The following is a 57,082-nucleotide window of genomic DNA, read 5'->3' on the forward strand; positions in this document are numbered from 1 at the left end:
ATCCGAGCCCTTAAGCCACTGCGGTCAGCGACCATCACGGTCAACGGCACCACCACGACCATCCCGGCCCAGGCCGGCCCCGACGAACAAGCCATCCTCGACGCAATCCACGCCCCGACAGCGAGGCACTAACGATTTGACCCAACTCAGGCCTTAGTACCTATTTAGGTGTGGTGCATACCGCTCGGTCCACGCGATGATCCCGCCTTCGACGGACATCACGCGTCCGAATCCCTGCCCACGCAAATAGTTTGCCACGAGCGTGGAACGCACTCCGGACTTGCAAATGAGGACACAATCTTGATCTCGCCGCACAGAATCGAAGTCGCCGCTGAGAATGACGTCCTTTGGAATCAGGCGGGATCCGGGGATGTGAACTATCTCCCACTCATTTGGTTCACGCACATCAATCAGCTCGAACCCGGGATTCGCCCCGTCTGATGATTCGAGTCGGGCTTGCAGAGCCGCAACGTCAATCGACGGAGCAACCGGTTCAACGTGACACGCCGTCGTAGGCGGTTCGGCGACCCGAGTGGTCTTCGATCTTTCCGGATCCCTCGTGATCGGGTATTCCGACCACGAGAGACTCCAACTATCGATTATCGCGAGCCTTCCGATTAGGGGTTCGCCACATCCAGTGATCAGCTTAATCGCTTCCAGCGCCATTACGGACCCCACGATGCCGCACAGCGCTCCAAGCACCCCTCCCTCGGCACACGAAGGCGCTAGCCTCGGGGTTTCATGGCGGTGGTCGGTGAGGCCGAGTCGTTGAACTGAAAAGTGCTCCTGGCCTGCGACGATATGGATTGTCTAGGCCCATGCAGTCGCAGTCCGAGGAGCACCTTCGAAGTGAACGTTACCCGGTTCTATCCGCGCACCCATGTCGACACGGCGGCCTCCGGGGCGGTCGGTCAGGCCGGCGGGGTGCTGCTGAGCGAGACCGTCGCCGTGACCGGGCTGGCGACGGCGATGTCGCGGGCGCTGGCTCCGTGGCGCAAACCGTTGGCGGTGCACGACCCGGCCAAGGTCATCACCGATCTGGCACTGACCCTCGCTGTCGGTGGGGACAACCTGTGCGATATCGCGCTGCTGCGTGCTGAGCCGGGCTTGTACGGGCCTGTCGCCTCGGACGCGACGGTCTCCCGGACCATCGACGCCCTCGCCGCTGACGCCCCAGCCGCGTTGAAAGCGATCGACAGGGCGCGGGCCGCGGCCCGGACACGGGCCTGGGCGTTGGCCGGTCCCCGCGCCCCCGACGCCGGCACCAGCGCGAAGAGCCCGCTGATCGTGGATCTGGACGCCACCTTGATCACCTCGCACAGTGAGAAGGAATCCGCGGCACCGACCTACAAACGCGGATACGGCTTCCATCCCCTGTGCGCTTTCGTGGACCACGGCCCGGACGGGACCGGGGAGCCCTGGCGATCCTGCTTAGACCCGGGAAAGCCGGGTCGAACACCGCGACGGACCACATCACCGTGATCCGACAGGCCCTGGCCCAGCTGCCCGGGCACCAGCCCGGGCAACGACCGGGCCGGAAGGTGTTGATCCGCACCGACGGGGCCGGGGCCAGCCACGCCCTGCTCGACTTCCTCACCCGCCAGCGCCTGTCGTACTCGGTCGGCTTCACCCTGCCCCACCACACGCCCGAGCTGCTGAAGAAGATCCCGAAACACGTGTGGACCCCGGCGTACGACGCCCACGACCAGGTCCGGGACGGGGCCTGGGTCGCCGAACTCACCGGCCTGCTCGACCTGACTTCCTGGCCCACGGGCATGCGGGTGATCGTGCGGAAAGAACGCCCCACCCCGGCGCGCAGCTACGCATCACCGACATCGACGGCGACCGGATCACCGCGTTCGCGACCAACACCGCTCCCGGTGGCCCCGGCTCCCAGCTACCCGACCTCGAGCTGCGTCACCGTCGCCGCGCCCGCTGCGAGGACCGGATCCGGATCGCGAAGGACACCGGGCTGCGGGCTATGCCGCTGCACGACTTCGCCCAGAACAAGATCTGGTGCGCGGTCGTCGCTCTCGCCGCCGAACTGACGGCCTGGATGCAGATGCTCGCCCTGCACGGCCACCCCGCCCGCCGGTGGGAACCCAAGAACCTGCGGCTGCGCCTGTACTCGATCCCGGCCACCCTCGCCCGGACCGGGCGCCGGTCCCTGCTCCACCTCGCCGACAAAGCCCCCTGGGCGCACCTCGCGCTCCAAGGCATCACCCGGCTGCGCGAACTCGCCGTCCCCGGCTGACGCACCCGACAACCCGTCCAGACGACCCCCGCCAGAACCCCGACCAGTGGAACCGGCGCCAAACCGCGGCGACACGCGGCACACTGTCACACCCAGATGACACAATCACACCCGAACGAGCGCACCGACGCCCACACGGCCCCGCTCAAGCCCCCGATGAAAGATCGAGGCTAGCAGCAGCGGATCGAACTACTCAGGCCGCCATCCGACGAATACGCTCGAACTTGATACGCAGAGGTGCCAGTACGGCAGTTTCGGCTGTCATGGTGGGCCAGGATTCTGGCCACTTCAAGGCCTGAATCCGAACTCCCCTACGATCGACAGTGTCAGCGGGCGGGATCGCCCGAGAGTCAAGACCTGCCGGGAGGAATCCGTGGCCGAAGGCGAGCGACCGGTCGAGGACGCGATCCGGACCGACTTCCACGACGCGATGTCCTACGGCCGCTATCTCGACCTGGACCGCATCCTCGGCGCCCAGCACCCGCGGAGCACGCCTGAACACCACGACGAACTGCTGTTCATCATCCAGCACCAGACCAGCGAACTGTGGCTCAAGCTGATCCTCCACGAGCTCCGCGAGGCCCGACGTCTCCTCGACGTCGACGATCTCGGGAAGGCGCTCAAGGGCCTGGCGCGCGTGAAGGCGACCCAGCGCACCCTCACCGAGCAGTGGTCGGTGCTCGGGACACTGACCCCACGTGAGTACGCGGAGTTCCGCGGTGCCCTGGGCAGTTCCTCGGGTTTCCAGTCGTTCCAGTACCGGGCCGTCGAGTTCATTCTGGGGAACAAGAACGCCCGCTTGCTCGACGTGTTCACCAGCGAGCCTGACGCGCACGACCTGCTCACTCGCCTGCTCCAGGAACCGACGCTCTACGACGCGTTCCTCCATGCGCTGGCCCGCGCCGGTTACGCGGTCCCCGCCGACATCCTCGACCGGGACGTCACGCAGGCGTGGGTCCTGCACGAGGACCTCGTGCCCGTCTTCCGGCGGATCTACGAGTCGCCGGACACGCCGTGGGTCCTGTACCAGGCGTGCGAGGACCTGGTGGATCTGGAGGACAACTTCCAGCTGTGGCGTTTCCGCCATCTGCGCACCGTCCAGCGCACGATCGGTTTCAAGTCGGGCACCGGCGGTTCGTCGGGCGTCGGCTTTCTCCAGCGTGCCCTCGACCTCACGTTCTTCCCCGAGCTGTACGCGGTACGCACCGAGATCGGCGGATGACCGGCCGGTGCGCCACGAGGGCTCGGTCGCAATCCCGCTCCGGGGCGCATCGGATACCATCTTGGTACCATTAATTCATGGCCATGACCCTTCGCCTTCCCACAGACCTCGACCTGGCGCTCGACGACATCTCCGGGCAGGAGCACACACCCAAGAGTGCCCTCGTGGCCGAGGCGGTACGACAGTTCATCGACCGGCGCGCCAGGGCTGCGCAGATCGAGCGTGGCTTCGCCTTCGCCCTCGAACATGACCGGGAGGCGATCGAGCGTCTGGCCGATGCGTGAGCTCGTCGCTCCAACTGGAGGACGTGCTGCCGCTCGTTCGCCGGCTCGGCTTCCACGTCCGTGACGCCGGATTGCTCGGCTCCGCGCTTGCCCGGCCGTCCACCACGGTGATGGGTGAACTGGTCTATCCCACGCTGCCGCTGCAGGCTGCCGCACTCCTGGAATCGCTCGCGCGCAACCATGGCCTGCTGGATGGGAACAAGCGCACCGCCTGGATCCTCACGGTCGTGTTTCTCCGCCTGCAGGGGTACGAGCACGACCTGGACGCCGACGCCGTGGTCGAGCTGGTGGTCGGCGTCGCCGCGGGACACATCGATCTCGAACATTCCGCGGACATCCTGGGCCCGCATCTGCGCCGATAACCTGACTGCTTGCTGCCTGCTAGCATTGTGCAACATGAAGACGTTGTACTTGCGCAACGTTCCCGACGATGTCGTGCGCAGGCTCCAGCGGTTGGCTGACCGGGATGGCACCTCGGTCGGGGCGGTCGCCGTTCGCGAGCTGGCGGACGTGACTCGGCGCGCTGACAATCTCGGGCTGGTCGGTGGACTCGAGGATCTCGTCGTTGACACGCGGGACATCGTCGACGGCGTGGAGCAGGAACGCTCCGGCCGGTGATCGTGGTCGACGCCTCGGCTGCCCTGTCCGGTCTGCTCAACGCCGGTGCGGCCAGGCGGTTGTTGGCGGTCGAGCAACTGCACGTCCCGCACCTGATCGACTCCGAGGTCGCCAGCGGACTCCGCCGCATGGTCGCTGGCCGGCACATCACCGCAGACAACGGCTGGGCCGCCCTGGATGCCTGGCGACGGCTCGGGCTCACGCGGTACGCCACGCTCGGCCTGCTCGATCGCATCTGGGCGCTGCGGGACAATCTCTCCGCGTACGACGCCGGTTATGTCGCTCTTGCCGAGGCACTGGACTGCCCCCTCGTCACCACCGACGCCCGGATCAGCCGGTCACCCGGTCTTGGCTGCGCGGTCACGGTCCTACCCCGCTGACCGCTGCTCACCAAGGACGGAACCGGCAGTTGCTGCCGGTTCCGCCCTCGTCGGCCGTCTCGCCGTGATCAGTCGGCGACCGGGCGGCCAGCCGCGATGGTTCCCGTGCTGCCCCCCGGCGCCGGCCGGGCTGTTCGAGGCGTTCTTCACCGCGGCGGCGACGTGGTCGTACCACCCGTCCGAGTCGTCGTAGGCCAGCACGACGGCGCACTCCCCCAGTCGGGCGACCTCTGCAGCGTGTTGATCGTCTTCGTGATGAAGCGCGGCTCGTCCACCGGATCGGAGTACGCGGCGTGACCGTCCTGGAACTGCGCGGCCCTCAGGAACGAGACCGCCGGAAGGTTGCCGGTGTTGACCACCTTGTCGAACGCGGTCAGGTTCTACTGGTGGTTGGCCCGGCCGTTGTTTCCGATCTCCGCCGTGCTCGCCGATGCCAGGTGGTGCGGTTCGCCGTCGAGGCGTCGTACTGGAACGGCTGGTGGTGGGCGAGTAGTCCGTCACCTTCGCACCCGCGGCGTTCGTGTGGCTGGCCTCGGCCGATCATTTCACGGATCTGCGCGCCGCCCACACCCGATGGGTGGTGCGGACGGTGAGGTCGTCCCGGTGCACGACGCTGTCGGGACGGTCGACGTCGAGCAGTCGGTCCAGTGCAGCGCGGTCCGCCGCGGGTAGGTCGTTGCCGATCATGTCGCGCGTCCGGCCGAGCGCGACCGCGGCGTAGCGACCGACGGCAGCACTGGCCGAGGCCGGCACGACCGCGGGTACGGTGCGATCGGCGATGACGGTGAAGCCGGTGTCGCGCAACTGGCTCCCCCAGTCGGCACCGAGATGGGGCAGATGCTCGGAGCGGAGCCTATCGGCGGCCTGCCGGAGTCGCCCCTCCAGACCTGGCCGGTCAGCGGGTGCGTCCGGCGGCAGGAAGCGCGGGAAATCGGTCAGCTCCACGAGCGCGAAGAGGCCGTCGGGTGCCAGCAGGTCCCGGATCGTGCGCAGTGCCCGGTCCGGGTCGGCCAGGTGGTGGATCGACGCCGACGCCCAGACCAGGTCCGGCGCGCCGCCCCCGGGTTCGGTCACGTCCGGCCAGTCCGCATCCAGATCGGCCGCGACCGTCCGCACCCGCTCGCCCACCCCCCGGGCCTCGGCGTTCACGCGCAGTCGGCGCAGGTTGTCAGCCGAGACGTCGACCGCGATGACGTGCGCGTCCGGGAACCGGGTCAACAGGGCGAACGTGCCGGACCCGGTTCCGCAACCGAGATCCAGCAGCCGCTGCGGTGCTCCTTCGACGGGCAGAGTCGCGACGATGTCGGCGAGGTGATCGTCGAGAACCTCGGCGTCCAGGTCGAGTAGCTCGCCCCACTGGTCGTCGTCCGGATGGTCGGCGTGGGCATGATGCTGATACACGTGAGTCATCCGTTCACCGTAGGCCGGGCCGCTTCGCCGGGGGGTGCCGGTTCCCGGAACGGCAAGGCCGTGGTCTTCTGTGCTGCCGGGCGCGCAAGCGACCTACTTCCCCGTCGCCCCCTGGTGGCTGCGGCGGGCGTCGCGGTCGAAGATGCCCAGGACCTCACATGGTGCCCCCGCACTGCCGAGCGCATGCGGCATCATCGTGGGGAACTCGGCGGCCTGGTTGGTCTCGATCCGGTACCGGCGATGCCCCAGCATCAGGGTCGCGGTACCGGCGAGCACAACCAGCCATTCCCGGCCCGGGTGGGCACGCATCCGTCCCGTATCCTCCGGCGGCGGCCCGGTGATCCGTTGCCGTACCACCGTCACCCCCGGGTCCGCCCGAACCGACCAGCGCATCAGCCCGTGGGCGCTGTCGATCACCGGGCTGATGACGACGTCGTCGGACGCGTTCTCCACGAGCTGGTCCAGCGTGGTGTCCAGGGCACGGGCGATGGTGACGAGGCTGTCCAGTGCGAGCCGGCGCTGCCCGTTCTCGATCCGGCTGAGCGTCGACTGGCTGAGCCGGGCTCGACCGGCCAGTTCCTCCAGCGACCAGCCCTGCGCCAGCCGGAGCGCACGGATGCGTTTGCGCACCAGGCCGTCGAGATCATCAGTGTTTTGCTGCATAGGCAAGACTCTATGCCTCTACTGCACTGGTGGTTAGCGTCGTGGAGAGGGCGGCGACCCGACCGACCCCAGTTGCCGGGAGGTTCACCATGACCGCCGTTCGTCCGTCCGAGACACCGCTCGAGCAGTCCCCGTTCGACGCTCTACCCGACGGGACCGTCGACGCCGTCGTCATCGGTGGAGGTGCCGCCGGCCTGAACGGGGCACTGATGTTGGTCCGCTCCCGTCGCTCGGTCGTGGTCATCGACGCCGGCACTCCCCGCAACGCTCCGGCCGACGCGGTGCACGGCCTCCTCGCGCTGGACGGCACCCCACCGGCCGCGCTGCTGGGACGCGGTCGCGCCGAGGTGCGTCGGTACGGTGCGCGCGTCATCACCAGCGAGGTGGTGACCGCGGCGCCCGCGGCACCGGTGGACGGCGACCCGCGGTTCAGCGTCGGTCTGGCCGGCGGCCGGGCGCTCAGCGCCCGCCGGCTGCTGATCACGACCGGGGCGCGGGACGTGCTGCCGGACATCCCCGGGCCGGCCGCGCACTGGGGCCACGGCGTCGTGCACTGCCCGTACTGCCACGGCTGGGAAGTGCGCGACGAACCCATCGGAATCCTCGCGACCGGCACCGCGTCGGTGCACCAGGCGCTGCTGTTCCGGCAGCTGAGCGACGACCTGGTCGTGTTCGCCTGCGGCACCGACCTGGACGCCGAGACCCGCGAGCGCTTGGATGCGCGGGGTGTCCCCGTGTTCGACGCGCCCGTGACGGAGGTACTCGCGGACGAGGACGGCGGCCTCGCGGGTGTCCGGCTCGCCGACGGAGACATCGTCGCGCGGCGCGTCCTCGCCGTCGCCACCACGCTGGAGCCGCGCATCACCGGACTGGGAGGGCTGGGCCTGCCCGTGGAGGATCTGCCGCAGGGCATGGGCCGGCGCATCGTCTCCGGTCCGGCCGGCACCACGGCGGTGCCCGGTGTGTGGGTCGCCGGCAACGTGACCGAGCCGACCGCGCAGGTGGGCGCCTCCGCCGCCGCGGGCGCCCTGGCGGGTGCACACCTGAATGCGCACCTGGTCACGGCGGACACCGACGCGGCGCTGGCACGGGCGCGGGTGGTCAGACCTCGGCCCCATCGGCCAGCACAGGACCGTGCCCCGGTAGGACGGTGACTGCGCCAAGCCCGGCGAGGGCCCGTCGGGACGCGGTGGCCGCCGCCCGGTCGTGGTCGAACACGGGGTGGATCGGCTGGAGTCGGGGCCACCGGCCGCCGTTGACCGGATGCGCGGTGATCAGGGCATCCCCCGCCGCGATCGTTCCGCCGGCCAGCCGGTATGCGGTGTGACCCGGCGTGTGCCCGGGCGTCGCGATCGGCGCCGGGGCGCCCGGCAGCTCCGCGAGGCGAGGGCCGGAGGCCGTCCCGTCGGTACCGATCGCGTTCGGGGTCAGGCCCCCGGCCCGGACGGCGTGGCCGGTCCAGGCCAGCACCCGCGGCTTCCACAACAGTGGTAGGAGGTCGGGCAGCGTCACCTGGTACTGCTCCTCGCCGCGCACGGCCGCCCGCTCCTTCTCGTCGGCGAGGACGGGGACGCCGTGGTCGGCCGACAGGTGCCGGGCGGCGCCCGTGTGGTCGACGTGCGCGTGGGTCAGGACGACGGCCGCGGCGCGGGCCGGCTGCAGGCCCAGTGCGCGGATCGAGGCGAGCACGGCCGGTGTGTCCCCGGGGTAGCCGCTGTCGATCAGGGTGAAGTCCGCGCCGTCGCGCAGGATGATCCAGTTCGCGGCCGGGCCGTGGACGAAGAAGATGTCGTCGGCGACCTCGACGGGCGCGAGCATGGTCAGACGTGTCGGCACGGGTGTCCTCCGTCGTTCGGTGGGTGGCCCGCTCACTCTTTCACGCGTCGGCCTTTCACTCGGCGGACATCACGACCGTGTCCGAGTCGCCGACGCGACAACCGCCGGCAACTCAACCGCGCAGGTGCGACGCCCCGTTGAGGTCCAGAACGGCACCGGATGCCCACACCGACGCCGGATCCGCCAGGAAGGCGATCGCGTGGGCGACCTCGTCGGGCTCGGCGACCCGGCCGAACGGGCTCTGTCCGGTGATCACCGAGCCGCCGGGTCCGGTCAGTCGCTCGGCGGTCCGCTCCGTCGCCGTGAATCCCGGCGCGACCGTGGTCACGACGATGCGGTGGGGTGCGAGGGCGAGGGCGAGGGACTGGCCGAGGGCGTGCAGCGCCGCCTTCGTCGCGGCATAGGCCGGGTGGTCCGTTTCGCCGCGGAAGGCGCCGCGGGAACCGACGTTGACGATGCTCGCGGCGTGCCCGTGGTCGATCGCCCGCCGGGCGAACCAGTAACTGACGTCCGCGGCCGCCCGCAGGTTAACGTCGATCATGGTCGAGAACGCCGCGGACCACTGCGCGAACTCGGTGTCGGCCGGATGGTGTCGGTTCTCGGGTCCGGTGGCGACCGCGGCGTTGTTGACCAGGACCCCGAGCGGCCCGAGGGCGTCGGTCGCCTCGCCGACGACCCGCTCGGCGGCGCCGGACTCGGTGAGGTCGCCACGGACGAGGGCGTGGCCGTCGCCCGGCAGGGACGCGAGCGTCTCCCGGGCGCCGTCACCGTGGTGCGCCCAGTGCACCGCGACCCGGTGCCCGCGTTCGGCGAGCAGTTGGCAGGTCGCCCGGCCGATCCCGCCGGAAGCCCCGGTGACGAGCGCCGTCAGGGGCTGGTCGGCGGGGGGCGCGATGTCGAAGGCTGCCATCCGATCAGCCTAAGGTCAGGACAGGGGCGTGGACGCCGAGCCGGAGGCTACGTCGCACGCTCAGGTGGTGTTTCCGCCCATCCCGCCGAGGTCGAACACGCGGAACAGCACGGCGAACTCGCCGCCGAGAGCCTGACCGCCTTCGCGCAGCATCTCGGGGATGAACTCCCCCGGCTCCGGATGACCGGTGACGTGCTCGAGGTACGCCTCGTGGCTGCGCAGCGACGCCACGCTGGCCGCGACCGCGTCGTCGTCGACCGCCAACCCGTGCGTGGGTGTCCGGTGGCCGGCGATGAGGAGCGCCCTCGTGTGCCACGGCGCCAGTCCTTCCTCCTCGGCGAGCCCCCGGAAAACCCACGGATTGTCCGCGTCCCGGACGGCGTCGATCGTCGCCAGGCCCGCGGCGCGGTGGTCGGCCTGGTTGAGCGTCCCCCAGGCCTCGACATCGAAGACCCCGCCGACGACGGCGTCGGGCCGCACCTGCCGCACGACTCGCGCGATGTCGCGACGCAGTCCGAGGCCACCTTCCAGCATGCCGTCCGGGTGGTCGAGGATCCGCAGATCGCTCACGCCGACGGCGTCGCAGGCACGCCGCTGTTCCCGGGCGCGCAATGGCGCAACCACCTCTGGTGGCTCGGCCATGCCGGCCTCGCCGGCGGTCAGGAGCAAGTAGACGACCTCCACGCCGCGTCGGGTCCAGGTGGCGACGGCGGCGGACGTGCCGTACTCCAGGTCATCCGGGTGCGCGGCCACGCACAGCACCCGCGACCAGTCGGCGTCGGGCAGGGGGGTCAGGTGGTCGGGCACGAGGTCTCCATCGTCGGAAGGGCGGAAGCCATGAGCCAGGCCCTCATCACGCGGCGCCGTACCGTGCGGCGCTGCGGGCGCGAGCCTTCGCCGCTTCGGCTTCGCGGTTCTTCGGTGCCGCGCTCGTGGTCAGGTGGTCGAGCAGGTGCGCCGTGGCGTGGGCGACCGCCTCGACCGCCTCGTCGAACGCCGCCTGGTTGGCCTGGGAAGGACGAGTACTGCCGCTGACCTTCCGCACGTACTGCCGGGCGGCAGCCTGGATCTCCTCGCTGGTCGCCGCGGGCTCGAAGTTGTGGAGTTGCCGGATGTTCCTGCACATGGGGTCAGCGTAGGCGGGGCCCGTGACGCTGTCACGAAGCGGTCGTCAACGGTCGCCGACGGCGACTCCTCGCAGGACCGGCATCTGACGAAAGCGACGAATCCGCTTGGTCAGCTTCGCCGTCGATCTGTAGAATCTGCAGGAAATACTAGTGCGCAGTTGTGACAGGAGAACGGCGATGACCCTGGCCGCAGACCAGCGCGTCGACGACGCGTTATCGCTCGCCACGATCATCAGGCAGAGCCGACACGCTCTCGGTGCTGCCGTCAGTAGCCTCGATCGGCCGGTGGTGCCCGGGTACGCGGCAGCCGTCGCTGAGACCGAACTCGCCTGGCGAAGCATCGAAGCCGAGTTCGGGCTGCTCTCCCCCGCCGAGACGAGCAGACTTCTCGGGTCCAGGGGCCGCCCCGGGGCGATGGCGAACGAGCGTCGTCTCAGCGGGAGGCTGATGGCAGTGCTGCACGGGAATCAGTATCAGTACCCCGGTTTCCAGTTCGATCGGGCCAGCGGGAGAACCCGCCCGGGGATCTCCCAGCTCATCGCCGCGGCCCGATCGGTCGACACCCCCGACGAGGACCTGATTCTGTGGTTGTGTGCCCCGAGCGGTCAACTCGGTGCCCGTCGTCCCGTCGACCTGCTGAACGAGCCGGAGGTCGTCGTTGCCGCTGTCGCCGACCACTTCGGTGTTGAGTGGTGAGAAGTCCGCCCGACCCATTCAGGCCGCAGTCCGAGACTCTGGATCCGGGCGACTTCGTCTATCGCGTGCACACGAACACCCGAACGTCCGCCGAATTCAACCCCGGCCCTGGCCGGCGGACGCGGTTCGCGTTCTTCAGCGCGACAGCAGCGGCGGGGGCGCCGACCGTGCCCGTGCTCTACGGAGGTTCCTCGGCGGACGTTGCCGTGTGTGAGACGCTCCTGCACGACATTCCGCTGACGGGTGGTCGGCTGGTGCCGCGGGACTATCGCGAGAAGGTGATGAGCAGGCTCTCTCCCACGCGCAGGCTGGTGTTGGCCAGGTTCCGCGGCACCGGCCTGCGTGCCGTGGGTGCGGAAGCGTCGGACATCAGTGATACCGAGGCGGACGCGTACGAACGGACCGTGCGCTGGGCCATCGCTGCCCACGACAACGGCTACGACGGGTGCGTCTGGACCAGCCGGCGGTGCAACGACGGCGCAGCCTACGTCCTCTTCGGTGACCGCGTCGCGCGGGGCGACCTGACCCAGGATGACGGATTCGGCCGGGCATTCGCGCTGCCCGAGGACATCGGCTGGTTGCGCGACTTCTGTAGTCCGCTCGGCGTCGCCGTCACAGCCTGAGCGATGACGACGGCGGCCGCACGTCGTAGGAGAGGTAGGCGAAGGTCCCGTCGGAATGCACACCGGTGGTCGTGAGCCGGTCCACCAGGCGGCGCGGCAGCAGGGGGTTGCCGTGACCGAGCGTGACCGGCGCGATGCTGATGCGGAGTTCGTCGAGGGCACCGGCGTCGTCGACCTGACCGGCGAGCTCGCCACCGCCGAGCAGCCAGATGTCCCCCTCGCCTGCGGTTTCCCGGATGGCCGGCAGCGCGTCCGCCACCGGACCGCGTACCGTCCGGATGTCGGCGCCGACGACCTCCGGCAGTTCGCCGTGAGTGAAGACCCAGGTGGGGACGACGCCGTAGGTGTCGGTCCAGCGTTCCGGGTGGGTCGCGAGATTCTCGTGCCGATACACCCAGCGGTAGGTGTTGGCTCCCATCACCATCGCTCCGACGGTCCCGAAGAAGGACGCGAAGTCGAAGGCGGCCGGGGTCCGCTCGGGGTCGGGCGTCAACCGGAGAAGCCAGTCCAGATCGTGGTGCTCGTCGGCAAGGAAGCCGTCGAGCGTGGCGGCCGTGTAGTAGATGCAGCGCGGCGGTCTAAGCTGAGCCATGCGCTCAGCGTGGCACACGCCACCGACATCCGTCCCGAGCCGGACGATCCGTCCTGAACGGAAACATCCGTTCAGGACGGTGGAATCGATCGGGAGGACCGGACGGGCAGGTCACGGGTGAATGTCGCGAACGTCTTCACCGCGGCGAACCCCGCGGCCCGGTAGAGCCGGGTGGCTCCCGTCGGGCTGTCCGCGTCCACGTGCAGGCTCGCCCGGCTGAAGCGGGGCCGCCCCTCCGTGTCCGGTCGGCGGACAGCCGCCTCGAGTGACGCGGCGATGCACGCGCGGGCCAGACCGACACCGCGAGCCGCCGGCACGGTGCCGATCAGCGCCAGGTACAGCTGCCCGTCCTGCCAGTCCTGGGCCAGGCAGAAGGCGTGCACGTCCCCGGCGGCCGCTTTCCCGCTCCCCGACGCCACCGCAAGGAACGAGCAGTCGGCAGTGAAGCTGCGCGCGCCGATCAGGTCCGCCCATTCGGCCTCGGACGTGGAGGTGGACCCCCAGTGGTCGGCGAACGCGGCGTTCCGTGCGCGATGCGTGCCGGCGGACAGGGCGGCAGTGAACGGGACGATGCGGTACCCGGCGACGGCGCTCGACGGGGTGGCGCTCGGCGGGGTGGCGCTCGACGCGGTGGGGCCAGGTGGCGCCGGGGTCGGCCCCGGCAGCGACCTCTCCATCTGCACGAAATACCGACTCAAGGTGTAGCCGCGACCGATGAGCAGGTGACGCACCGGGTCCGTCTCCAGCCCGCCCGGGTTGCGGAGCGTGACCGGCGCGCCGGGGTGTCGCCCGGCGGCCAGCTCCCTTGCTCGGGCCTCCATCCGGTCCATCAGGGCCCGGCCGATGCCACGGCGACGCCAGTCGGGATGGACGCCGCCACCGAGCAGGACGATCGCCCGGCCGTGGAGCAGTTCCGCCCGTACCCGTACCCGTACCTGACCGAACGCCACGATCCCGTCCCCGGCCCGGTCGCGCACCGCCCACGTGTCCCGTTGCGGGTCGACTCCCTCTTCGGCCAGCTCCTCGGCGAGGTCCTCGGCGCTGTAGAACTCCTCGGTCTCGTCGGCCCGGGCCAGCACCGTGGTCAGGTCCGCCCAGGCCGGGGTGTCCGCCGTGGTCAAGGGCGTGAAGGCCGGGTCCATGCCGGGAGTCTACGGTGGCGACCCCGCGGCGCGGCGGCACCGTGCAATGTGGGGCCAGTGGAGGTGGGGCCCGTGGAGTTCGGACTGTCCGGGGCGTACCGGTGGCACCGGGCACGAGGCACGCGCGGACAGACTCGTAGACTGTCGGCGTGCCCATCCCCTCCTCCGACCGACTCATCCCGGACCGACGAACCGCCGACCGACGAACCGCCGACCGACGAACCGCCGACCGACGAACCGCCGACCGGCAGACCAGCAGCCCGGCACCGCGGCCGCCTGCCGGTTCGCGACCGACTCGCGGTGTCGTGTTGGGCAGTGCCGTCGCCGACGCCATCCTCGTCGTGGTCTTCGCCGCCATCGGGCGCGCCAGTCATCAGGAGGTGGACCCGGTCGCCGGGGTTCTCGCCACGGCGTGGCCCTTCCTCGCCGGCGCCGCCCTCGGGTGGCTGCTGGTGCGTGCCTGGCGGGCCCCGATGCGGCCGTGGCCGACCGGCGTCGTCGTCTGGGTGGTGACCGTTGCCGCCGGGATGCTGCTGCGAGCGGTCACCGGCGCCGGCACCGCCGTCGCGTTCGTCGTGGTCGCGACCATCACCCTCGCCGTGTTCCTGCTGGGCTGGCGCGCCGTCGCCGCACTGGTCCGCCGGCTCGCCCGACCGGGAACCGGGTCCTACCCGAAGGAGAATCTGCCGTGATCACCGCGTTCACCCACGTGTCCGTCGCACCGGACCGCATTCCCGAGACGGCGGAGGAGATCTCCGCCATCGAGGGCATCAGTGAGGTCTACTCGGTCACCGGGGACTGGGACCTGATCGTGGTCGCCCGAGTGCGTCGCCACGAGGATCTCGAACGGGTCATCGCCGACCGGCTCTCCAAGGTCGCCTCCATCCGGGAGACCACCACCCAGATCGCCTTCCGCGCGTACTCCCAGCACGACCTGGACGCCGCGTTCGCGCTCGGCGGGGACTGATCCCGCCGCTCGCCGCGTCGCGAGACTGCGTCGGGTCTGCCGGTGGGTCGTCCGAGGAGCCCCCCGACGGGTTCAGCGGCCGCGTTCGTCGCTGAACCGCACCCAGCGTTCCAGCACCTTGGCCGCCGCGCCGCTGTCCAGCGACCGGTGTGCCCGCGCGAGACCCGCGGCCAACCGCTCGATCAGCGGACCGTCGGCGGTTTGGTCGGCGGCGGTCAGGCCGGCGGCCGCGTTGAGCGCAACGGCGTCCCGCACCGGCCCGAGGTCCCCCGCGAGGACCGCACGGACGACGTCGGCGTTCTGCGCCGGGGCACCGCCACGCAGGTCCTCGAGCACGGCGCGCGGGACACCGAGCTGTGCCTGCGGATCCAGCGTCTGCTCGGTCACGCTGCCGCCGCGCACCTCCCACACGGTCGACGTCGTCGTGGTGGTCAGCTCGTCGAGTCCGTCGTGTCCGTGGAAGACCAGGGCGCGGTTGCCGCGGCGGGCCAGCACCCCGGCGATCAGGGGGCCGATCCGGGGATCGGCGACGCCGATGGCGGACGCGTCCACCCGGGCGGGATTGGTCATCGGGCCCAGGAAGTTGAACACGGTCGGGACTCCGAGCGCCTTACGTGCGCCGGCGGCGAACCGCATCGAGGGGTGGAACACCTGGGCGAAGCAGAACGTGACACCGACGACCCGAGCAGCCTCGGCCACGTCGGCGACCCCCAGATCGAGGTTCACCCCCAGGGCCTCCAGCACGTCGGCGGTGCCGGTCGACGACGACGCGGCCCGGTTGCCGTGCTTGACCACGGGCGTTCCGGCGCCGGCGCACACGAGCGCCGCCATGGTCGAGATGTTCACCGTGTTCTGCCGGTCCCCGCCGGTGCCCACGATGTCGAGGGCGTCGCCGTTGATCGGCAGCGGATTGGCGTGGTCGAGCATCGCCTCGACGAGTCCGGCCAGTTCCTCGACGGTCTCCCCCTTGGCCTTCAGGGCCACGAGGAAACCAGCGACGGCGGCGTCGGACAACTCCCCCGACATCACCCGGTCCATCGCCCACGCCGTCTCCGGTGCGGCCAGGTCACGGCCGGCGAGCAACACCGTCAGCAGTTCGGGCCAGGACCGGACCGTCGGCCGATCCACGACCGTCCGGCCGGTGTCGGACTGGCCAGTCAACGGGCCAACGGACGAGGTGGCGGGTGGTTGCGGATGCACCCGTCGATCGTAGCGCCGGGCCGACGTCGAGCCGACTCGCAAGTTCCTGAACGCAGGCTGGGAACGGATCCTAACCCGAGCCCCAGTTCTAACCTCTGTAGACAAGTTTTTTTCGATATCGTCCCACGTCAGTAGCACCTTCCGGCGAGTTGCGTTGGTGACTCAGGGTTTTACCAGCCATAATGGCTCCGTGACCAGTGCAACCCAGGCTCCGAGCGCCCAGGCGCATCCGGCTCTCAACCGTCCGAACATGGTGTCGGTGGGGACGATCGTGTGGCTCTCCAGCGAGATCATGTTCTTCGCGGCCCTGTTCGCCATGTACTTCACCCTGCGGTCGACAGTCCCCGAGATGTGGGCCGAGGAGACCGCCAAGCTGAACGTCCCGCTCGCGCTGGCGAACACCATCGTGCTGGTGCTCAGCTCGGTGACCTGCCAGTTCGGCGTGTTCGCCGCCGAACGGCTGCAGCCACGCCGGACCGGTGGCCTGTTCAACCTCGCACGCTGGGGCATGGTCGAGTGGTTCATCCTGACCTTCCTCATGGGTGCGGTGTTCGTGTCGGTGCAGGCGTACGAGTACACCACCCTGGTGTCGGAGAGTGTCTCGCTCTCCTCCAACGCCTACGGGTCTGCCTTCTACCTGACCACCGGGTTCCACGGTCTGCATGTGACGGGCGGCCTGCTCGCGTTCCTGTTCATCATCGGACGTGCCTACATCGCCAAGCGCTTCGGCCATTTCGAAGCGACCTCCGCCGTCGTCGTCTCCTACTACTGGCACTTCGTCGACGTCGTCTGGATCGCCCTGTTCTTCATCATCTACTTCCTCAAGTAGCCCGGCCTTGACTGCGACCGGAGGCGGACGAGAATGAGACCACTGATATCTCGGAAATCGAGAAGAATCGGACCACCGAGACCAGGGCGGGTGCGTCCACCAGCCCCCGTGAAGGCGAAGCACCACCAGGGAAGAGGTACGGACAGGTGAAGTCACTCGCGCAACGACGCCGGCACCCGCTCGCGGCGGTGGCACTGATCCTGCTGGCCCTGCTGATCACGGGCACGCTCTATGCGGTCGCCAGTGCGGCGAACGCCGCGCAGGCGAGTCAGTCACGGGAGGCCTACTCCGCTCAGGACGTGAACAACGGTCAGAAGCTGTTCGTCGCCAACTGCGCCAGCTGCCACGGCACGTCCGCCAAGGGCACGAGCGCTGGTCCGTCCCTCGTCGGCGTGGGCGCTGCCAGCGTCGACTTCCAGGTCGGGACCGGCCGGATGCCGCTGGCCCAGCAAGGCCCGCAGGCACAGAAGAAGCCTGTCCAGTTCGACGACGCCCAGATTCGGCAGCTCGCCGCCTACGTGGCGTCCCTCGGCGCCGGCCCGGCCGTGCCCTCCGCAGCGGAACTGGACACCAGCAAGGGCGATGCCGCCAAGGGCGGCGAACTGTTCCGAGTCAACTGCGCCATGTGCCACAACGCGGCCGCCGCCGGTGGTGCACTCACGCGGGGCAAGTTCGCCCCTGCGCTGGCGGGGGTGAGCGAGAAGCACATCTACGAGGCGATGGTCACCGGCCCGCAGAACATGCCGGTCTTCAACAACTCCAACATCTCCCCTGAGGAGAAGCGGAACCTGATCACCTTCCTGAAGACCATCGAGCAGCAGGGTTCTCCGGGTGGTGCCGACCTCGGCTCACTCGGGCCCGTGTCCGAGGGCCTGTTCGCGTGGGTCGCCGGGCTCGGCGTCATCATCGCCTTCACCATCTGGCTGACCTCGCGGTCCTCCTGATCACCGCTCCGGTGCGCGGGCGGAGGGAGACCGCCCCGCACGACCGGAACTCGACACACCAGCATCACGACGAGGAATGAAGGGGCTCATGAGCGACCGTAGCAACGGCACCCCGGGCAACTCCGGCGCAGTCGCCACGGCTGACGACCGACCCGACGACCTGGCCCACGCGGATCCGGGGCTTCCGCCGCACCGTCCGCGGCTCTCCGATACGCAGCCACGCGCTGCCAAGCGCAACGAGCGGCAGGTATCGCTGCTGTTCGTCGTGTCGATCGTCGGCACCCTGTTGTTCTTCTTCGGATACTTCTTCATCCGGCTCGACAACACCGTGGCCACCCTGCGGCTGCAGAACCTGCTGCTCGGGCTCGGCACCGCGTTCGCCATGTTCGGTATCGGTATCGGCATCGTCCACTGGGCGAAGACGCTCATGCCCGACCACGAGTGGGTGGAGGAGCGGCACGAGATCCGGCCGGAGTCCGACCGCCGGGACGCGGAGCGGATCGTCACGGGCATCCTGTCCGAGTCGGGGATCGGCCGTCGGCCGTTGATCCGCAACACGTTGATCGGTGCCGGCGCCCTGGCGGTGCTGCCCGCCATCGCGATCTTCCGCGACCTCGGGCCACTGCCGGGCAATGCGCTTCGGCGCACCATGTGGGACCGCGGCGTCCGCCTGAGTCGCGATCCGGACGGCACGCCCATCCGTGCCGCCGACGTGACGATCGGCTCGGTTTTTCACGTCATTCCCGAAGGCTTGAACGAGGCCGAGGACAAGCTCGAGCAGAAAGCGAAGGCGGTCGTCCTGCTGATGCGCCTGGAGCCGGCGGACCTGAACCCGTCCCCCGGGCGGGAGAACTGGGCGTACGAGGGCATCGTTGCCTATTCGAAGATCTGCACCCACGTCGGCTGCCCGGTGGCCCTGTACGAGCAGCGCACGCACCATCTGCTCTGCCCGTGCCACCAGTCGACCTTCGACGTGACGCAGGAGTGCAAGGTGATCTTCGGGCCGGCGGCACACCCGCTGCCCCAGTTGCCCATCATGGTCGACGACCAGGGGTACCTCGTCGCACAGAGCGACTTCCTCGATCCTGTGGGTCCGAGTTTCTGGGAGCGTGGCTGATGTCCACTACGAGCACCGATCAGCGCAACACCGGATATGTAGCGCCGACCGCCGTCGGCAAGATGGCGGACTTCGTCGACCAGCGCGTTGGCGGCTCGGCGCTGGTCAAGGAGTTCGGTCGGAAGGTCTTCCCGGACCACTGGTCGTTCATGTTCGGCGAGGTCGCGCTCTACTCGTTCGTCATCCTGCTGTTGTCGGGAACGTTCCTCACCTTCTTCTTCGAGCCTTCGATGGCCGTCACCCAGTACGACGGGTCGTACGTGCCGCTGAAGGGCGTCGAGATGTCGGTCGCGTACCAGTCCTCCCTCGACATCTCCTTCGACATCCGTGGTGGCCTTTTCATGCGCCAGGTGCACCACTGGGCGGCCCTGCTGTTCGTGGCGTCCAACGCGGTGCACATGTTGCGCGTGTTCTTCACCGGGGCGTTCCGCAAGCCGCGCGAGCTGAACTGGGTCGTGGGCGGACTGCTGCTCATCCTGGGCCTCGCCGCCGGTTTCACCGGGTATTCGCTGCCGGACGACCTGCTCTCCGGCAACGGTCTACGCATCATCGACGGTGTCATCCTCGCCATCCCGGTGGTGGGAACCTATATCGCGTTCTTCCTCTTCGGCGGCGAGTTCCCCGGGACCGACATCATCCCGCGGCTCTTCACCCTGCACATCCTCCTGATTCCCGCCGCCATTCTGCTGCTGATCGCCATTCACCTGTTCATGGTGGTGCTCCACAAGCACACCCAGTACCCGGGACCGGGTCGTACGGAGACCAACGTCGTCGGCTACCCGGTCGGCCCGATCTATGCGGCGAAGGCCGGCGGCTTCTTCTTCATCGTCTTCGGCATCATCGCGTTGATGGCTGCGGCGTTCACCATCAACCCCATCTGGAATTACGGCCCGTACGACCCCTCACCGATCTCCGCCGGCACGCAGCCGGACTGGTACATCGGCTGGGTCGACGGTGCACTCCGCCTGATGCCTGGCACCTGGCCGTGGAACTGGGAGTTCGTGCTGTTCGGCACCTGGACGCTGTCGCTGAACGTGCTCCTGCCCGCTCTGGGGCCCGCGCTGGTGCTGTTCACGCTGATGTTCGGCTACCCGTGGATCGAACGGTGGGTGACGAAGGACAACCGGGAGCACCACATCCTCGATCGCCCGCGGAACGCGCCGACCCGCACGGGTATCGGTGTCGCCGGCGTGATCTACTACTGCGTGCTGTGGGCGGCCGCGAGCTCGGACCTGATCGCCACTCACTTCTACGTCTCCCTCAACGACGTCATCTACTGGCTCCGGACGCTCTTCATCGTCGGTCCCGTCATCGGCTTCATCGTGGCCCGCCGGATCGCCCTGGCACTGCAGCGGAAGGACCGGGAGATCGCCCTGCACGGCCGGGAGACCGGTCGCGTGGTGCGGTTGCCGCACGGCGAGTTCATCGAGGTGCACGAACCGGTCGACCGGTATCACCTGTACCGGATGATCAACTTCGACTCCCCCGAGGTGCTCGCCCCGCAGCCGGGGCGGAACGGCAAGGTGTCCGGCGCCGAGAAGGTCCGCGGTCGGCTCTCCCGCTTCTTCTTCGAGGATCGTGTCGCACCGGTGACCCCGGCAGAGCTGGAAGCGGCGCACTCCCACGGCGGCGGACACGACGAGATCGAGACCGCAGAAGCTGAGCGCGCCGGCATCGGACGCTGACCGGCAGCAGCCGACACTCGAAGCGGGCCCGGCAGGTTTTCCTCCTGCCGGGCCCGCTCAGTTGTGCGGTCACGGTGGTCAGCGGTCCCGCAGCAAGGGCCGGTTCCCCTGATGGGATCGTCGCGGCCGCTGCAGCGGCACAGACAGCCGGTACCGATCGGCGCGGTAGTACGAGATGGAGAAGTCCACGACGACACGGCCGACGTACGCCCGTCGCTCGATCTTCAACAGCGGATCCCGGGCGTCGATCTTGAGCAGACGGGCGAGCGAGGACGTCGCCGAGGTGGCCTCGATGGTGTCCTCACCCCACTCGATCACCAGGCCGTGTTCTTCGTTGAGATACCGATACAGTGACGGGGGCGGCGAGGCTCTGACCATGCCGGGTACGTGATGGGGCACGAGGAAGTTCTCGTCCACGCTCATCGGCTCTCCGTCGGCGTAGAAGAGCCGTCGGTAGCGCACCACCGGATCCCCGGGCTCCAGGCGCAGCTGTCGAGCCACGTGGTCGGAGGCCGCGACCGTGCCGAAGTCGAGGACGGTCGCCGTGGGGATCATGCCGCGGCGCGTCATCTCCTCCGTGTAGGAGGTCAGCTGCACATGGATGGACCGCTTCGGGTAGGCAACGAAGGTACCGACGCCCACCAGGCGGTCGATCAGCCCTTCGGTGGCAAGTTCGTCCAGCGCACGGCGCACCGTCATCCGCGCGACGCCGAAGCGCGCCGCCAGCTCCCGCTCCGGGGGCAGGCCGTCACCGGGCTGCAGAACGCCGAGCACGTCCGCTCGCAGCTGCGCCAGCACCCGGCGGTAGCCGGTAGCGCCTTCTTCGTCCACGGCGACTCCCTCCGGACGGGCGCGAGCCGGAGCAGGCGACCCTGGATGCGGGAGAGGCCCGGACGCGGTTCCCCGCCCCGGGCCTCTCACCGATCGCTGCTCAGCGTACGCGGCTCGAATACGTCAGTGTGCGTGATCCCCGCGGCTGTACTCGAACACCCAGCCGATCAACCCGATCACGCCGAGGAACGTGCCGATGTAGAGGACCCACCAACCCACCGCCAGGCCGAGCATCACGGCCGCAGCACCGAGTGCGAGGGTGAGGGGCCACCAACTCCACGGGCTGAAGAAACCCTGCTCGCCCGCGCCCTCGTGGATCTCGCCGTCGGTCCGGTCCTCGGGCCGGAAGCCGACGCGTCGGCCGGTGTACCACAGGTACAACCCCACCATTCCGGACAGGCCCGCCACGAGCCAGACTCCGATTATGCCCACCGGCTCGGCCCACCGCACCATGAACCCATAGACGGTCCCCACCACGAGGAAGAACGGGACCATGAACAGGAAGAGTTTGGTTTCGACACGCATCGGCTCAGGCCTCTTCTCGATCGGCCGGTCCGAAGACGCCGGCACTGGCGCTACCGCTCGGCGCCGAGTGCGCCGCCAACTCGGGGTGGTGCAGGTCCAGCGCGGGACGCTCCGACCGGATCCGCGGCAACGAGGTGAAGTTGTGCCGCGGGGGCGGGCACGACGTCGCCCACTCCAGCGACCCACCGAACCCCCAGGGGTCGTCGACCGTCACCTTCTCCTTGCGCCGCCAGGTGATGTACACGTTCCAGAAGAACGGCAGCAGCGACGCACCGAGAAGGAATGACGAGATCGTCGAGATCTGGTTCATCCAGGTGAAGTTGTCCTCCGGCATGTAGTCCGCGTAGCGGCGAGGCATGCCGACCACTCCGAGCCAGTGCTGGATCAGGAACGTGCCGTGGAAACCGAGGAAGAGCATCCAGAAGTGCACTTTCCCGAGCCGCTCGTTGAGCATCGATCCGGTCCATTTCGGCCACCAGAAGTAGAAGCCCGCGAACATCGCGAAGACGACGGTGCCGAACACGACGTAGTGGAAGTGAGCGACCACGAAGTAGGTGTCCGACACCTGGAAGTCCAGCGGTGGAGCCGCCAGGATGATGCCGGTCAGGCCGCCGAACAGGAAGGTGATCAAGAACCCGATCGACCACAGCATCGGCGTCTCGAAGGTCACCGAGCCACGGAACATCGTGCCGATCCAGTTGAAGAACTTCACACCGGTGGGCACCGCGATCAGCATCGTCATGAAGGCGAAGAACGGCAGCATCACCGACCCCGTGACGTACATGTGGTGTGCCCACACCGTCACCGACAGCGCTGCGATGGCGATCGTCGCGAACACCAGGCCCTTGTAACCGAAGATCGGCTTGCGCGAGAACACCGGGATGATCTCGGTCACGATCCCGAAGAACGGTAGGGCGATGATGTACACCTCCGGATGCCCGAAGAACCAGAACAGGTGCTGCCAGAGGAGTGCGCCGCCGTTCTCCGGGTCGAAGATGTGGGCACCGAATCTCCGGTCGGCTCCCAGAGCGAAGAGCGCTGCGGCCAGCGGGGGGAACGCCATCAGCACGAGCATCGAGGTGACGAGCGCGTTCCAGGTGAAGATCGGCATCCGCCACATGGTCATACCCGGAGCGCGCATGCAGATGATCGTGGTGATGAAATTGACCGCGCCCATGATGGTGCCGAATCCGGACAGCGCGAGTCCGAACACCCAGAGGTCACCACCCACACCGGGCGAGAACGTCGTGTTCGACAGCGGGGAGTAGGCGAACCAGCCGAAGGACGCCGCGCCCTGCGGGGTGATGTAACCGGCCACGGCAATGGTGGACCCGAACAAGTAGAACCAGAAGGCCAGCGCGTTGAGCCGGGGAAAAGCGACGTCCGGCGCACCGATCTGCAGCGGCATGATGACGTTGGCGAAGCCGGAGAACAGCGGGGTCGCGAACATCAGCAGCATGATCGTGCCGTGCATGGTGAACAGCTGGTTGTACTGGTCTTTCGTCTGCAGGATCTGCATGCCGGGCTGGAACAGCTCGGCGCGGATCAACAGCGCCATCACCCCGCCGATGCAGAAGAAGATGAACGACCCGATCAGGTACATGTACCCGATGGTCTTGTGGTCGGTGCTGGTCAGCCAGTTGACCACGATCCGCCCCTTCGACCGGGGCACCACTCGGGGCGCGGTCGCGACGGCGGAGTCCTCCGCGGTGTAGTTGTACGTGGACACGGGTCACTCAGCCTTTCGACACCGGGTTGGGGGTCAGCTTCGAGTTGCGGTCGTATTCCTTGCCGATCTGACCGCTCTGGCCGCGATCACGCAGCTGCTGCATGCGCTGGTCGAACTGTGCTTGGCTGACCACTTCGACGTTGAACAACATCTCGGAGTGGTACTCGCCGCACAGTTCGGTGCATTTCCCGTCGAACTTCCCCTCCTTCTGAGGGGTGAAGGTCATGTAATTCGTCTTCCCGGGGATCGCGTCCATCTTCTGCAGGAACGCGGGCACCCAGAACGAATGGATGACGTCCCGGGCGTTCAACTGCAGTTCGACGGTCCGATTGACCGGAAGGTACAGGGTCGGGATCCGATCCCTGGCACCGGTCTTGCCGTCGAGCTGTGCTTGGGTGCCCGTCTCGTAGGTGTTCTCCTTGACATAGTTGAAGTCCCACGACCACTGCTTGGCACGGACGTCGATCACGACCGCGGGATCGTCGCTCCGCTGCAGAATCTTCGTCTGCGCGATGTCGGTGAAGTAGAACAGCACGAACACCATCGCCAGTGGCACGAAGGTGTAGAAGATCTCGATCGGCAGGTTGTAGCTCAGTTGCCGCGGGTAGCCCTTGTCGGTCTTGCGGCGGCGGTAGGCGATGATGCACCACAGGATCAGTCCCCAGACCAGCACACCGACCGCCAGCGCGGCGATCCACGAGTTGATCCACAGATCCCACCCGTATTGCGTGCGGTCGGTCATGTCCCGCTCCGACGGCAGCCAGCCCTTGCTGGCCTCACTGGTACATCCGGACAGCAGCAGCGCTGCCGCTGTTCCGATGGCCACCGCCCCGGCGAGCTTGAACCTGCGCCTGCCGCTGGGTTTCCGTGCAGTCACGAAACGGCCCTTCCTCTTCGGTACGAGATGCGGCACTTTCCGCCCCCTCTCCGCCTTTCGACGGTGCCCCGGGAACGTCGCCACTTTACTACTCCGTGTAGAGCCTACCGCCAGATCCGGGTTTTCCGCCCCACCGCCGGCCGTGTGGCGGGCGAGCGGAATACGCCGGGCCTGTGGGGGCCCGGCGTATTCGCCGGGCCCCGGTTGCTCCTAGTGGAACGAGTCGCCGCAGGCACAGGAACCGCCGGCGTTCGGGTTGTCGATGGTGAATCCCTGCTTGGCGATCGTGTCCTCGAAGTCGATGCTCGCGCCAGAAAGATACGGCACGCTCATCTTGTCGACCACGACCTCGACGCCGTCGTACTGGCGCACGGCGTCGCCGTCGAGCAGGCGTTCGTCGAAGTACAGCTGGTAGATCAGTCCGGAGCAGCCGCCCGGCTGCACGGCGATCCGCAACCGCAGATCGGTGCGTCCCTCCTGCTCCAGCAGGCTGGCGACCTTCTGGGCGGCGACGTCGCTGAGGTTGACGTCATGGCCGGGCAGGTCGGCGGTGTCCACGGTCTCGGTGGTCGATGCGCTCACGGTGAGTCCTCTCTGTGCGGTCCGGGTGCCGGGACGCGTGTTCTCGCGGCCGACGCCCGACGGCGTGCTCCCATCGTACGTCGTCGCCACGGCCGTGCGTCAGCGCCGCAGGCGGTGCAGCAGCAGGGCCTCCGCCACGATCGCGTTGCGGAAGTCGGCCCGGTCCATCGACTCGTTCGCGCCGTGGGCCCGCGTGTCCGGGTCGATGACGCCGGTGAGCAGGATCTGGGCGTCCGGGTACACCTCCGTCAGGTCGGCGACGAACGGGATGGAGCCACCCATCCCGGCCGTGACGGCGGGCGTGCCCCAGGCGTCGCTGAGGGACCGTAGCGCGAGGGCGGACGCGGTGGAGGAGACGTCGGCGTCGAACGCCTGCCCCCGCTCCCCCGCCGCGAACTGGACCTGCGCACCGAAGGGGGTGTGCCCGGTCAGGTGCCGCTCCAGGGCGGCCATCGCCGCGTCGGGGTCCTGTCCGGGTGCCAGCCGCAGGCTCAGCTTGGCCCGCGCGGCCGGGGTGATGGTGTTGGAGGCGACGTCGACGGCGGGAGCGTCCAGGCCGATCACCGACAGCGCCGGCCGGTTCCACAGCCGGGTGGTCAACGACCCGGTCCCGGCCAGCCGCGTGCCGGGCAGCATCGACGCGTCGGCCCGGAAGGCGTCCTCGTCGTAGTCCAGCCCCTGGGCGGTGCCCTGGACCAGACCCTCGACGGCGACGTCACCGTTCTCGTCGTGCAGGGTCGCGATCAGCCGGCTGAGCAGGGTCACGGCGTCGAGCACGGGGCCGCCGAACATGCCCGAGTGAACGCCGTGGTCGAGCACCCGGACTGTGACGGTGGCGTCGACCAGGCCACGCAGGCTGGTGGTCAGGGCCGGGACGCCGGCTTTCCAGTTGCCGGCGTCGGCGACGACGATGACGTCGGCACGCAGCAGGTCCCGGTGCGCGTCGAGGAAGGCACGGAAGGTCGGCGAGCCGGCCTCCTCCTCCCCCTCGACGAACACGGTGACGCCCACCCCGGTTTCCCCGACGGCCCGGGCCAGGGCGCCGAGCGCGGCCGCGTGCACCATGACGCCGCCCTTGTCGTCGGCGGCACCGCGGCCGTAGAGCCGGCCGTCCCGGCCCACGAGGGTGAAGGGGTCGCTCTGCCAGGCGTCGGGGTCCCCGGGCGGCTGGACGTCGTGGTGGGCGTACAGCAGCACGGTCGGCTGGCCGTCCGCCGCGGGTCGGGTCGCCACCACCGCCGGTCCCCCGGTCCGGTCGCCGTCGTCCACGCTGAGCACCCGGGCCTCCAGGCCGAGGTCGGCGAACAGGCCGGCCACCGTCCGGGCGCTGTGTTGCAGGTGTTCCGGGTCGAAGGACGCCCACGCGATCCCGGGGATGGCCACCAGCCCGGCGAGGGCGTCGAGCGTGGCGGGCAGGGCCTCGTCGACGGCGGCGACGATCGCCGCCTCGGTCGGGTCGGACGGCGTCGGGGGCTGGGGGCGGCTGGTCGGTTCGCTCATGCCGGCCAGCCTAGCCACGGTCGGCTCCACCGGCCGGTGCACCTCGTCCGGTGCCGGCCCGGTGACCGGCGCTCGGAGTCCGTGGGGGCCGGTATCCTTGTGGCGTGTTCGGACGTAACAAGGGATCAACTGCCGTGACCGCCGTTCCCGCGCCGGAGCCGGCCGAGGACGCGAAGCGGGGCGGGGGCAAGGGTGCCCCGACCCCGAAGCGGCGCGACCAGGAGGCGGCGCGGCGTCGCCCCTTGGTGCCCGACGACCGCAAGGCCGCCCGGGAGGCGAACCGCGAGGCGAGCCGGGAATCGCGGTTGCGCACCCGCCGCGCCATGGAGACCGGTGACGACAAGTACCTGCCGCTGCGGGACAAGGGCCCGCAGAAGCGGTTCGTGCGCGACTGGGTGGACGCCCGGTTCAGCATCGGGGAGATCCTGCTGCCGCTGGCGCTGGTCTTCGTCCTGCTCACCTTCATCCCCAACACGGCCGTGCAGTCCGTCGTGCTGGTGTTCTTCTATGCCTTCGTCGCCGTGGTCGTCGTCGACGGCCTGTGGCTGCGCCGCACGCTCAAGCGCCGCCTGACCGCGAAGTTCGGCGCGACCGAGCGCGGCGTCTACTGGTACGGCTTCATGCGCACGCTCCAGTTCCGCCGGATCCGGTTGCCCAAGCCGATGGTCAAGCGCGGACAGTACCCCGCCTGACCCGCGACACCCCGCCTGCCCGCGACGTCGTCGGGGTTCTGGACGACCCGGACGCCACCCAGTGGTACAGCGACCGGATCGCCGCGAGTCTCGCCGCGCAGACACTGCACAGCACGCTGAGCCCTCAGGCCACGGCCCGCCTGCTCGGCGTGGACCGGACCACGGTGGACCGACGCCGCAAGGCGCACCAGCTGTACGCCGTCACCACCCCGATCGGACTGCGCTACCCGGCGTGGCTGCAGGAGGTCATCGAGCCAATCCCCGCGGACGTGCATCCCCTGACCGTGGAGGCCCTGATGACCGAGCCCGCCGAGGAGACGGACGGGCGGTCCCCGTTGAGCTGGTTGGCCTCCGGAGGGCCGGCCGCCCTCGTCGTCGCACTCGTCCGTGAACTGGCGTGGCTGCCGTAGCCCCCAGGAACCGGTTCGGAGCCGTCGTTCGGGCAGGAGTTGGTCGATGACCTGGCGACCGATCGTGCCTTTGAGGTCGATGACGGTGTCGGCGACGACGCCGGCGGCCGCGGTGACCTGGTCTCGGGCGGCGTGCAGCGCGATGGTGAAGCTGCCCCGGCCCGGCCCGGCCCGGGTCGATGTCGCGGCGCCCGATGGTGGCGTCGGCGATCGCGATCCGTAGCGCCTGGTAGGTGACCAGGAGTGAGTAGATCTCTTGCTCGATTCCGGCCGGGGTGCGAACGCGGAGCACCCGGCCGCCGAGGATCGTCTGCTTCAGTTCCAGGAAACCGGTCTCGATCTCCCACCGGTCGTGGTAGAGCCGGACGAGTTCGGTGGCCGGGCAGTCGGGGTCACGGATCGTGGTGACGAGCTGGTAGGTCTCGCTGCGCTGCCCGCAACTGGTGGCGAGAGTGATCTCACACCGGATGACACGGACGTCGACCCTGCCGATCTTCGAGAGCCAGGATCCGTCCGCCAGTCGCAGGCAGACCGGGAGGTTGCGGCCTGACTTCACCCGGATCAGCAAGTCCGCGCCGGTGTCGGCGATCGCACCGATCAGGTCCGCGGCAGCGAAGTTCCGGTCGGCCAACAGGATCATCCGCTCATGCTTCGACGATAGAAGCGATTCCCGTCCAGTCATGCGTCAACTGGCGAGTTCGTCGAACCAACTCGAACGCATCCGCAGGGCTCGCTCCGTGCTGCCGACGACAGCCGCGAGCCCGATGAGCAGGTTGATGGAGGGGGGGAGTCGCACGGGCGACGTGAAGGTGCCGATCGAGTCGGCGATGAGTGGGACCTGGGAGAGCGACTCGATGATCTGCGGCACTTCGACGCCGAGGCCGACGACCACGAGCGCGATGGAGATGAGGCCAATGACGCGGCTTAGACCGGGATGCCGGTGGTGCAGCCGGGCGCGACGCCCTTCTGCGGATGCGGGATCGGGAGATAGCTGCTGCTCGGTCCCGTCTGTGCGCACGTAGTGGCAGCGCTTGAGCCCGAAGCCGTTGATGGCGACCTCGATGTGACCGCCCGGTACCGAGAAGCGGGTCGGCGTCTTCGCGAACGACTGCAAAGAACCGTTCACGTACAAGCGGGCACGAATCGCGCCATCCGTCATATCGCCGGCGTGACGAACATCGACCGTGTAGGTCGACGTCGCGCCGTCACCCGAGGGCAACGTGATCGAGCGCAGCGACCTACCGAACATTTGCCACCAGCGATACCGGCGCAGTGGCTCACCGGACCCGGCACGGACGCGGCGGTTGCGCCACTGTTGGATCGCCATTTCCCATCCCCACTTCCCGCTAGCACAGCGTGATACAGTTACGCTAGCACGCTGTGATAGACAGGTGCCAGAGGGGAGGCAGACGTGAACGCTGAGACCAAGGAACCAGGCACGCGCGCCAAGATTCTCATCGCCGCGGCGACGATGCTCGGCGAGAACCCGACCGCGCGCTTGAGCGTGCGGGCAGTGGCAGCCCGCGCCCAGGTGAGCACGGGTTCACTACGACACTTCTTCCCAACGCAGCGCGATCTCGTCGACACCGTCGTCGCCGGGATCTACGACCTCGACATCCCTAACGACCCGATCAACGACCGCACGTTGACACCGAACGAGCGCCTGGTCGAATGCCTACGACTGCTCCTCGCGCAAGTAGGCGCGGGCGATCGCGCCCGAGAGCAATGGAGAGCCCTGTACGAGGCGTACGTCGCCTCCAAGCCATCCGATGACCAAGCAGCCAGCTATCTCGCGCTCGAACGGCTGGGTCGCCACCGCATCGAGCAATGGTTGACCACCTTGATCGACGAAGGCGCGATCCCCCCAGAAAGGGTCGAACAGCGGGCGCGATTTCTTCAGACCGTTGTTACTGGCCTCATGACCGAACGTGCTCTGCCCGCAGAGGCGGTGAGGATCGAAACCGAAACCGAAACGCTGCACCTAGCGGTCGTCGCCACCGCGTCCGTGTGGTCGAGCTGATGCCAGCAGCGTCGGGCGACAGCGCGATCCCCTTGGCATGGGCTTCTCATGCAGCGACCCGAGCAGTTTCCGGGTGTCGGTGGTCTCCCCGGTGGAGGTCGATCCGAAGGTGACCGCGATCACGGCCCTGGGTGCCGCAAGCGACCAGGGCAAGCAGCCGAACCATCGGATACCCGGTACCGCCGTGGTTGCCGCCGCCTTTGCGGTAGACCTGCAGATTCGCGGGAGTGTCCGGGCAGCACATCATCGTGCCGTCGACCGCGGTGACCAGACGGTCCCGCCACCACACCCCGCGAGTAGCGGGACCTGCGGTCGGGCCGCGGAGCAGATCGAACAGTGCCCGCAGCGGCGCGGCACCGACCCGACGGCGGGCCTGCGCCAACGCCCCCGCGGTCGGGACCGCGACGGTCAACCCAGCCAGGCCCGCGACGAGTCGAGCCCACACCTGCCGGTATCCGCACTCCGCGAACAGGGCTGCAGCCAGCAGCAGGTAGACCACCACCCGAGACGGCAGATCACGCACCCGCGCCTGCACCCGACCGGTCTCGGCCAGCGCCGCGTCGACCATCTCGAACGGCACGATCTGGGTCAACTCACCCAGATGACCCGGCGCGAAGCGGCCACCAGCGACCGCGACCTCAGGAACGACATGCTGAATGCCACACTGAACAGGCAACGGGGCTCCTGGAAGCGAGAAGCGTCTTGGGCGATGCCCCTGCTACCCGAGCCCCGTTGCCCACCCCGCCACGACTTGCCCACACCCACCCTTGACAAAGCCGCCCGCCGCCTAACTACACGGCATTGGGGCTAGGCTGGCCGGATGGATTACAGACATCTCGGCAACAGTGGTCTGAAGGTTTCGGAGATCACCTACGGCAACTGGCTCACCCACGGCTCCCAGGTGGAGAACGACGTCGCGGCGCAGTGCGTGCGCGCGGCTCTGGACGCGGGGATCACCACCTTCGACACGGCGGACGCGTACGCCAACGGTGCGGCCGAGCAGGTGCTCGGGGACTCGCTGAAGAGCGAGCGGCGTGAGTCGCTGGAGATCTTCACCAAGGTGTACTGGCCGGTCGGCCCCAAGGGCGTCAACGACGTCGGCCTCAGCCGCAAGCACATCATGGAGGGCATCAACAACTCCCTGAAGCGCCTGCAGATGGACTACGTCGACCTCTACCAGGCCCACCGGTACGACGTCGAGACCCCGCTCGAGGAGACCATCGCGGCGTTCGCCGACGTCGTCCGCGCCGGGAAGGCGCTCTACATCGGCGTCTCCGAGTGGTCCGCCGAGCAGCTGCGCGAGGGCCAGAAGCTGGCGCGCGAGGCGGGCTTCTCGATCGTCTCCAACCAGCCGCAGTACTCGGCGCTGTGGCGGGTGATCGAGGAGAAGGTGGTGCCCACCTCCCGTGAGTTGGGCATCTCCCAGATCGTCTGGTCTCCGATGGCGCAGGGTGTGCTCTCCGGCAAGTACGAGCCCGGCAAGGATGCCCCGGCCGGCTCTCGCGCGACCGACAGCAAGGGCGGCCAGGACACCATTGCCCGCTTCATGGACGAGCAGACGCTGACGGCGGTGCAGAAGCTGCGGCCGATCGCCGAGGGCGCCGGCCTGAAGATGTCGACGCTGGCCATCGCCTGGGTGCTGCAGAACGACAACGTCGCCGCGGCCCTGGTCGGCGCGTCCCGTCCCGAGCAGGTCGCCGAGAACGTCAAGGCCGCCGGCGTGAAGCTCGACGCCGCCACGATGTCGGCCATCGACGACGCCCTCTCCGGCGTCGTCGAGTCCGACGCGTCCAAGACCGTGTCCCCGGAGAAGCGCCCGGCCTGACCGGACGCCACTGGAGCAAGCCCTCCGCCCGAGGCCCGGGTCACCGATCGCGGTGACCCGGGCCTCGTCCGTCCCCGGTGCGACACAGAGTTGCCGGAAGGACCCGCGGTGGTGGTGCCGCGCCGAGTGGACGGACGACGTCGTCATCGGTGCCGAATCCGAGCATCTGCCGTACATTCGGCGGTGGTTCCAGCGTCGTCAGCTCACCGCCGACGGCGTGAAAGGCCCGTATTGATCCGTCGTGCCCAAAACGGGCCTTCGTACAGGAACGCCGTGTAGCCCTGAACCAGGTCGGCGCCGGCGGCGAGCCGCTCGGCGACGTCGTCGGCGGTGGTGACTCCGCCGACGGACACGAGCGCGAGCCGGTCCCCGACCGCCGCCTTGAGTCGCCGCAGCACCGCCAGGGACCGCGCGGCCAGCGGTGCACCGGAGAGCCCCCCGGCGCCCGCGGCCGTGACCGTGGCGGCATCGGTGGCCAGCCCGTCCCGGCCCAGCGTGGTGTTGGTGGCGATGATGCCGTCCAGGCCGAGCTCGAGGGCGAGGGCGGCGACGGCGTCGACGTCCTCGTCCGCCAGGTCCGGCGCGATCTTGACCAGCAACGGGACATCCGCCCGCCCGGCAGCGGCGGCGCGGACGGCGCGCAGCAGCGGGGCCAGCGCGTCGATCTCCTGCAACTGACGCAGGCCCGGCGTGTTGGGACTCGAGACGTTGACGACGAGATAGTCGGCGTGCGGGGCGAGGATACGGGTTGAGTATTCGTAGTCGGCGACGGCCTGCTCGAGCGGCACCGTCTTCGTCTTGCCGATGTTGACGCCGATCACGGGTCGGCGGCTCCCGTAGCGCTGGTCCAGCTGGGCTCGGACCGCGGCCAGCCGGGGAGCCAGGGCGGCGGCGCCGTCGTTGTTGAAACCCATCCGGTTGATCACGCCGCGGTCGGGGACCAGGCGGAACAGGCGCGGCCGCGGGTTGCCCGGCTGCGCCGCACCGGTGATGGTGCCCACCTCGATGTGACCGAAGCCCAGGTCGATCAGGGCGAGCGTGTGCCGGCCGTGCTTGTCGAACCCGGCGGCCAGCCCGAACGGCGACGGGAAGTCCAGCCCCATGACCGTGGTGTGCAGCGACGGGTCCGGGGCGCTGAGCCGGTGCAGCACCCGACCCGCCCCGGTCCGGTGGGCGAGGCCGATCAGGCCGGCGCCGATGCCGTGCGCCCGCTCGGCGTCCATCCACGAGAAGGCGGCACGGAAGACGAGGGGATACACGCGCATGGAATCACCGTGCCACACCGCTCCCCCGTCCCCCAATCGCCGGCCGAACGAGCTCGGCTCCGGTCTCACCCTCAGGACCGCAGCCGCCGGTGGAGGTGCCGTCAGCGCACCGTGACCTGTCCCGCGTCGACCTGCCACCGCTGGTCGAGCTGCACGTTGGCGATGAGCCGGCGGTCGTGCGAGACGAGCAGCAGGGTGCCGCCGTACGACCGGAGGGCCTGCTCGAGCTGCTCGATCGCGGGTAGGTCGAGGTGGTTGGTCGGCTCGTCGAGGATGAGCAGGTTGACTCCACGGGCCTGGAGCAGCGCCATCGCGGCGCGGGTGCGCTCGCCCGGCGAGAGGCGTCCGACGAGGCTGGCGACCTGGTCGGCCTTGAGCCCGAACTTCGCCAGCAGGGTGCGGACCTCCGTCGACGCCATGGCCGGGACGGCGGCCTCGAATGCGTCGCCGAGCGGCAGACCTGCGTCCAGCGACGTGCGGGCCTGGTCGATCTCGCCGATCGCGACGCTGGCGCCGAGCGAGGCGCGTCCCTCGTCGGGGGTGATGCGGCCGAGCAGCAGCCGCAACAGCGTGGTCTTGCCGGCGCCGTTGGGCCCGGTGATGGCGATCCGGTCGCCGGCGGCGACCTGGAGGGAGACCGGTCCGAGGACGAAGTCACCCAGCCGCTTCGTGGCCGCATCGAGCGTGGCGACGACGCTGGAGGATCGCGGGGCGGCAGCGATGTCGAACTGGAGCACCCATTCCTTGCGGGGCTCCTCGACCGCCTCGAGGCGCGCGATTCGTGACTCCATCTGACGCACCTTCTGCGCCTGCTTCTCCGACGACTCGGTCTGGGCGCGGCGGCGGATCTTGTCGTTGTCGGGCGACTTCTTCATGGCGTTGCGCACGCCCTGCGAGCTCCACTCGCGCTGGGTGCGGGCGCGGCCGACCAGGTCGGCCTTCTTGTCGGCGAACTCCTCGTAGGCCTCGCGTGCGTGCCGGCGCGCGACGGCGCGCTCCTCGAGGAACGCGTCGTAGCCGCCGTCGTACACCGCGACCTGGCCCTGCGCGAGATCGAGCTCGACGATCCGCGTGACGGAGCGAGCCAGGAACTCGCGGTCGTGCGAGACGAGCACGACGCCCGCGCGCAGGCCGCGGAGGAAGCGCTCGAGCCGCTCGAGGCCGTCGAGGTCGAGGTCGTTGGTGGGCTCGTCGAGGAGCACCACGTCGAAGCGGCTGAGCAGGAGCGCGGCGAGCGCGACCCGCGCGGCCTGTCCGCCGGACAGGTCGGTCATCAGCGCGTCGATCCCGACGCCCAACCCGAGCTCGGCGAGCGTCGCGGGTGCGCGGTCCTGAAGGTCCGGCGCGCCCGTGGCGAGCCAGTGGTCGAGTGCGGTGGCGTAGGTGTCGCCGGCGTCGGGGTGGTCGGAGCCGAGCGCGGCGGCCGCTGCCTCCATGGCCTCCATCGCGGCGGTGGCGCCGGTCCGTCTCCCGAGGTAGCCCGCCACGGTCTCCCCCGCGACCCGCTCGTGCTCCTGCGGCAGCCAGCCCACGAAGGCGCCGGCCGGTGCCGTGGACACCGTTCCCGCCATCGGCGTCGCCTCACCACCGAGCAGCCGCAGCAGGGTGGACTTCCCGGCGCCGTTGGCCCCCACGACGCCGACCACGTCGCCGGGTGCGACGGTGAGGTCGAGGGACTCGAAGAGGGTGCGGTGGCCATGGCCGCCGGCCAGGTCCTTCGCGACGAGGGTGCCAGTCACGCCTGCCAGCTTAGGGCGGCCTGCGCGCGGATCCAGTCTACTCCCCGGCCGGCGTCGTCGTGCCCGGCAGGTCCACGGCGCCGCCGTAGCGGCGGTCACGGCGCGCGTAGATCTCGATGGCGTCCCACAGGGTGCGCCGGTCGACGTCGGGCCACAGCGTGTCGAGGAAGACGAACTCCGCGTAAGCGGACTGCCAGAGCAGGAAGTTGCTCAACCGCTGCTCGCCGGACGTGCGCAGGAACAGGTCCACGTCCGGCAGGTCGGGCTCGTCGAGGTAGCGCTGAATGGTCTTCTCCGTCACCGAGCCCGGCCGCAGCCGGCCCGCGGCGACGTCCGCGGCGATGGCCGAGACGGCGTCGGCGATCTCTGCGCGGCCCCCGTAGTTGACGCACATGGTCAGGTGGCACACGTCGTTGCCCCGGGTCCGCTCCTCGGCGACCTCGAGTTCGTTCACCACCGAACGCCACAGCCGGGGCCGGCGCCCGGCCCAGCGGACGCGGACCCCCCAGGCGTCCAGCTGGTCCCGCTGCCGGCGCAGCACGTCCCGGCTGAAGCCCATCAGGAACCGCACCTCCTCGGAGGACCGCTTCCAGTTCTCGGTGGAGAACGCGTACACACTGACGTACTGCACGCCGATCTCGATCGCGCCGGCCATCACGTCCAGCAGCGCCGCCTCACCGCGCCGGTGTCCCTCGTTGCGGGGCAGGCCGCGGGCGTTCGCCCAGCGTCCGTTCCCGTCCATGACGATCGCCACGTGCCGCGGCACCAGAGTCGGCGGCACGGCGGGCGGCCGCGCCCCGCTCGGGTGCGGAGCCGGGGGCACGGGACGGTGCTGTCCGGTGGGGTGGTCGGACATCGGTGCGTCAAACCCTCTCGATGTGTTTGAGCGAACGGACGGACCGCTCCAAGTGGTACTGGGCGAAGGCGGCCACGAGGCCGGACGCTTCGTTGCGCTGTCCCGGGTCCGCGTCGACGGTGCCGGCCCAGTCGCCGGCCAACAGGGCCGCCAGCAGGGCCAGGGTGCCCGGGTCCGGGGAGGCCGAGCCCGGGGGGCGGCACACCGGGCAGACGACACCGCCGACGGGCACGGAGAATGCCCGGTGCAGACCGGGGGCGCCGCACCGCGCGCAGTCCGTGAAGCTCGGCGCCCAGCCGGCGTCGGCCAGGGCACGCAGCAGATAGGAGTCGAGCACCGTCTGCGGAGAGTGTGTGCCCGCGGCCAGGGCGTGCAGGGCGCCGAGCAGCAGCCCGTACTGGCTGCTGGCCGATTCCGTGTCGATGTCGCTGAGCCGCTCCGCCGTCTCACAGATCGCCGCGGCCGCCGTGTACTTGCCGTAGTCCGCGACGATCGGCTGGCCGTAGCTGGCCACCGACTCGGCCTGGGAGACGATGTCCAGGTTCCGGCCGGTGACCAGTTGCAGGTCGGCCACCATGAACGGCTCGAGCCGGGCACCGAACTTGCTGCTGGTGCGCCGCACCCCTTTCGCCACCGCTCGCACCTGCCCGTGCCGCCGGGTGAGCAGCACGATGATGCGGTCCGCTTCCCCCAGCTTGTGGGTACGGAGGATCACCCCGTGATCGCGGTACTGCCGGGAGGCGAAGGAGGAGGCTCGAGCCACGTCGGCCGCTCAGTCCCGGTCGCGCACGGCGCGGTTGACGGCGGAGATGACCGCCTTCAGCGAGGCGAGCGTGGTGTTCTCGTTGATGCCGGCGCCCCAGAGCACCCGCTCCCCCACCGCTGCCTCCACGTAGGCGGCGGCCTTGGCATTGCCGCCCTCGGACAGGGCGTGCTCGGTGTAGTCCAGCACCCGGACATCGATGCCGTCCTCGGCCAGCAACGTCAGCAGTGCGGACACCGGGCCGTTGCCCGTGGCGGTCCGGTGCTGTTGAACGCCGGCGACGACCAGGTCGATGTCCAGCGTCGTCGTCTCGTCCTCGGTACGCGTGCTGAACGAGCGGATCGCATACCGGCCCCACTCGGGCAGCGGCTCGCCGACGCGCTCGTGTTCGGCGGAGGGCAGGTACTCGTGGATGAACATCTTCCACAGGTCCTTGCCGCTGATCTCGCCGCCGGCGGTGTCGGTGAGGCGCTGCACCACCGCGGAGAACTCGATCTGCATCCGGCGCGGCAGTTCCAGGCTGTGCTCGTTCTTGAGCAGATAGGCGACGCCGCCCTTGCCGGACTGCGAGTTGACCCGGATCACCGCCTCGTACGAGCGGCCGATGTCCCGCGGGTCGATCGGCAGGTAGGGCACGCCCCAGACCAGGTCGTCGACCTGGCTGCCGCTGGTCTGCGCGTCGGCGGCCATCGCCTCGAAGCCCTTCTTGATGGCGTCCTGGTGGGAGCCGGAGAAGGCGGTGAAGACCAGGTCGCCACCGTACGGGGACCGCTCCGGCACGCCGAGCTGGGTGCAGTACTCGGCGGTGCGGCGCACCGCGTCCAGGTCGGAGAAATCGATCATCGGGTCGATGCCCTGACTGAACAGGTTCAGCCCCAGGGTCACCAGGTCGACGTTGCCGGTGCGCTCACCGTTGCCGAACAGGCAGCCCTCGATCCGGTCCGCGCCGGCCAGGTAGCCGAGCTCGGCCGCGGCCACCCCCGTGCCCCGGTCGTTGTGCGGATGCAGGGAGAGAATGATGTTCTCGCGGTTGTACAGGTGCCGGCCCATCCACTCGATCGAGTCGGCGTACACGTTGGGGGTGGCCATCTCGACGGTGGCGGGCAGGTTGAGGATCACCTGGTTGTCCTCGGACACCTCGAAGACGTCGGCGACGGCGTTGCAGATCCGGGCCGCGAACTCCAGTTCCGTGCCGGTGTAGGACTCCGGGGAGTACTCGTAGGTGATCCGGGTGTCCGCCAGCGTCTCCTCGAACTTCTTGCACAGCCGGGCACCGGACAGGGCGATGTCCAGGATGCCGTCCTGGTCCTGCTTGAACACGACCCGCCGCTGCAGCACCGAGGTCGAGTTGTACAGGTGCACGATCGCCTGCTTCGCGCCCTGCAGGGACTCGTAGGTGCGCTCGATCAGGTGCTCCCGGGACTGGGTGAGCACCTGGATGGAGACGTCGTCGGGGATCCGGTCCCGCTCGATCAGCTGCCGGACGAAGTCGAAGTCGGTCTGAGAGGCGGAGGGGAAGCCCACCTCGATCTCCTTGTACCCCATCCCCACGAGCAGGTCGAACATGCGGTGCTTGCGTTCGGGGCTCATCGGGTCGATCAGGGCCTGGTTGCCGTCCCGCAGGTCCACGGCGCACCAGCGCGGGGCGGTGGTCATCCGCCGGTCGGGCCAGGTGCGGTCCGGCAGGTCCACGCTGATCTGCTCGTGGAACGGGACGTACTTGTGGACCGGCATGCCGGACGGCTTCTGCTGGTTCTGCATCGGGTGCCTTCTTCTCCTGTCGCGGGCCAGCCGGCGCGGTGACCGCGGGCTGACCGAGAGTCGGTCTGGCCAGACACAACAACTCCGCACCGGGGCGTCGGCCGCCTTCGTGAGCGTGGGACTCGAACGAAGGCTCAGACCCTGGCGCGGCAGCTAAGCAGGAGCAAACCCTGAGACACGCTTTCACCCTACACGCCCCGCCGATGCGACCGGCACACCGTCGGCGTGACCCGGGTCGGCATCACCGGGCACGGGCAGGCGACGGTCGGTCGCCGGGAGCTCAGAAGTTGCCGAACGCGGACTGGCAGGTGACCTGATCGGCGGTCTGCCCGTTCAGACCGCCCAGGTTGCCCCCGCCGGTCATCGTCGTGCCGCTGGTGAAGTCCTTGCCGATGTCCACCCGGACGCCGCTGATGTCGGCGGCCGGGACCACCTGGACGCGGCCGACACCGAGCACGTCAGCCAGGGCGTTGGCCTGCTCCTGGTAGCCGGGCCCGTAGAAGACCTGGGTGCCCGGCCGGGTGCCGGTGGTGGTCGCGACGGCGGACTGCGTATATCCGGCCTTCACCAGGGCCCCGGCGATCGCGGTGTCCCGGCCGTCGACGCCGGAGACGTTGCGAACGGTGACCGGGACGACGGCCCGGGCGGCGGCGATCTGCGCCGTGTCGGTCGCCGTCGGGGTCGGGGTAACGGCCGTCGACGGCGTCGCCGTGGGGGTGGCAGGACCGGAGCCGGTGCTCGAGCCGGTGCTCGGACCCGGGCCGGTGGCGGTGGCACTGGGAGTCGCCGAGGCGGACGGAGCACTCAGGTCCTCGTCGGCCCGGAGTTTGGCGAAGAGCGCGTCAGCGGCGCCGGTCTGCAGCTGCAGCCGGTTGGGGTCCGTCGGGTAGGGCTCCACGGGCGCGGTCACGAACGCCACTCGGGACGGGTCGACGTTCTGCAGCTGGGTGGCCAGGTTGATCAGGGCGGGCACCTGGGCGAGTTGGTCGTCGACGGTGAGATTCTTCGTGACGGTCTCCGCGATCGAGTACAGCCGGGGCAGGTCGGTCAGCGTGCCCTCGGCCTTCACCTTCCGGACCATGGAGGCGAGGAAGCTCTGCTGAGCGCGGATCCGGCCCTCGTCGCCGCCGTTGCCGAAGCCGTGCCGGGTACGCAGGAACGCCAGCGCCGCCTCACCTTCGATACTGCTGACGCCGGCAGGAAGTTCGAGGCCGGAGGCCGGGTCGTTGATCGGCTGGTTGACGCAGACGTCGACGCCGCCGAGCGTGCGGGACAGCTCGGTGACGGCGTTGAAATCCGCCATCATGAAGTGGTCGATGTTCAGGCCGGTGAGCCGGTTGATCGCCGCGACCGTGCAGCCCGGACCGCCGGAGGCGAGGGCGCTGTTGAGCTGGCCCATGGCCCGGCCGGGGTATTCCTTGCCGGTCTGGGGGTCCTTGCACCGCGGGATGGCGACCATCAGGTCACGAGGGAAGCTGACCACGGTGATGCGCTTCCGGTCCGCCGAGACCTGCATGAGCATCATCACGTCGGAATTTCCGGCGGTGCTGGTGTCGGTGGGGTTGCCGTACCGGGAGTCGGCCCCGCTTCGCGTGTCGGTGCCCAGGACGAGGATCTGCATCGGCTGGTTGTCGAGATTCTGGTCGGGCGGCGCGCTGGACTCGGCGTCCAGGTTCAGCGGTCTGGACGCGATGTTGCCCTGCAGACGCAACACCTGGACGCCGGCGAACACGACGCCGGCGATCACGAGCAGGGTGAGGACCGCGGCGGTGACCTTGAGCCCGCGGTGGCGCAGCTCCCGGCCGGCGTGGCGGCCGCGTCCGAGGTACTTGGGCACGGGGTGGCGGGTACGGCCGCGGGTGCGACCCGGTCCGGTGGTCGGGTGGTGGCCGTCCCGCTGGACGGGGCGATCGTCACGGGCGACGTGACGTCGACTCATTCACCCACCCCTTCTGGCGGTCCGGCGTCCGGCGGCGGACCGCGAACGGATCACGGGGGCGGCATCGATGGGCAGCGAATGCTGCGGCGGCCGGGCGCTCCCCGTCCCTGGCTCGCTGTATTGTGGCACACCCGTCCGGGTGCCGGCTGATCATCCGCCGTCCCCGCCGTCCCCGCCGTCCCCGCCGTTCCCGTGCTCAGAAGCCCAGCCGGGCGAGCTGCTTGGGGTCGCGCTGCCAGTCCTTGGCGATCTTCACGTGCAGGTCGAGGTACACGGGCGTGCCGAGCAGCGCCTCGATGCCCTTCCGGGCGGAGGTGCCGACCTCGCGCAACCGGGAGCCGCCACGGCCGATGATGATGGCCTTCTGCGAGGAACGCTCGACGAAGAGGTGGACCCGCACGTCGAGCAGCGGCCGGTCGGCGGGCCGGTCCTCCCGGGGGACGATCTCGTCGACGACGACGGCCAGCGAGTGCGGCAGCTCGTCGCGCACGCCCTCCAGTGCGGCCTCGCGGACGAGTTCGGCGACCATCACCGCTTCGGGCTCGTCCGTCAGTTCCCCGTCCGGGTAGAGCGGCGGTGACGGCGGCATCGCCGCGATCAGCACGTCGGAGACGGTGCTCACCTGGAACCCGTCCACCGCGCTGACCGGCACGATCCCCGCCCAGCTCTCCCCGCCCAGCGCCTCGCGGCCGAGGCCGTCGACCGCGACCAGGGCGGCGGCCAGCGCCTCCCGGCCGACCCGGTCGGTCTTGGTGACCAGGGCATACACGGGGCGGCGGCGCAGACCCGCCAGCTTCTCGGCGATGAAGCGGTCACCGGGGCCGATCTTCTCGTCGGCCGGCAGGCAGAAGCCGATCGCGTCGACTTCACCGAGGGTCTCGGTGACGAGGTCGTTCAGGCGCTGCCCGAGCAGCGTGCGGGGCCGGTGCAGCCCGGGGGTGTCGACCAGGATCAACTGGCCGTCGGTCCGGTGAACGATGCCCCGGATGGTGTGCCGGGTGGTCTGCGGCCGCGACGACGTGATGGCGACCTTCTGCCCCACCAACGCGTTCGTCAACGTGGACTTCCCGGCGTTCGGCCGCCCGACCAGGCTGACGAACCCGGCGCGGAAGGGGGTCTCGGTGCGGCTCATCCGGCCACCTCCTGGTGATGGGTGCCGTCGTGGCTGGTCTCGTCGATCCGGCGGTGGTGGTCCTCGGCCGCCTGGTCCGGTCCCGGGACCGGGTCGGCCAGCCGGACGATCAGGTGGGACACCCGGTTGCGGCGGCCTTCCAGCCGTTCAGCACGCAGGTCGATCCCGGCGATCGTCGCCTCACTGCCGACGATCGGGACCTTGCCGATCGCCTTGCCGAGCAGACCGCCGACGGTGTCCACCTCGTCGTCCTCCAGTTCCAGGTCGAACAGTTCGCCTAGATCCTCGACGGCGAGCTGCGCGGAGATCCGGTACCGCCCGTCGCCGAGGTCCACGACCTCCGGCCGCTCGGAGTCGTACTCGTCGACGATCTCACCGACGATCTCCTCGATCAGGTCCTCCAGGGTGACCATTCCGGCGGTCCCCCCGAATTCGTCGATCACGATCGCGACGTGCGTGCCCTCCCGCTGGAGTTCGCTGAGCAGGTCGGCCACCGGCTTCGATTCGGGCACGAATCGGACCGGCCGGGCCACCGTGTCGACGGCGGCGGCCCCGGCGTCGGGACCGGGAGTGACACCGGCGCGGTCGGTGCCGTACACGGCCGCGACGACGTCCTTGAGGTAGAGGACACCGCGAGGGTCGTCGGTGCTCTGCCCCATCACGGGCACCCGCGAATAGCCCGACCGCAGGAACAAGGACAGCGCCTGGCGCAACGTGGCACCGCTGTCGATGCCGACGATGTCGGTGCGCGGCACCATCACGGCGCGGACCTTCGTGTCGTTCAGGTCGAAGACCGAGTGGATCAGTTCCGCCTCGCTGTCCTCGATCATCTCCGACTCGCTGGCCCGGTACACCATCTCCCGCAGTTCGTCCTCCGTGAAGAACGCGGCGTCCGCGCGGGGGGCGCCGGGGGTGACGAGGCTGCCGACGGAGATCAGCCAGCCGGGCACCGGGCCGAGGACGACGCAGAGGGTGTGCACCAGGGGCGCGGTGGCGGTGACGACACCGACCGAGTAGGTCCGACCGAGCTGGCGGGGTGAGACGCCGACCAGCACGAACCCGATGGCGGCCATCACGACGGTGCCGATCAGCCCGGCGATCCACGGGTTGCCGAGCGTCTCGAGCAGCAGCAGCGCGACGGCGACGGCGGCGGCCATCTCGAACCACACCCGCCAGAACCGGGTGGCGTGCATGTGCCGGGAGGGCTCGTCGATGATTCGGCGCAGGGCACCCGCGTTGCGGCCTGCCAGCGCGGTCTCCGCGTCGTGCCGGGGCAGATACGTGAAGGCGGCCTCGGCCGCGGCGGTCAGGACGGCCCCGCAGAGGAAGACCACCATCAGCACGAGCAGCAGGGCGACGGTCACGTCTCGGCCTCCCGTGGTGCGGGCCGACCGAGGTGCTCGCTCAGGAGCGTCCGCTGCAGGGCGAACATCTCGGTCTTCTCGTCGGGCTGCTCGTGGTCGTACCCCAGCAGGTGCAGGACCCCGTGGGTCACGAGCAGGAGGACCTCGTCATCGACGCTGTGGCCACCTCGCTCCGCCTGGCGGGCAGCGACCTGCGGGCAGACGACGACGTCCCCCAGCAGACCCTCCGCGCCGGGAGCGTCCTCGGTGCCGGGACGGAGTTCGTCCATCGGGAAGGACATGACGTCCGTCGCACCGGGTTCGTCCATCCACTGCCGGTGCAGGCCGGCCATCGCCTCCTCGTCCACGAGCACGATGGACAACTCGGTCTGCGGATGCAGATGGAGTCGGTCGAACAGGTGCCGGGCGAGGGCCAGGATCCCGTCCTCGTCGACGGTGCGCGCGGACTCGTTGGAGATCTCGATACTCACGACGCCGACTCCCGCGTCCCCTGCGGGCGAGTCCGTGCCGCCGCGTCGTCGGCGCGCTTCCGTTCCCGCGCGCGGCCGTGGTCGAGGCGCTCCCGGGAACGTTCCTGGCCGCGGCGCTGCTGCTCGTCCCAGCGGCTGTACGCGTTGACGATGTCACCGACCAGCCGGTGCCGTACGACGTCGGTCGCGTCGAGCGTCGTGAAGGCGACGTCGTCGATCCCGGCGAGGATCTCGCTGACCACCCGCAGACCGGACCGCGTGCCGTGCGGCAGGTCGACCTGGGTGACGTCACCGGTGACGACGATGCGGGAGCCGAACCCGAGGCGGGTGAGGAACATCTTCATCTGCTCGGGCGTCGTGTTCTGCGCCTCGTCCAGGATGATGAACGCGTCGTTGAGGGTGCGCCCCCGCATGTAGGCCAGCGGCGCGACCTCGATCGTCCCGGCCGCCATCAACCGCGGGATCGATTCGGGGTCCATCATGTCGTGCAGCGCGTCGTACAGGGGACGCAAATACGGGTCGATCTTGTCGCTCAGGGTGCCCGGCAGGTAGCCGAGCCGCTCCCCGGCCTCCACGGCCGGGCGGGTCAGGATGATCCGGTTGACCTCGCGGTTCTGCAGCGCCTGGACGGCCTTGGCCATCGCGAGGTAGGTCTTGCCCGTGCCCGCCGGCCCGATCCCGAAGATCACCGTGTTGCTGTCGATCGCGTCGACGTACAGCTTCTGGTTCAACGTCTTCGGGCGGATGGTGCGGCCACGGCTGGACAGGATGTTCTGCGTGAGCACTTGCGCGGGACGCGCCCCGCCCGCGGTCTCGAGCATGCTCATCAGTTGCTGGAGCGTCTGTGCGGACATCACGGTGTGCGCGGCGGCCATCTCCTTGACCTCGGCCAGCACCTCGGTGGCCCGGACGACGGCGCCCGGCTCGGTACCGCTGACCTGGACCGAGTGGCCCCGGACGGTGAGGCTGAGGGTGGGATACGTGCTCTCGATGATGCGCAGGGCCTCGTCCTGGGCGCCGAGAGCCTGAACCATCTGCTCCGGTGAATCGAAGTCGATGGTGCGCGTCTCCGTGCCGGTGGCGGTTTCGGTTGACTCGCTCATGGGTGCGGCCGATCGGCCTGCCGTCGCTCCTCACGGATCTGTGGTCCCGGTCCGAGGTCCGGGTCCGGTGGGTCGGGGGTATGAGCCGGAGGTGCAGCGTGCGCCGCCTCCGGCCCTTCAGATTCTACGGCACGGGCCCCCGTGGCAGACTGGGGAGGCAGCGCGAACGGGCCGTAGTTCGCGCTCGGTGGATCCAGGCCCGACCGACGGCGGCGATCGATGACAGGAGGTGGCCGCGATCTTCTCGCGACGCCGAGCCCGGCCGATCGGGCCGCTGCCGGTCAGACGCGTGCTGGTGCGTCTGTTCGCCGTCATGGCCGCCCTCGGACTGCTGCTGCCGACGTTGGCCGCCTGTACGTCCCTCTCCTCGCCCCGGCCCACGGCCGCACCGAGCACCGAGGGCCAGTCCGGTTCTGCTCTGAGCCAGCCGACCGGTGCGGCCGAGTCGGTCGCGAGTACGTCGCAGGTGCCGGTGTACTGGTTGGGAGGCACCGGCGGCGGGACCTACCTGTTCCGCGAGTACCGCGTCCTTCCGGCCGGCGGCGACTCCGTCTCGACCGCGGTCTCGGCCATGATGTCGGCCAAGCCTCTCGACCCCGACTACTACACCCCGTGGCGACCGGCATCGAGCGTCGGCTCCGCGATCGGCGACAACAACACGGTGACCGTCGACATCTCCTCCGACGCGTTCGGCGCCCAGCTCAGCCCGGATCAGGCCGATCTGGCCGTGCAACAGCTCGTGTACACGGCCACCGGGGCCGCGGCCAACGCCGGCCTGATCCCGACGGACCAGCAGAGCCGGGTGATCATCCTCGTCGACGGGCACACCCAGTACCGAGCGTTCGGTCAGGTCACCCTCGGGGATCCGATGAGCCGCAAGATCGAGCGAGCGGCGCCGATCTGGGTGCTCGACCCGCAGGACGGCACGGTGGTGACCGGGTCCTCGGTGCGGGCCTCCGGCCGGGCGACGAGCGTGGTGAGCAGCGTCGACTGGGAGATCGGCCGCGCGACCAACGACGGCCAGGACAGCTACCGTCGGTACCGGTCCGGTTCCGTCGCACTGCGGCCCGACGGCACCACCGGTGCCACGTTCTCCATCTCCGAGAAGCTCCCGCCCGGCAACTACCGGCTGACGTTCTTCGAGCCCGGTGACGGCGGGGCGCGGCGCTGGGCGGACAGCAAGACGATCACCATGCGCTGAGGCGGTCCGGCGGCAGGACGCCGACGGCGGTGCCGGCCTTCTGCCCGTCCCACGCCAGCCACTAGGACGTGGGCCAGCGGCCGAACTGGACCGACGCGAGGGCCAGGGCCGCGGGTCCGGCCGTGGAGGAGCGCAGCACGTGCGGGCCGAGCACCGCGGTGCGGGCCCCCGCGTCGGTGAGTACACCGAGTTCCTCCGGGCCGATGCCGCCCTCGGGCCCGACCACGAGCAGCACCCGGTCGGCGCGGGTCCCCTCGGTGGCCGCCGGCCCCGGACCGGCCAGTACCGCGCCCAGCGGCTGGTCGGCCTCCTCATGCAGGACGACCGCGACGAGCGTGCCGTCGTTCGTCCCGGCGGCGATGCGGGCCGCCAGCGCACGCGTGTCGATCAAGGCCCCCAGCCGCGGGATGCGGGCGCGCCGGGACTGCTGTGCCGCCGCCCGCAGCACGCCCTCCCACTTCGCCGCCGCACGGGCCGCGCGGTCGGCCTTCCAGCGCACGATCGACCGGTCCGCCTGCCAGGGGACGACGACGTCGACGCCGAGTTCCGTCGCCGTCTCGACGGCCTGCAGGTCGCGGTCCTGCTTGGCGAGAGCCTGCACGAGTTCGAGCACCGGCGCCGGGGCGGGTTCGACGATGACGGACTCGACCCGCAGCACCAGGACGTCCTTCGCGGTGTCCGTCACCGTGCAGGCGAGACGTCGACCGTCACCGTCGCTGAGCTCGACGACCTCGCCCCGACCGATCCGCCGGACGGTGGCGGCGTGCCGCCCCTCCGCGCCGTCCAACCGCACCCGATCCCCGGCCACCAGTGCGGTCAGGTCGGCGGCCGGGTAGAACACCGGGGCGCTCATCGTGCGTCGACCTCCGCGGGCGGTGGGGTGGGTGGTGAACGGACGGCCACACGGCCGGATCAGAGGCCTCCGAAGCGCTCCCGCAGCCGGGAGAAGACGCCGCTGCCGGCGGTGGCCGGCTTCGCGGCGGGCTTCTCCTCGCGGCGCAGCTCGGCGAGCCGGCGCAGCAGGTCCTCCTGCTCGCCGTCCAGGCGCGTCGGCGTCTCCACATGCAGGTGGATCCGCACGTCGCCGCGACCCCCGGACCGCAGGTGCGTGACGCCGAGGCCCCTGAGGGTGATCACCTCACCGGACTGACTGCCCGCTGCGACCCGCACGGACTGCGCGCCGTCGAAGGTCTCGAAATCCAGCGCGGTGCCCAGGGCCGCCGCCGTCATGGGCACCTGCAGGGTGGCGTGCAGGTCGTCGCCGTCGCGGACGAACGTCGGGTCCTTCGCGACCTGGATCTCGACGTACAGATCGCCCTGCGGACCGCCGGCGACCCCGGCCTCGCCCTGACCCCCGAGCTGGATGCGGGTGCCGGTCGCGACGCCGGCGGGAACCTTCAGGGTCAGGCTGCGGCGGCTGCGGACGCGACCCTGACCGGCGCACTCGTTGCAGGGGTTGCGGATCACGGTGCCGAAGCCCTGGCACGTCCCGCATGGCGCCGTCGTCATGACCTGGCCCAGGATGGAGCGGACCGCGCGCTGGACCTGGCCGGTGCCGTGACAGATGTCGCACGTCTGGGGGGAGGTGCCCGGCTCGCAGCAGGACCCGGAACACCGCTCGCACACGACGGCGGTCTCCAGTTCGATCGTCTTGTTGGTGCCGAACACGGCGTCCCGCAGATCCACGCCGACGGAGATCAGGGCGTCCTGACCGCGCCGCATCCGGGAGGGCGGTCCCGCCGCGCCGGGACCGGCACCGCCGAAGAAGGTGTCGAAGATGTCCTGGAACCCGAAACCGGCACCGCTGAACCCGCCGCCGAAACCGTTGGTGCTGCCGTTCTCGTTACCGGTGGTGTCGTACACCTGCCGCTTCTGCGGGTCGCTGAGCACCTCGTAGGCGTGGCTGACCTTCTTGAACTCGTCCGCCGCCTCGGCACCGGGGTTCACGTCGGGATGCAGCTTGCGGGCCAGCTTGCGGTACGCCTTCTTGATCTCTTCGCCGGTGGCGTCCCGGGACACGCCCAGGACCTCGTAATGACTGGCCACAACGTCCTTTCACGTCGATCATCGACACCGCCGGTCGCGGATGTGCTCCCGGCGGTGAACATCAGCCCGCGAGAATGCGGGAGAGGTAACGGGCCACCGCGCGTACGGCGGCCATGGAGGTCGGATAGTCCATTCGCGTGGGACCGACCACGCCGAGCCGGGACGCGGCCGCGGGCCCGTAGCCCGAGGTGACGACCGAGGCCTCGCTCAGCGGCCCGTACGGGTTCTCGTGGCCGATCCGCACGGAGACACCCGTCTCGTCGTGCCCCACCTCGGACAACAACCGCAGCATCACGACCTGTTCCTCCAGCGCCTCGAGCACCGGCAGGATGGTCAGGGGGAAGTCACGGGTGGCCCGGGCGAGGTTCGCGGTACCGGCCATCACGATCCGCTCCTGGCCGGCGAAACCGACGAGTGAGACGACGGCGCCGGCGAGACGGTCCAGCAGGCGGTCCCCGGCGCCGGGGTCGACGGCGTCGTGCTCGCGACCGCACAACCGGGCCAGGAGCGCCGGTACCTCCGTGAGCAACCGGCCGTCGACCTGCCCGAGCAGCCGCGACCGCGCGTCGGCGAGGTCCTCCTCCGTGGCGTGCGCGTCGAGCGGCACCACGCGCTGCTCGACGTGACCGGTGCTGGTGATCAGCACGACCAGGGCGCGGTCCGCGGCGAGCGCGACGACGTCGAGGTGCCGCACGCGGGCGCTGCCGATCGTCGGGTACTGGATGAGGGCGACCTGATGGGTGAGCTGCGCGAGCAGCCGCGCCGTCTTCTCCATCACGTCGTCGAGGTCGTTCGCCTCGTCGAGCAGGGTCTGGATGGCGCGGCGCTCCGCCGGCGAGAGGGGCTTGACGTCCGAGATCCGGTCGACGAACAGGCGGTAGCCGGCATCGGTGGGGACCCGGCCCGCACTCGTGTGCGGCGCCACGATCAGGCCCTCCTCCTCGAGCACCGCCATGTCGTTGCGGATCGTCGCCGAGGACACGCCCAGGGCGTGCCGGTCGACGAGTGCCCGGGAGCCCACCGGTTCCCGGAACTGCACGTAGTCCTCCACGATCGCGCGCAGCACGTCCAGTCGTCGCGCATCGCTCACTGCCGCACCTCCTGTGGCGGTCTCGACGGTTGTGGTTCCGGCCCACGCTTCCGGCCGGCGTACGCTCGACACCGAGCGGCAGTGGTTAGCACTCGGGGTGCGCAAGTGCCAAGTCTAGTACGCTCGGCCGTTGCCGGCACGCAGGCGCCGGCGAGCGGATGAAGCCAGGAGGATACGTGCACAACGACTGGGGTCCGCGCGAGCTGACGACGGCGAACACCGGACGGCGATCGGGACGGACCCGACGGGACGTGCCGGCGGTTCCCGCCCGGCGTGGACTGGTGTTCGAGGACGCCACCAGCGGGTGGGTCGGTGAACTGCTGCGGGTGGAGCGTACCGCCGGGATGGTCGTGATGGTGCTCGAGGGCCGCGGTGGCCGGACCCGCACCTTCCCCCTCGGCCACGGCTTCCTGCTCGAGGGACGGCCCGTCGAGATCGTCGACCCGGCCACCGTCCGGCCGAGCACGGCTGCCCCGGTCGCCCCCGCCCGCACCGCGTCCGGCTCGGTCCGCACCGCGCCGTCCCGCGCGAGGGTCGCCCGCGCCAGCCGCATCTGGGTGGAGGGCAAGCACGACGCCGAGCTGGTGGAGAAGGTCTGGGGCGACGACCTGCGCGAGGAGGGCATCGTCGTCGAACCGCTGGGCGGCATCGATGACCTGGTCGATGCCATCCGCGACTTCGCGCCCGGACCGCAGCGGCGGCTCGGCGTGCTCGTGGACCACCTGGTGCCCGGCAGCAAGGAGTCCCGGATCGCGCAGGACGCGCTGCGGCTGCCCGGCGCGGCCCGGAACGTGATCGTCGTCGGCCACCCCTATGTCGACGTCTGGCAGGTGATCAAGCCGGCGGTGCTGGGCATCGACGCATGGCCCGTGATCGCTCGCGGCCAGGACTGGAAGACGGGGATCCTGGCCGGGCTGGGCTGGCCGCACGCCGGCCAGGCCGACGTCGCACGCGGCTGGCAGCGGCTCCTGGGTTCCGTGCACACGTACACGGACCTGGAGCCGGCGCTGCTCGGCCGGGTCGAGGAGGTCATCGACTTCCTCACCGTGACCGGCTGACGGTGACCGGCTGACGGTGGACCGGCCGACTGACCGGTGAAGGACCGGTGCCCGGTAGGCTGGATCCGACGCGGACACCCCGAGGCCCGCGTCGGCCAACGAACGGACGGGCCATCACCGATGGCTCACAGAGAGGCAGTCGTGTCGCAGACCCCCCGGCCCGAGAGCCCCGGTGCCCGCAGCCACGGCGCAGCCGGCGACTACCGGGGTGCGCCCGCCAGCGCACTGCCGCTGACGGCGACGGAGGACCGGCAATGGGCGACGTTGGCCCATTTCGGCGGGATCTTCGGCTGCATCCCCTCCTTGGTGATCTATCTCGTCTTCCGGGAGCGCGGCCCGTTCACCGCGCAGGAAGCGTACGAGGCCCTGAACTTCACGGTCCCCCCGACCATGGTCGCCGTGCTGTGCAACGTCCTCGCGCTCGTCCCGGTGGTCGGGTGGGTGTTCGCGCTGCTCGCAGCGCTCCTCTGGCTGGGGGTCACGGTGTTCTCCGTGATCGCCGGCGTCCACGCCAATCGCGGCCAGCCGTACCGGTACCCGCTCAACCTGCGCCTGATCCACCACTGAGACGGACAGCGCCCGGGCGTCGTCGGGGCGGGCTCAGTCGGTCAGTAGCCGACGGACGACGGCGTCGGCCAGCAGCCGCCCGCGCCGGGTGAGGCGGAGCGTGCCGGCGAAGGCCGGACCCGGTTCCACCAGCTCGTCGGCGATCAGGGCCGCCACCTCGCGCCGACGCTCGTCGCCCGGAAGCGGCGCGAGCGCGGCCACGGGCAGTCCCTCGGCCAGCCGGGTCCGCAACATCACGTCCTCCAGGTGCCGGGTCCCCGGGTCGAGCGTCTCCCGCCCGGCGGCCGGTGACTGCCCGGCCGCCAGCCGGGCCGCGTACGCCGTCGGATGTTTGACGTTCCACCACCGCACCCCGCCGACGTGGGAGTGGGCGCCGGGCCCGATGCCCCACCAGTCCCCGCTGCGCCAGTAGGCGAGGTTGTGCCGGCAGGCGTGCTCGGCGCCGCGCGCCCAGTTGCTCACCTCGTACCAGGCCAGTCCGGCGTCGCCCAGGCGGGCGTCGGCGAGTTCGTACTTGGCGGCGTGGTCGTCGTCGTCGACGTCCGGTACCGCACCGCGGCGGATCCGCGCGGCCAACCGGGTGCCCTCTTCGATGATCAGCGCGTAGGCCGAGATGTGGTCCGGTTCACAGGCCAGGGCCGCGTCCAGGGACCGGCCCCAGTCCGCCAGGCTCTCCCCCGGCGTGCCGTAGATCAGGTCGAGGCTCACGTCGAGCCCCGCCGCCCGGGCCCAGGCCACCGCCTGCGGCACGTTGTCCGGGTCGTGCGTGCGGTCCAGGACGGCCAGCACGTGCGGCACCGCGGACTGCATGCCGAAGGAGACGCGGGTGACGCCGGCGGCGGCGAGGCGTTGCAGGCCCTCGGGGGTGACCGAGTCCGGGTTCGCCTCGGTGGTGATCTCGACGTCGTCGGCGAACGCCCAGTGCGCGCGGGCGGCGTCGAGCACCCGGACCAGGTCCTCGGCCGGCAGCAGGGTCGGCGTGCCGCCGCCGAAGAAGACGGTGTGCACCGGCCGGTCGCCCACCCCGGCGTCGGCCAGCACCGCGGCGGCGAGATCCACCTCGGCGACCGCCCGGGACGCGTACTCGGCCTGGCTGCCCCCGCCACCGAGCTCCGTGGCGGTGTAGGTGTTGAAGTCGCAGTAGCCGCAGCGCACCGCGCAGAACGGGATGTGCACGTACAGGCTGAAGGTGCGCGTCTGGGCTCCGTCGGCGACGGTACGGGGAAGCCGGCCGTCGACGGGAGCCGGGTCGGCCAGGGGTAGAGCGCTGGGCATGGCTACTTCTTGGCCTTGTCCTTGCTGCTGGTCCCGCCGCCGCTGCCGCCGTCGTCGGAGGAGAGCGCGGCGATGAAAGCCTCCTGGGGGACCTCGACCCGGCCGACCATCTTCATCCGCTTCTTGCCCTCCTTCTGCTTCTCCAGCAGTTTGCGCTTGCGGGTGATGTCGCCGCCGTAGCACTTGGCGAGCACGTCCTTGCGGATGGCGCGGATGTTCTCCCGGGCGATGATCCGCGACCCGATGGCGGCCTGGATCGGCACCTCGAACTGCTGCCGCGGGATCAGCTGCCGCAGTTTGGCCGTCATCATCACGCCGTAGGCGTAGGCCTTGTCCCGGTGCGTGATGGCACTGAACGCGTCGACCTGCTCGCCCTGCAGCAGGATGTCCACCTTGACCAGGTCGGCCGCCTCGTCGCCGTCGGCCTTCCAGTCCAGGGACGCGTAGCCGCGGGTGCGGGACTTGAGCTGGTCGAAGAAGTCGAAGACGATCTCGGCCAACGGCAGCCGGTAGCGCAGCTCCACCCGGTCCTCGGAGAGGTAGTCCATGCCCTGGAGCTGCCCACGGCGGGCCTGGCACAGTTCCATGATCGCGCCCACGAAGTCACTCGGCGCGAGGATGGTCGCGGCCACCATCGGCTCGCACACCTGCGCGACCTTGCCCCCGGTGGGGAACTCGCTCGGGTTGGTCACCTGCACCTCCTTGCCGTCCTCGAGCGTGACGTCGTAGACGACGTTCGGCGCCGTGGAGATGAGGTCGAGGTTGAACTCCCGTTCGAGCCGGTCCCGGGTGATCTCCAGGTGCAGCAGGCCGAGGAAGCCGCAGCGGAAGCCGAAGCCCAGCGCCGCGGACGTCTCGGGTTCGTAGACGAGGGCCGCGTCGTTGAGCTTGAGCTTGTCCAGCGCGTCGCGCAGCACCGGGTAGTCGGAGCCGTCCAGCGGGTACAGGCCGGAGAACACCATCGGCTTGGGATCCTCGTAGCCGCCGAGCGACGTCGTCGCCGGTTTCGCCAGGTCGGTGACGGTGTCGCCGACCTTGGACTGGCGCACGTCCTTCACCCCGGTGATCAGGTAGCCGACCTCGCCGATGCCCAGGCCCCGGGTCGGGGTCGGCTCCGGGGAGATGACACCGATCTCGAGCAGTTCGTGGCTGGCGCGGGTGGACATCATCTGGATCCGCTGCCGCGGGGTGAGGGCGCCGTCGACGACGCGCACGTACGTGACGACGCCGCGGTAGGAGTCGTACACGGAGTCGAAGATCATCGCGCGCGCGGGGGCGTCGGCGACACCGACCGGGGCGGGGATCTCGGCGACGATCCGGTCCAGCAGCGCCTCGACGCCGACACCGGTCTTGCCGGAGACCAGCAGCACGTCCGCGGGGTCCCCGCCGACCAGGTTGGCGAGCTCCTCCGCGTACTTCTCCGGTTGGGCGGCGGGCAGGTCGATCTTGTTCAGCACCGGGATGATGGCCAGGTCGTTCTCCATCGCCAGATACAGGTTGGCCAGGGTCTGCGCCTCGATGCCCTGGGCGGCGTCGACGAGCAGCAGCGCCCCCTCGCAGGCGGCGAGGGAACGGGACACCTCGTAGGTGAAGTCGACGTGGCCGGGCGTGTCGATCATGTTCAGGGCGTAGGCGGTGCCGTCGACCTCCCACGGCATGCGCACGGCCTGGGACTTGATGGTGATGCCGCGCTCGCGCTCGATGTCCATCCGGTCCAGGTACTGGGCGCGCATGTCGCGCTGTTCGACGACGCCGGTGGCCTGCAGCATCCGATCGGCCAGGGTGGACTTGCCATGGTCGATGTGCGCGATGACGCAGAAGTTCCGGATGATCTCCGGGGGGGTCTGGGCGGGCACCGGTGCGGTGCGTGCCAGCGGTGACAACGGATGGCCCTCACTCAGGACGGGTGGACGGTGGGGTGGCCGGCGGACGGCGGTTCGCCCTCCAGTCTCCCACGAAGCGCACCCGCCGGCGCGGCGTTCGCTCGCCGGCGGTTGCCGCACCGCCCACGTCGTTGCCTCTGCTAGACTGTCTCGCTGTGTGTCCGTTGGTCGACGGACGCGAACCGGGTCGAACCGCCACTACGGTGCCCCACGCCGTCATCAGTCTTCTCGACCCACTGCCCTCAGACCGCACCCCGTTCCCGCAGGAAAGAGATCAGCACGTGGCCAACATCAAGTCCCAGAAGAAGCGCATCCTCACCAACGAGAAGGCGCGGCTGCGCAACAACTCGTACAAGTCGGAGCTGCGCACCGCCATCCGCGCCGTCCACAACGCGTTGACCGCGGGCGACAAGGACGCCGCCAGCACGGCCCTGAAGAACGCCAGCAAGAAGCTGGACAAGGCCGTCAGCAAGGGCGTCATCCACAAGAACAACGCGGCGAACCGCAAGTCCTCGATCGCCAAGCAGGTCTCCAGCCTCTGACCTGACGCGTCGACGGGCGTCGGCCTCCGGCTGCACTGCCCGGCGGCCCGCGCTCGTGGCTTGCACGTCGCGACTTGCACTGCATCGTGGCCCGGACCCTTCGGTCCGGGCCACTGCTGTATCGGCAGCTCAGGAGGAACGGGGGCCGGCGTCCGGCGATCAGTTCCCGGCAATCAGCATGACGGCGCTCTCGACGGCGTACTCGGGGTCGCGTGACTCGCCCTTGACCTGGGCGTCCGCCGCGGCGAGGGCCGTCAGGGCGGCGGCCAGCTGCTCCTCGGTGAACCGTGACGCCTCCCGCCGCGCCTGGTCGATCTGCCAGGGGGCCATCGACAGCGGACCGGCCAGGGCGGCGGAGGAGCCCCGCAGGCCGTACACCTTCGCCACCGCCCGGACCTTCATGGCCAGCGCCGCGACCAGGGGCACGGGATCGACACCGGTGGCGAAGGCGTGGCGCAGCGTCGCCATGGCGCGCACGCTGTTGCCGGACAGCGCCGCATCGGCGACCTTGAACGCGGTCGCTTCCACCCGGCCCCCGTAGTAGCGCTCGACGGTGTCGGCGTCGACCGTCGTCTCGGTGTCGGCGATCAGTTGCGCGCACGCGGAGGCCAGTTCGGGCAGGCTGGAGCCGACCGCGTTGACCAGCGCCCGGACGGCGTCCACCTCGATCCGGCGGCGGGCGGCGTGGAACTCGCCGGTGACGAAGTCCGTCTTGTCGCTGTCCCGCTTGAGCGGCTGGCAGTCGACGGTGGGCACGACCCCGGAGCGCAGCGCGTCGAGCAGCTTCTTGCCCCGGTTACCGCCCGCGTGCCAGAGCACGAGGTACACCTCGGGTTCGGGGTTGGCCACATAGGCCAGCGCGTCGGTGAGGAAGTCGTCGGTCATCGCGGCCAGACCCGTCGCCTCGATCAAAATCGTCTCCCCGAACAGGGACGGGCTGGCGAGCATGGTGAGCTGACCCGCCGCGTAGGTTGCCGCGTCGAGCTGATGGATCTGCAGGTCGGCGCCGCTCTCGCGCAGCCGCGCGCGGATCCGCTGCCGGGCGCGCTGCGCGAGCAGGTCCTCCGCACCGCTGAGCAGCACGACGGGTGCGGGGACGGCCTCCCGCCAGGAGATGAGGGCGGGAGCCCGGCCGCGAGACGCGGCGGTGGTGCGAGTGGCCACAGCGGATGTCCTCCTGGGAACGAACATGCGGATCGGACGGACGTCACCGGTCGTGACGGGGTGGTCCCCGGCATGGGTGCTTCCCACCACGACGGTGTCTCAACGCGTCGGTGTCCGGCACCGATGTCGAGCATCCCATGCGCCGCCGTCGACGCGCCACACGAGCCCATCACGGGGGGAGGACGGTGGCGATCACCCGGTCGCCGGTACGGCGCACGGTGACCGCGCCCCGTAGATCGGCGCGCCAGACGGTGGCCCCGAGGCCACGCAGCCGGTCCACGATGCCCGCCGCCGGATGCCCGTAGTCGTTGTCCCGGCCCACGGACACCAGGGCGAGCGGGGCACGGACCGCGTCGAGGATGGCGGTGCCCCCGTTCCGCGAGCCGTGGTGCGCCACCTTGATCACGTCGACATCCCGCAGGCCGGCCGCGGATCCTGGTGCCCCTAGCAGGGCGGCGGCGCCGTCCTGCTGGAGGTCGCCGGTGAGGAGCACGCGCAGCGGGGGTCCGCCCGCCGCCGCAACTTCGATTCTCAGCACCACGCTGTTGTCGTTCTCCTCACCGATCGGCCGGGAGGTCCGTGGCCACAGCACCGACCACGTCACCGCGCCGATGCTGCCCCGGGCCGGCTCCTGCAACCGTTCGACCGGCGTCGACGTGCGCCGCAGCAGCGCTGCGACCGCGGGCGCCAGCGCCCGATCCGCGGCTGACACGAGGACCCGGTCCACCGACCGACCCTTCAGCGCATCAGGCAGGCCGCCGTAGTGGTCAACGTGCTGGTGCGTGAGCACCACGGCGGCGAGCCGTCGGACGCCCAGCCGGTCCAGGCATCGGGCCATCGCCGGCCCCGGCGGTCCACTGTCGACGAGCATGGCGGTCCCCGCCCCGACACGCAGCACCAACCCGTCGCCCTGGCCGACGTCACACATGGCGACCTGCCATTCCCCCGGCGCGACGGGCACGGCGACACTGAACGCGACTGTGCCGGCCGCCACCATCGAGACGCCACCGATCAGGACGCCGGCGCGGACCAGCAGCCGTGCGCCGGCGCGCGCGGGCTGCCAGCGCCCACGCGTCAGTCGCGGAGACCGCGGCAGCCGCAGGTATCGGGGAAGCCGCGGGGGGCGGTGGCCCCGCGGTGGACGCTGGTGCCGCGGAGGGCGGCCGGTGCGCGACGGCGGCTCCGACCGGTTCCACAGCGGGCCGCGAGTGCTCACCTGGACACCTGCGGTCCGAGCGCGGAGCCGTGCCACGGCGAGCAGGACACCGATGGCCAAGGAGTCCACGATCGCCAGCAGCAGCATGCCGGTCAGCCCGCCTGGCCACGGGACTGACGCAACCGGCGCTGACGCGACGGCCCGCGCGACGGCAGCGATCGTGTCGGCACAGCGGGCACTGAGCCACAACGGAATCCCGGCGAGCGGTGACCAGGCCGCGTCGAGCAGGACGGCGGACGAGCCGGCCACCGTGACCACTGGCACGAGTGGCGACACCAGGGCGTTCGCGGCCACGCCCCAGGTGCTGATGCTGGGCTGGATGAGGACCAGAAGGGGTGCGCACGCCGCCTGTGCTGCCAATGGCGCGGCGACGACCCGAGAAACCGCATCGGGCAGCCGGACGCCCCAGGCCCGGGGCAGCAGCATGGTCAGGGAGTTTCCGAGCGGTCCGCAGAGCCCGATCAGCGCCGCGGTCGCCACCACGGACAGGGCGAAGCCGAGAGCCGTCGCCAGGTACGGGTCGATCAGGAGCAGCATGCCGGCCGCCGTGCACAGCATCGCCACGGGAACGCGACCGCGACCGGAGACGACAGCGACGGTGCCGACTGCCCCCATCACGGCGGCCCGAAGCACACTCGGGTCCGGCCCGACGACCAGAACGAATCCGGTAAGGGCGACCAGGGCGGCCGCAACCAACGACCAGCGGGGCATCCGCAGCAGCACGCCGATGCCGACGACGCAGCCGAGCACGATCGTGCAGTTGGTCCCGCTCACCGCCGTCAGATGCGTCAGGGACGCGGTCCTCATCGCCGCGCGCAGTTCCTCCCCTAGCGGAGCACGATCGCCGAGCACGAGACCGGGAATCAGCTGTCCGGCGTCGCGCGACTGCGCTGCGCTCAGCCCCCGCAGTCGGGATCGGACCCGGGCCGCGAGGTCGTCGACCGCAGCCGGAGCGGCAATCGTCCGGGGTGGGGCGTTGGCGCGCAGGAACGCCGCCTCCCGTGAACCAGGGTCGGTCGGGGCCAGGGCCCCGGCGACCCGGACGATCTGACCGGGCCGCACCGCTGCCCATTGGCGATCCCCGAGCACGAGGACCGGGGTGGACGCGGAGAAGCGCGCTCCCCCGGCCGTCGCCGTCGTGATCGTCCCCTGCACCAG

57 protein-coding genes and 3 pseudogenes (1 of these 60 cut by a window edge) are annotated in these 57,082 nt (G+C 70.1%); 23 read left to right on the top strand and 37 right to left on the bottom strand.

The window, feature by feature from the left end; all coding sequences use genetic code 11:
* Positions 1–153: 153 nt before the first annotated feature.
* Complete coding sequence (locus BKD30_RS17015) at positions 154–807, bottom strand: rhodanese-like domain-containing protein (RefSeq protein WP_408033363.1); 654 nt, start codon at positions 805–807, stop codon at positions 154–156.
* Here BKD30_RS17015 and BKD30_RS05320 point away from each other — a divergent pair.
* The 6 genes and pseudogenes from BKD30_RS05320 to BKD30_RS05345 all read left to right on the top strand — a co-directional run bounded on the left by BKD30_RS05320 (position 802) and on the right by BKD30_RS05345 (position 4,758).
* Positions 802–2,254, top strand: a pseudogene (locus BKD30_RS05320) (IS1380 family transposase). The gene BKD30_RS17015 and the pseudogene BKD30_RS05320 overlap by 6 nt on opposite strands.
* A gap of 373 nt (positions 2,255–2,627) precedes the next feature.
* Positions 2,628–3,476: a tryptophan 2,3-dioxygenase gene (locus BKD30_RS05325; protein WP_076702939.1), complete on the top strand. Its 849-nt coding sequence runs from the start codon at positions 2,628–2,630 to the stop codon at positions 3,474–3,476.
* A 77-nt stretch (positions 3,477–3,553) separates the two neighbouring features.
* Positions 3,554–3,760: a ribbon-helix-helix domain-containing protein gene (locus BKD30_RS05330; protein WP_083956044.1), complete on the top strand. Its 207-nt coding sequence runs from the start codon at positions 3,554–3,556 to the stop codon at positions 3,758–3,760.
* Positions 3,757–4,122, top strand: a complete 366-nt coding sequence (locus BKD30_RS05335; protein WP_076702941.1) for a type II toxin-antitoxin system death-on-curing family toxin — start codon at positions 3,757–3,759, stop codon at positions 4,120–4,122. The genes BKD30_RS05330 and BKD30_RS05335 overlap by 4 nt, the downstream gene beginning before the upstream one ends.
* A gap of 34 nt (positions 4,123–4,156) precedes the next feature.
* Positions 4,157–4,378 carry an antitoxin gene (locus BKD30_RS05340; protein ID WP_076702943.1) on the top strand — a complete coding sequence of 74 codons (222 nt, stop codon included), beginning with the start codon at positions 4,157–4,159 and terminating at the stop codon, positions 4,376–4,378.
* Positions 4,375–4,758, top strand: a complete 384-nt coding sequence (locus BKD30_RS05345) for a type II toxin-antitoxin system VapC family toxin (protein ID WP_076702945.1) — start codon at positions 4,375–4,377, stop codon at positions 4,756–4,758. Before BKD30_RS05340 ends, BKD30_RS05345 begins: the two co-directional genes overlap by 4 nt.
* Here the strand turns inward: BKD30_RS05345 and BKD30_RS17020 are convergent.
* From BKD30_RS17020 to BKD30_RS05360, 3 genes and pseudogenes are all read right to left on the bottom strand, one after another.
* Positions 4,747–5,117, bottom strand: a pseudogene (locus BKD30_RS17020) (alkaline phosphatase family protein). The gene BKD30_RS05345 and the pseudogene BKD30_RS17020 overlap by 12 nt on opposite strands.
* A gap of 181 nt (positions 5,118–5,298) precedes the next feature.
* The gene (locus tag BKD30_RS05355; RefSeq protein WP_076702947.1) at positions 5,299–6,168 is read right to left on the bottom strand and encodes a class I SAM-dependent methyltransferase; all 870 of its coding nucleotides are present in this window, start codon (positions 6,166–6,168) and stop codon (positions 5,299–5,301) included.
* Between the two features lie 93 nt (positions 6,169–6,261).
* Positions 6,262–6,831 (bottom strand): helix-turn-helix domain-containing protein, encoded by a 570-nt coding sequence (locus tag BKD30_RS05360; RefSeq protein WP_076702948.1) that lies wholly within the window; start codon positions 6,829–6,831, stop codon positions 6,262–6,264.
* A gap of 89 nt (positions 6,832–6,920) precedes the next feature.
* Between BKD30_RS05360 and BKD30_RS05365 the strand changes: the two genes are divergently transcribed.
* A complete protein-coding gene (locus BKD30_RS05365; protein ID WP_076702950.1) occupies positions 6,921–7,985 on the top strand; it encodes an NAD(P)/FAD-dependent oxidoreductase in 1,065 nt (354 codons plus the stop codon).
* Here the strand turns inward: BKD30_RS05365 and BKD30_RS05370 are convergent.
* From BKD30_RS05370 to BKD30_RS05385, 4 genes are all read right to left on the bottom strand, one after another.
* Positions 7,933–8,667: an MBL fold metallo-hydrolase gene (locus BKD30_RS05370; RefSeq protein ID WP_143588078.1), complete on the bottom strand. Its 735-nt coding sequence runs from the start codon at positions 8,665–8,667 to the stop codon at positions 7,933–7,935. The genes BKD30_RS05365 and BKD30_RS05370 overlap by 53 nt on opposite strands.
* Before the next feature lie 112 nt (positions 8,668–8,779).
* Positions 8,780–9,577 carry an SDR family NAD(P)-dependent oxidoreductase gene (locus BKD30_RS05375; RefSeq protein WP_076702954.1) on the bottom strand — a complete coding sequence of 266 codons (798 nt, stop codon included), beginning with the start codon at positions 9,575–9,577 and terminating at the stop codon, positions 8,780–8,782.
* Between the two features lie 60 nt (positions 9,578–9,637).
* Positions 9,638–10,384, bottom strand: a complete 747-nt coding sequence (locus BKD30_RS05380; protein ID WP_076702956.1) for a PIG-L deacetylase family protein — start codon at positions 10,382–10,384, stop codon at positions 9,638–9,640.
* A 46-nt stretch (positions 10,385–10,430) separates the two neighbouring features.
* The gene (locus BKD30_RS05385) at positions 10,431–10,703 is read right to left on the bottom strand and encodes a DUF2277 domain-containing protein (RefSeq protein ID WP_076702957.1); all 273 of its coding nucleotides are present in this window, start codon (positions 10,701–10,703) and stop codon (positions 10,431–10,433) included.
* 178 nt (positions 10,704–10,881) lie between these two features.
* On the opposite strand from BKD30_RS05385, the gene BKD30_RS05390 reads away from it, so the two are divergent.
* Positions 10,882–11,400 carry a hypothetical protein gene (locus BKD30_RS05390; RefSeq protein ID WP_076702959.1) on the top strand — a complete coding sequence of 173 codons (519 nt, stop codon included), beginning with the start codon at positions 10,882–10,884 and terminating at the stop codon, positions 11,398–11,400.
* Positions 11,401–11,465: 65 nt separating this feature from the next.
* The gene (locus tag BKD30_RS05395) at positions 11,466–12,023 is read left to right on the top strand and encodes an RES family NAD+ phosphorylase (protein ID WP_159440546.1); all 558 of its coding nucleotides are present in this window, start codon (positions 11,466–11,468) and stop codon (positions 12,021–12,023) included.
* Here BKD30_RS05395 and BKD30_RS05400 read toward each other — a convergent pair.
* Complete coding sequence (locus tag BKD30_RS05400) at positions 12,013–12,615, bottom strand: dihydrofolate reductase family protein (protein WP_076702963.1); 603 nt, start codon at positions 12,613–12,615, stop codon at positions 12,013–12,015. The genes BKD30_RS05395 and BKD30_RS05400 overlap by 11 nt on opposite strands.
* A 71-nt stretch (positions 12,616–12,686) precedes the next feature.
* Entirely contained in the window at positions 12,687–13,757 is a 1,071-nt protein-coding gene (locus BKD30_RS05405; protein WP_076702965.1) for a GNAT family N-acetyltransferase, read from the bottom strand.
* A gap of 305 nt (positions 13,758–14,062) precedes the next feature.
* Between BKD30_RS05405 and BKD30_RS05410 the strand changes: the two genes are divergently transcribed.
* Positions 14,063–14,449: a DUF3054 domain-containing protein gene (locus tag BKD30_RS05410; protein ID WP_076703089.1), complete on the top strand. Its 387-nt coding sequence runs from the start codon at positions 14,063–14,065 to the stop codon at positions 14,447–14,449.
* Positions 14,446–14,724: an Lrp/AsnC family transcriptional regulator gene (locus BKD30_RS05415; RefSeq protein WP_076702967.1), complete on the top strand. Its 279-nt coding sequence runs from the start codon at positions 14,446–14,448 to the stop codon at positions 14,722–14,724. The genes BKD30_RS05410 and BKD30_RS05415 overlap by 4 nt, the downstream gene beginning before the upstream one ends.
* A gap of 72 nt (positions 14,725–14,796) precedes the next feature.
* Here the strand turns inward: BKD30_RS05415 and trpD are convergent, their stop codons facing one another.
* Positions 14,797–15,852, bottom strand: coding sequence for an anthranilate phosphoribosyltransferase (gene trpD, locus BKD30_RS05420; protein ID WP_076702969.1), 1,056 nt, complete (start codon positions 15,850–15,852; stop codon positions 14,797–14,799).
* Positions 15,853–16,114: 262 nt separating this feature from the next.
* Here trpD and ctaE point away from each other — a divergent pair, with 262 nt between their 5' ends.
* The 4 genes from ctaE (at position 16,115) to qcrB (ending at position 20,499) form a co-directional block, all read left to right on the top strand.
* Positions 16,115–16,753, top strand: coding sequence for an aa3-type cytochrome oxidase subunit III (gene ctaE, locus BKD30_RS05425; RefSeq protein WP_076702971.1), 639 nt, complete (start codon positions 16,115–16,117; stop codon positions 16,751–16,753).
* Positions 16,754–16,899: 146 nt separating this feature from the next.
* Positions 16,900–17,697, top strand: coding sequence for a cytochrome bc1 complex diheme cytochrome c subunit (gene qcrC, locus BKD30_RS05430; protein ID WP_076702973.1), 798 nt, complete (start codon positions 16,900–16,902; stop codon positions 17,695–17,697).
* Between the two features lie 88 nt (positions 17,698–17,785).
* Positions 17,786–18,814, top strand: coding sequence for a cytochrome bc1 complex Rieske iron-sulfur subunit (qcrA, locus tag BKD30_RS05435; protein ID WP_076703091.1), 1,029 nt, complete (start codon positions 17,786–17,788; stop codon positions 18,812–18,814).
* On the top strand, positions 18,814–20,499 hold the full coding sequence (gene qcrB, locus BKD30_RS05440; RefSeq protein ID WP_076702975.1) for a cytochrome bc1 complex cytochrome b subunit: 1,686 nt from the start codon (positions 18,814–18,816) through the stop codon (positions 20,497–20,499). Before qcrA ends, qcrB begins: the two co-directional genes overlap by 1 nt.
* A gap of 78 nt (positions 20,500–20,577) precedes the next feature.
* On the opposite strand, the gene BKD30_RS05445 is transcribed toward qcrB, so the two are convergent.
* The 6 genes from BKD30_RS05445 to BKD30_RS05470 form a co-directional block, all read right to left on the bottom strand.
* A complete protein-coding gene (locus BKD30_RS05445) occupies positions 20,578–21,330 on the bottom strand; it encodes a GntR family transcriptional regulator (RefSeq protein WP_076702977.1) in 753 nt (250 codons plus the stop codon).
* Positions 21,331–21,453: 123 nt separating this feature from the next.
* On the bottom strand, positions 21,454–21,855 hold the full coding sequence (locus BKD30_RS05450; protein ID WP_076702979.1) for a cytochrome c oxidase subunit 4: 402 nt from the start codon (positions 21,853–21,855) through the stop codon (positions 21,454–21,456).
* Between the two features lie 4 nt (positions 21,856–21,859).
* Positions 21,860–23,584: an aa3-type cytochrome oxidase subunit I gene (gene ctaD / locus BKD30_RS05455; RefSeq protein ID WP_076702981.1), complete on the bottom strand. Its 1,725-nt coding sequence runs from the start codon at positions 23,582–23,584 to the stop codon at positions 21,860–21,862.
* Positions 23,585–23,591: 7 nt separating this feature from the next.
* Entirely contained in the window at positions 23,592–24,461 is an 870-nt protein-coding gene (gene ctaC, locus BKD30_RS05460) for an aa3-type cytochrome oxidase subunit II (RefSeq protein ID WP_076702983.1), read from the bottom strand.
* 210 nt (positions 24,462–24,671) lie between these two features.
* Entirely contained in the window at positions 24,672–25,043 is a 372-nt protein-coding gene (locus tag BKD30_RS05465) for a HesB/IscA family protein (protein WP_076702984.1), read from the bottom strand.
* 99 nt (positions 25,044–25,142) lie between these two features.
* Positions 25,143–26,543: a dipeptidase gene (locus BKD30_RS05470; RefSeq protein WP_076702986.1), complete on the bottom strand. Its 1,401-nt coding sequence runs from the start codon at positions 26,541–26,543 to the stop codon at positions 25,143–25,145.
* A 104-nt stretch (positions 26,544–26,647) separates the two neighbouring features.
* Here BKD30_RS05470 and BKD30_RS05475 point away from each other — a divergent pair, with 104 nt between their 5' ends.
* Positions 26,648–27,235, top strand: a complete 588-nt coding sequence (locus BKD30_RS05475) for a DUF3043 domain-containing protein (protein ID WP_076702988.1) — start codon at positions 26,648–26,650, stop codon at positions 27,233–27,235.
* A 149-nt stretch (positions 27,236–27,384) separates the two neighbouring features.
* Positions 27,385–27,645, top strand: a complete 261-nt coding sequence (locus BKD30_RS16645; protein ID WP_162493837.1) for a hypothetical protein — start codon at positions 27,385–27,387, stop codon at positions 27,643–27,645.
* Positions 27,646–27,886: 241 nt separating this feature from the next.
* Here BKD30_RS16645 and BKD30_RS17025 read toward each other — a convergent pair.
* Together BKD30_RS17025 and BKD30_RS05485 are read right to left on the bottom strand one after the other, a co-directional pair.
* Positions 27,887–28,327 (bottom strand): annotated as a pseudogene (locus BKD30_RS17025) (transposase); the annotation flags it as partial.
* A gap of 3 nt (positions 28,328–28,330) precedes the next feature.
* Positions 28,331–28,972, bottom strand: coding sequence for a hypothetical protein (locus BKD30_RS05485; RefSeq protein ID WP_076702990.1), 642 nt, complete (start codon positions 28,970–28,972; stop codon positions 28,331–28,333).
* 84 nt (positions 28,973–29,056) lie between these two features.
* Here BKD30_RS05485 and BKD30_RS05490 point away from each other — a divergent pair, with 84 nt between their 5' ends.
* Positions 29,057–29,665, top strand: coding sequence for a TetR/AcrR family transcriptional regulator (locus BKD30_RS05490; RefSeq protein ID WP_076702992.1), 609 nt, complete (start codon positions 29,057–29,059; stop codon positions 29,663–29,665).
* Positions 29,666–29,711: 46 nt separating this feature from the next.
* Here BKD30_RS05490 and BKD30_RS05495 read toward each other — a convergent pair whose 3' ends face one another.
* Positions 29,712–30,341: a transposase domain-containing protein gene (locus BKD30_RS05495; protein WP_268874365.1), complete on the bottom strand. Its 630-nt coding sequence runs from the start codon at positions 30,339–30,341 to the stop codon at positions 29,712–29,714.
* A 144-nt stretch (positions 30,342–30,485) separates the two neighbouring features.
* Between BKD30_RS05495 and BKD30_RS05500 the strand changes: the two genes are divergently transcribed.
* On the top strand, positions 30,486–31,490 hold the full coding sequence (locus tag BKD30_RS05500; protein WP_076702993.1) for an aldo/keto reductase family protein: 1,005 nt from the start codon (positions 30,486–30,488) through the stop codon (positions 31,488–31,490).
* Between the two features lie 203 nt (positions 31,491–31,693).
* On the opposite strand, the gene BKD30_RS05510 is transcribed toward BKD30_RS05500, so the two are convergent.
* The 10 genes from BKD30_RS05510 to BKD30_RS05555 all read right to left on the bottom strand — a co-directional run bounded on the left by BKD30_RS05510 (position 31,694) and on the right by BKD30_RS05555 (position 43,882).
* Positions 31,694–32,755, bottom strand: a complete 1,062-nt coding sequence (locus tag BKD30_RS05510) for a quinone-dependent dihydroorotate dehydrogenase (RefSeq protein ID WP_076702996.1) — start codon at positions 32,753–32,755, stop codon at positions 31,694–31,696.
* 101 nt (positions 32,756–32,856) lie between these two features.
* Positions 32,857–34,494, bottom strand: a complete 1,638-nt coding sequence (locus BKD30_RS05515) for an ABC-F family ATP-binding cassette domain-containing protein (protein ID WP_076702998.1) — start codon at positions 34,492–34,494, stop codon at positions 32,857–32,859.
* Positions 34,495–34,531: 37 nt separating this feature from the next.
* The gene (locus tag BKD30_RS05520; protein WP_076703000.1) at positions 34,532–35,350 is read right to left on the bottom strand and encodes an isoprenyl transferase; all 819 of its coding nucleotides are present in this window, start codon (positions 35,348–35,350) and stop codon (positions 34,532–34,534) included.
* A 7-nt stretch (positions 35,351–35,357) separates the two neighbouring features.
* Entirely contained in the window at positions 35,358–36,113 is a 756-nt protein-coding gene (gene recO, locus BKD30_RS05525; protein WP_076703001.1) for a DNA repair protein RecO, read from the bottom strand.
* A gap of 9 nt (positions 36,114–36,122) precedes the next feature.
* Positions 36,123–37,874: a 2-isopropylmalate synthase gene (gene leuA / locus BKD30_RS05530; protein WP_076703003.1), complete on the bottom strand. Its 1,752-nt coding sequence runs from the start codon at positions 37,872–37,874 to the stop codon at positions 36,123–36,125.
* Positions 37,875–38,154: 280 nt separating this feature from the next.
* Positions 38,155–39,813: an LCP family protein gene (locus tag BKD30_RS05535; protein ID WP_076703005.1), complete on the bottom strand. Its 1,659-nt coding sequence runs from the start codon at positions 39,811–39,813 to the stop codon at positions 38,155–38,157.
* Between the two features lie 196 nt (positions 39,814–40,009).
* On the bottom strand, positions 40,010–40,945 hold the full coding sequence (era, locus tag BKD30_RS05540) for a GTPase Era (protein WP_076703007.1): 936 nt from the start codon (positions 40,943–40,945) through the stop codon (positions 40,010–40,012).
* Entirely contained in the window at positions 40,942–42,309 is a 1,368-nt protein-coding gene (locus BKD30_RS05545) for a hemolysin family protein (RefSeq protein ID WP_076703009.1), read from the bottom strand. Before BKD30_RS05545 ends, era begins: the two co-directional genes overlap by 4 nt.
* Positions 42,306–42,779 (bottom strand): rRNA maturation RNase YbeY, encoded by a 474-nt coding sequence (gene ybeY, locus BKD30_RS05550; protein WP_076703011.1) that lies wholly within the window; start codon positions 42,777–42,779, stop codon positions 42,306–42,308. The genes BKD30_RS05545 and ybeY overlap by 4 nt, the downstream gene beginning before the upstream one ends.
* Complete coding sequence (locus BKD30_RS05555; protein ID WP_076703013.1) at positions 42,776–43,882, bottom strand: PhoH family protein; 1,107 nt, start codon at positions 43,880–43,882, stop codon at positions 42,776–42,778. The genes ybeY and BKD30_RS05555 overlap by 4 nt, the downstream gene beginning before the upstream one ends.
* 229 nt (positions 43,883–44,111) lie before the next feature.
* Between BKD30_RS05555 and BKD30_RS05560 the strand changes: the two genes are divergently transcribed.
* Positions 44,112–45,083: a GerMN domain-containing protein gene (locus tag BKD30_RS05560; protein ID WP_083956045.1), complete on the top strand. Its 972-nt coding sequence runs from the start codon at positions 44,112–44,114 to the stop codon at positions 45,081–45,083.
* 61 nt (positions 45,084–45,144) lie between these two features.
* Here BKD30_RS05560 and BKD30_RS05565 read toward each other — a convergent pair whose 3' ends face one another.
* The 3 genes from BKD30_RS05565 to hrcA form a co-directional block, all read right to left on the bottom strand.
* Complete coding sequence (locus BKD30_RS05565; RefSeq protein ID WP_076703015.1) at positions 45,145–45,936, bottom strand: 16S rRNA (uracil(1498)-N(3))-methyltransferase; 792 nt, start codon at positions 45,934–45,936, stop codon at positions 45,145–45,147.
* Between the two features lie 59 nt (positions 45,937–45,995).
* Positions 45,996–47,129, bottom strand: coding sequence for a molecular chaperone DnaJ (gene dnaJ / locus BKD30_RS05570; RefSeq protein WP_076703017.1), 1,134 nt, complete (start codon positions 47,127–47,129; stop codon positions 45,996–45,998).
* Positions 47,130–47,190: 61 nt separating this feature from the next.
* On the bottom strand, positions 47,191–48,219 hold the full coding sequence (gene hrcA, locus BKD30_RS05575) for a heat-inducible transcriptional repressor HrcA (protein WP_076703019.1): 1,029 nt from the start codon (positions 48,217–48,219) through the stop codon (positions 47,191–47,193).
* A 176-nt stretch (positions 48,220–48,395) separates the two neighbouring features.
* On the opposite strand from hrcA, the gene BKD30_RS05580 reads away from it, so the two are divergent.
* Positions 48,396–49,277, top strand: a complete 882-nt coding sequence (locus BKD30_RS05580) for a DUF3097 family protein (RefSeq protein ID WP_408033362.1) — start codon at positions 48,396–48,398, stop codon at positions 49,275–49,277.
* 141 nt (positions 49,278–49,418) lie between these two features.
* Positions 49,419–49,844 carry a DUF4870 domain-containing protein gene (locus BKD30_RS05585; protein ID WP_235861492.1) on the top strand — a complete coding sequence of 142 codons (426 nt, stop codon included), beginning with the start codon at positions 49,419–49,421 and terminating at the stop codon, positions 49,842–49,844.
* A gap of 33 nt (positions 49,845–49,877) precedes the next feature.
* Here the strand turns inward: BKD30_RS05585 and hemW are convergent, their stop codons facing one another.
* Both hemW and lepA read right to left on the bottom strand, forming a co-directional pair.
* Positions 49,878–51,119, bottom strand: coding sequence for a radical SAM family heme chaperone HemW (gene hemW, locus BKD30_RS05590; RefSeq protein ID WP_076703025.1), 1,242 nt, complete (start codon positions 51,117–51,119; stop codon positions 49,878–49,880).
* A gap of 2 nt (positions 51,120–51,121) precedes the next feature.
* The gene (lepA, locus tag BKD30_RS05595) at positions 51,122–53,002 is read right to left on the bottom strand and encodes a translation elongation factor 4 (RefSeq protein ID WP_076703027.1); all 1,881 of its coding nucleotides are present in this window, start codon (positions 53,000–53,002) and stop codon (positions 51,122–51,124) included.
* A gap of 281 nt (positions 53,003–53,283) precedes the next feature.
* Here lepA and rpsT point away from each other — a divergent pair, with 281 nt between their 5' ends.
* The gene (gene rpsT, locus BKD30_RS05600; RefSeq protein ID WP_076703029.1) at positions 53,284–53,544 is read left to right on the top strand and encodes a 30S ribosomal protein S20; all 261 of its coding nucleotides are present in this window, start codon (positions 53,284–53,286) and stop codon (positions 53,542–53,544) included.
* Between the two features lie 159 nt (positions 53,545–53,703).
* Here rpsT and holA read toward each other — a convergent pair whose 3' ends face one another.
* The gene (holA, locus tag BKD30_RS05605) at positions 53,704–54,708 is read right to left on the bottom strand and encodes a DNA polymerase III subunit delta (protein WP_235861494.1); all 1,005 of its coding nucleotides are present in this window, start codon (positions 54,706–54,708) and stop codon (positions 53,704–53,706) included.
* A 169-nt stretch (positions 54,709–54,877) separates the two neighbouring features.
* Positions 54,878–57,082: the 3' portion of a ComEC/Rec2 family competence protein gene (locus BKD30_RS05610; RefSeq protein ID WP_218189255.1), read on the bottom strand. Its footprint extends 501 nt past the window's final position; the window shows 2,205 of its 2,706 coding nt (coding positions 502–2,706); its start codon lies off the right edge, out of view — the gene reads right to left on this strand; its stop codon occupies positions 54,878–54,880.

Source organism: Tersicoccus phoenicis, from assembly GCF_001968835.1.
Lineage (GTDB): Bacteria > Actinomycetota > Actinomycetes > Actinomycetales > Micrococcaceae > Tersicoccus > Tersicoccus phoenicis.

Bases quoted from the DNA above. Each gene is read 5' to 3' on its own strand.
- BKD30_RS05330 (WP_083956044.1), top strand. From the start codon at position 3,554: ATGGCCATGACCCTTCGCCTTCCCACAGACCTCGACCTGGCGCTCGAC.
- qcrB (WP_076702975.1), top strand. From the start codon at position 18,814: ATGTCCACTACGAGCACCGATCAGCGCAACACCGGATATGTAGCGCCG.
- BKD30_RS05390 (WP_076702959.1), top strand. From the start codon at position 10,882: ATGACCCTGGCCGCAGACCAGCGCGTCGACGACGCGTTATCGCTCGCC.
- era (WP_076703007.1), bottom strand. From the start codon at position 40,945: ATGAGCCGCACCGAGACCCCCTTCCGCGCCGGGTTCGTCAGCCTGGTC.
- BKD30_RS05520 (WP_076703000.1), bottom strand. From the start codon at position 35,350: ATGTCCGACCACCCCACCGGACAGCACCGTCCCGTGCCCCCGGCTCCG.
- BKD30_RS05355 (WP_076702947.1), bottom strand. From the start codon at position 6,168: ATGACTCACGTGTATCAGCATCATGCCCACGCCGACCATCCGGACGAC.
- BKD30_RS05510 (WP_076702996.1), bottom strand. From the start codon at position 32,755: ATGCGCGTGTATCCCCTCGTCTTCCGTGCCGCCTTCTCGTGGATGGAC.
- BKD30_RS05500 (WP_076702993.1), top strand. From the start codon at position 30,486: ATGGATTACAGACATCTCGGCAACAGTGGTCTGAAGGTTTCGGAGATC.
- BKD30_RS05385 (WP_076702957.1), bottom strand. From the start codon at position 10,703: ATGTGCAGGAACATCCGGCAACTCCACAACTTCGAGCCCGCGGCGACC.
- BKD30_RS05450 (WP_076702979.1), bottom strand. From the start codon at position 21,855: ATGCGTGTCGAAACCAAACTCTTCCTGTTCATGGTCCCGTTCTTCCTC.
- hemW (WP_076703025.1), bottom strand. From the start codon at position 51,119: ATGCCCAGCGCTCTACCCCTGGCCGACCCGGCTCCCGTCGACGGCCGG.
- BKD30_RS05405 (WP_076702965.1), bottom strand. From the start codon at position 13,757: ATGGACCCGGCCTTCACGCCCTTGACCACGGCGGACACCCCGGCCTGG.
- BKD30_RS05360 (WP_076702948.1), bottom strand. From the start codon at position 6,831: ATGCAGCAAAACACTGATGATCTCGACGGCCTGGTGCGCAAACGCATC.
- BKD30_RS05365 (WP_076702950.1), top strand. From the start codon at position 6,921: ATGACCGCCGTTCGTCCGTCCGAGACACCGCTCGAGCAGTCCCCGTTC.
- BKD30_RS05375 (WP_076702954.1), bottom strand. From the start codon at position 9,577: ATGGCAGCCTTCGACATCGCGCCCCCCGCCGACCAGCCCCTGACGGCG.
- qcrA (WP_076703091.1), top strand. From the start codon at position 17,786: ATGAGCGACCGTAGCAACGGCACCCCGGGCAACTCCGGCGCAGTCGCC.
- BKD30_RS05535 (WP_076703005.1), bottom strand. From the start codon at position 39,813: ATGAGTCGACGTCACGTCGCCCGTGACGATCGCCCCGTCCAGCGGGAC.
- leuA (WP_076703003.1), bottom strand. From the start codon at position 37,874: ATGCAGAACCAGCAGAAGCCGTCCGGCATGCCGGTCCACAAGTACGTC.
- BKD30_RS05555 (WP_076703013.1), bottom strand. From the start codon at position 43,882: ATGAGCGAGTCAACCGAAACCGCCACCGGCACGGAGACGCGCACCATC.
- BKD30_RS05485 (WP_076702990.1), bottom strand. From the start codon at position 28,972: ATGGCGATCCAACAGTGGCGCAACCGCCGCGTCCGTGCCGGGTCCGGT.
- BKD30_RS05340 (WP_076702943.1), top strand. From the start codon at position 4,157: ATGAAGACGTTGTACTTGCGCAACGTTCCCGACGATGTCGTGCGCAGG.
- BKD30_RS05470 (WP_076702986.1), bottom strand. From the start codon at position 26,543: ATGAGCGAACCGACCAGCCGCCCCCAGCCCCCGACGCCGTCCGACCCG.
- BKD30_RS05400 (WP_076702963.1), bottom strand. From the start codon at position 12,615: ATGGCTCAGCTTAGACCGCCGCGCTGCATCTACTACACGGCCGCCACG.
- BKD30_RS05565 (WP_076703015.1), bottom strand. From the start codon at position 45,936: ATGAGCGCCCCGGTGTTCTACCCGGCCGCCGACCTGACCGCACTGGTG.